The following is a 57671-nucleotide window of genomic DNA, read 5'->3' as shown; positions in this document are numbered from 1 at the left end:
AGGCTTACCAAGTTCTTGGCATAAACGCTTAACCGTTGGGTGATTTGTTACACGTACCGCAATGGTATCAAACTGCCCTGTTAACCATTTTGGTGTATTTTTAGCTGCAGGCATTACCCACGTAATCGCCCCAGGCCAACTAGAAAAAATATCAGCGCGTTTATCCATAGGAATTTTTGCGTCATCAACATATTTTAGTAACTGACCATAATTATCAGCAATTAAAATTAAGCCCTTTTCGACTGGGCGTTGCTTGATCGCTAATAATTTTTCAACGGCGTGTTGGTCGTCTGGGTCGCAACCTAACCCATATACTGCTTCAGTTGGATAAACAATAACACCCCCTTGCTGCAAAGCAGTAAGGGCGGTTTTAGGCACAGAGGTTGAATCGGCCACAGGAATTCTCCACATACAAAAAGTTAAAGCTGCTAATTAGTCGCTCACCGTCAATTTATGCGAGCAATTTTTCTGGGGGCATTGTAACACATCACTGTTCGCCATCTTCTTTTGTGTCATCACTGGCCACTGGCATTGTGGGCAAGTGTGTTCAATAGGTTTGTGATTTAAAGTGTACTTACAACTTGGGTAGCTGTTACATGAGTAAAAGATTTTTCCAAATTTATTACTACGTGCAACTAGCTGCCCTTTAGTACATTTAGGACATGCAGGTAATACGTCTTCATTTTCTTTAGGCTCGTCATGGGCAATATAATGACATTCAGGGTAGCCTGTACAACCAATAAACATGCCATAGCGACCATTTTTAACCACCAGCGGGTTTGCACATTCAGGGCAAGGGCTATCTTCTAGAACCTTGATTTGCTGAGTATCATGCTGTACTAAAGAGCGAATAAAGTCACATTTAGGGTAACTTGCACAGCCAAGAAAAGGACCTGACTTGCTATTACGAATAACTAACTCAGAACCACATTGAGGGCACACTTCGTACTCTTTTTCTAAGGCGTGTTGGTTTGCAGAGAAAAGTGAATGATCAATTTTGCTCATGTGTTTCCAAAGCGGTTGGTTAATTTTCGCCTAATATACCCAAACTAATTTAAGATACAAGCATACCCACCTAAATCCTCTAAAAGCACACGTATTGAAAAAGTCGATGTTTAATGTAAAACCTCAGCGGGCTCATTAAAAATAATTTTTTCCATTTGAGAATAAGCAAACTCGGAACCAGGCACATTAAATAGCACCATTAGTATTACCCATTTTAAATCATCAATCGTTATAAAAGGTTTATCTAAAGCACGTAAGCGATCCACGACCATTTCACGAACCGCACTATTTATAATCCCAATCTGCTCTATAAACATTAAAAAACCACGGCACTCAACACAAAGCATCTCACATTCACTCTCTGTAAAAATACGTACCGCATGTTGTGGATAAGCATTGAGATAAGGAATTTCATCACTGTGCTGTAGTTCAGCTAATTGCTCTAGCCAATTCAATGCTTTGTATATTTCGGGCTTATTGAAGCCCGCACGTAATAACTCATCTGTGAGTTCATTATGCTCAGCATAAATTTCAGCTTCACTATGAATATAATTTTCAAAGAGGTACATGAGGATATCGAACATGTTACTTCCCTTATATAAGTATCTATAATCTAGCGAACTCGGATATAGCCATCTAATACCCGCTCGACCCGGTCTTCAAGCTCAAGATCAAGTAAACGTGCTTGTACTTTATCTATCGGCCATTGGCTACGCTGAACAATTACATCGACTGCAGTCACTTCAAAACCTACACTACAAAGTACTTCGCATGTGGGTTCGTTAGTCGGCGCTTTCTCTATATTATATAGACTGTTTTGACAGGAAAAGCTTACTTCATCTAAAATATCACTGACATTTTCGACTAATTTTGCCCCTTGCTTTATTAAAAAGTGACTTGCTTCTGATAGCGGGTTTTTAATTGAACCTGGCACAGCAAACACTTCTTTATTTTGTTCCAGTGCATAGCGTACTGTAATGAGTGAGCCGCTTTTAATTTGCGCCTCGACAATTAATACACCGAGTGATAAACCCGATATTATGCGATTTCGGCGCGGAAAATTATTACCATTAGCGGCTGTGCCAGGTAAAAACTCACTCACTAATAAGCCATGTTCACATACTTTATCTGTAAGCAGCTTATGCCGTTTGGGATAATACACATCAACTCCTGTGCCAAGTACTGCAATCGTTTTACCGTTGCCCGCAAGCGCTCCTTTGTGGGCTGCACCATCAATGCCAAGTGCCATTCCTGAGGTAACAGTTAACCCTGCAAGAGTAAGCTGATGCGCAAACTCAGCCGCTATTTCTAGCCCTGATGGTGTAGCATGACGACTGCCAACAATCGCTATTTGTGGACTATTCAGTAGTTCTAAATTACCGCGGCAAAATAATAACAAGGGTGCACTAGCCACTTCTTTTAATAACGGGGGATATAAGGGGGAATCAAAATAATTAATTGCAGTTATATCTGACTGAGCAATTAATGTCTGATAGTAATCGACTTGCCGCCAATCAGTAGCAAGTAAGTTGCTAGCGATTTGTGAACTAAGGCCGCACTCTACTAACTGCTCGTGGTTAAGTTCAAATAAACACTCTAATGGCTGGTTTTGCGCTAGAGCCAGTAAAGTTTTAACACCCAAGCCTTTACATAAATAAAAGGCAAGCCAGTGTGCAAGCTTGCCTGAAGAATTTTCCATGCTCTCTCCTTAGAGCACTCAAACCTGATTTAATTTATAACTGCAAAATCACCGATGCGGATTGGGTGCTGGTTTTTTACGATTAAAGCGTAGCTAACTTTTTCATGTACTTTAAATACCATTAGCTCGCCAACTTTTTCTTTTGGCATATGCCACACTGTAGAGTTTTTATCTGGCTCAACCCCAAAAAATTCATCGCTCTTTTTCATGAATTTTTCAAGGCTATTAGAATCTTCTTCATAGCGAGGGCCATTACGTCCATCAAACACTGTAGGTGATTGACGTTCAATATCTAAAATATGGCCTGCTTTAATATTCTGCTCTAAACCTAAGTTTAGCACTACAATATCCATTGTGCTGAATTCTCTTAATCTACTTGTTGCTGCAATAATGTTACCTGTAATCGGCTCATCTGGGCGCTGCATTTTAAAATAAGCAGGCAATGTCTGCCCTTGCATTGCTGGCATTAAGAAATCAGTGGCTCTGATCTCCTGTTTAGCCTCAGTCACTTTAACAGAGGAAGGCACTCCTTGTGATAAATCACCTTCTCTGAATACGCGCCCTATACCCACTAATTGTGATTTATATGCCAGTGCTTTATTCGTCTCAGGATCAATATACGCTTTGCCTTTACGATAAATCGCATAAGCTTCATGCAATTTAAGCTCGCCTTTAACATACACAATATGACCTTCGGTGTTCATTTTAGTGTTTACATTAGCACCTAAAATATAAGGTTTTTCCGCTATCTCTTTTCTACTTAGCGCTTGCTCATAAGTCAAATAAGGGCGTAATAGCTCAAGTGGCAAAGTTGGGATTGCATTACGACCTTTTGGTGTAATTCGTCCATGTGGGGACAATTTTTTATAACCTGAATTAATCACTAAGCGTGGATTTCCGTGCTCATCATAAATCAAAGAAAGGGCATCGCCGGGATAAATAAGGTGTGGGTTATCAATTTGCGGATTCATTTGCCAAAGCTCAGGCCACAACCACGGCTTATTTAGATAGATAGCTGAAATATCCCAAAGCGTATCACCTTTTTTTACAACATACTGTTTTGGCGCATCTTTTTTTATATTTAATACATCGGCTACCGATGGAAATGCAGTACTTAGTGCCAACACTGCTGCGAATAATGGGTATTTCATTGAGCTTCCTTGTGGTGTTTTTTCATTATTATCAACCAAAACCTGTTAAAGGTGAACGCGAATGGCTAAAATAAGAGCATACAATACCCTAAATTAAGCACAAGTGAAAAAGGTTACTATGGCTAGGTTAGAAGTTTTAAGATTTCCAGATGAACGTTTACGTACAATTGCAAAAGAAGTAACGCATGTTGACGACCAAATTCGTCAAATTGTAAAAGACATGCTAGAGACTATGTACGACGAGAACGGCATTGGATTAGCCGCAACCCAAGTTGACATTCATCAACGCATTGTCGTCATTGATGTATCAGAAGAACGCAATGAACCCTTGGTGTTGATCAACCCAACGATTATAACCCAAGCGGGTGAAACAGTCAGTGAAGAAGGTTGTTTATCTGTACCGTATTCTTACGCAAAAGTTGATCGCGCAGAAACAGTATCTGTAAAAGCCCTTAATGAGAAAGGTGAAGAGTTCACTTTAGATGCTGATGAACTTTTAGCTATTTGCATCCAACACGAGCTTGATCACTTAATTGGTAAGTTATTCATTGATTACTTATCCCCGTTAAAGCGTCAACGTATTCGTAAAAAACTTGAAAAAGAAGCCAAGCTTGCAGCGCAATAAGTACCTTAGAATTAATTAGGAAGTTCAGTGACACAACCATTACGCATTATTTTTGCCGGTACGCCCGATTTTGCTGCGCGCCATTTACAAGCTCTTATCGATTCAGAGCATCAAATTGTTGGCGTATACAGCCAACCTGATCGCCCTGCTGGTCGCGGAAAAAAACTCAAAGCCAGTGAAGTAAAAGAACTTGCGCTGGCGCATGAATTACCTGTTTTTCAACCGGCCTCATTAAAAAGTGACGACGCACTCACTGAACTAAACAACCTTAATGCCGACATTATGATTGTTGTTGCATATGGACTGCTGTTACCTAAAGCTATTTTAGATGCACCTCGCTTAGGCTGCTTAAACGTACATGGTTCAATTTTGCCACGCTGGCGCGGTGCTGCACCAATACAGCGTGCTATTTGGGCCGGGGATACTGAGACTGGCGTCACTATTATGCAAATGGATGAAGGCCTAGATACCGGCGACATGCTGCATATTAGCCGTTGCCCTATTGATGCGACTGAGACCAGTGCCAGCCTATACAATAAGCTTGCTGATTTAGGCCCAAGCGCACTTATCAACACCATCACTCAATTGGCTAATGGTGAAATTACACCACAAGTACAAGATGATGAACTGGCTAACTATGCTAAAAAGCTCTCTAAAGAAGAGGCAAACATTGATTGGACAATGGACGCTGCACAGATTGAACGTAACATTCGTTCATTCAATCCGTGGCCAGTGTGTTTTACCCAAATGGGCGAAAACACTGTAAAAGTATACCAAGCCAATGTTGTTGAACAAACAGGCCCTACAGGCACTGTTTTACAAAGCGATAAACACGGCATTGTGATTGCCTGTGGCACTAACGCACTTAATATCACGCAAGTACAACCACAAGGCAAAAAGCCAATGGCCATTACTGACTTTTTAAACGGCCGAGCAGACTGGGTAACTCCTGGTACAATATTAGGCGAAAACAATGAGTAAAGCTCCCAACATACGCGCGCTTGCCGCCGAAACTTTATATAACGTCGTAGATAAAGGCGCATCTCTAAATCAAGAGCTGCCTTTTGCAAGCCAAGGTTTACCCCCTAAAGATAAAGCCTTATTACAGCAAATTTGTTACGGTGTACTGCGTTATTTGCCAAGCTTAGAGAATTATTGCCAGCATTTAGTTGAACAACCTCTCAAGGGAAAGCGCCGTATATTCCAGTTTTTGCTGTATGTTGGCATTTACCAACTACAACATATGCGTGTTCCACCTCATGCAGCTATCAGTGAAACAGTAAATGCTTTAGAGCAGCTAAGAGCTCTGGGTCTAAAAGGTTTGATCAACGCTATATTACGCAGCTTTCAGCGCCAGCAAGAAGAGCTAGAAGAAAAAGCCAAACAAATTCCGGTCTGTTTATACAACCACCCAAACTGGTTTATCAAACAAGTTACCGAAGCGTACCCTGACTCTTGGCAAGCACTGTTAGAAGCCAACCAACAGCAAGCACCAATGTGGTTACGTGTTAATCAAGCGCAATATAACACAGCTGAATATAGCGAGATGCTTACAGCCAATGATATCGCACACACATTAAATGCTGACTTTCCTGATGGCATTAAGCTAGATAAACCACGAGATGTTTTCTCATTACCCGAATTCGACACCGGCGCATGTTCAGTACAAGATGCTGCAGCACAATTAGCAGCACGCTTTTTAGATCCAAAAGCTGAAGAGCACATTTTAGATGCGTGTGCTGCCCCTGGTGGTAAAACATGTCATATTTTAGAGCTTGCTGATGCCGACGTACTTGCTCTTGATTGCGACGAAACACGCCTTGAGCGCGTAAAACAAAACCTTGTCCGTATTGGTCTAGGTGCTGATTTACAATGTGCTGATGCTTCTCAACCACACAAATGGTGGGACGAACAACAGTTTGACCGCATTTTATTAGATGTCCCTTGCTCCGCAACAGGCGTGATCCGCCGCCACCCTGACATAAAATGGTTGCGCCGTGCCTCTGATATCAATGATCTTGCAACATTACAAGGTGATATTCTAAATAACATTTGGCCGTTACTTAAGCCCGGTGGTACCTTAATTTATGCAACGTGCTCGGTATTACCACAAGAAAACCAATTACAAGTTGCTAAGTTTTTAGCAAACAACAATGACGTTGAGCATATTCCGCTACATGATAACGACACGCCAGCAAACCCAGGTCTGCAATTGCTGCCCGGTGAAAGCGACGGTTTCTATTATGCCAAACTTGTAAAAAAACACTCATAAGAAGCTCAAGTAAACCATGAAAATAATCATACTCGGTGCTGGACAAGTAGGCGGAACGCTCGCTGAAAACCTCGTAGGTGAACAAAACGAAATCACGGTTGTTGATATTGATGGCAACCGTTTACGTGAGTTGCAAGATAAGTACGACCTGCAAGGTGTGACAGGACACAGTGCACACCCAGACGTACTACGCCGCGCCGGTGCGGAAGACGCCGATATGATAATAGCAGTGACCAGTTCAGATGAAGTGAACATGGTCGCTTGCCAAGTTGCTTACAGTATATTTAAAACGCCCACTAAAATTGCACGTATTCGCTCAGAGCAATACCTAAAGTACCGTGAAAAATTATTTCAAAATGATGATTTACCGGTTGATCACTACATTGCACCCGAGCAATTGGTCACCAAGTATATTCGTCGCTTGATTGACTACCCAGGGGCTTTACAGGTTTTGCAGTTTGGTGATGGCATGCTCTCGTTAGTGGCTGTTAAAGCATACTACGGTGGCTTATTGGTTGGTTATGCGCTATCAGCCTTAAAAGAGCATATTCCTAACGTTGAAACGCGTGTTGCTGCCATTTATCGCCAAGGTAAAGCAATAAAGCCACTCGGCACCACCGTTATTGAAGCAGATGATGAAGTATTCTTCCTCGCTGCAACTAAGCACATTCGAGCAGTAATGAATGAGCTACAGAAGCTCGAGCGTTCATACAAAAAAATTATGATCGCAGGTGGCGGTAATATCGGTGCAGGGCTTGCCCGTTCACTTGAAAAAAATCACAGTGTAAAGTTACTCGAACGCAGTAAAGAGCGTGCCGAGCAGCTGTCTGAAATGCTCGATAACACCGTGGTGTTTTGTGGGGATGCATCCGATCAAGAGCTGCTATCGGAAGAGCACATAGAACAAGTTGATGTGTTTATTGCGGTGACTAATGACGATGAAGCAAACATCATGTCGGCCATGCTTGCCAAACGCATGGGTGCACAAAAAACCATGGTGCTTATTCAGCGCGGTGCGTATGTTGATTTAGTGCAAGGTGGTGAAATTGATATCGCCATTTCACCGCAACAAGCAACAATTTCAGCGCTGCTTACTCATGTTCGCCGTGGTGACATTGTAAATGTGTATTCTTTACGTAAAGGTGCGGCAGAAGCGATTGAGGCTGTTGCCCATGGCGACGAAAACACATCAAAGGTTGTAGGGCGTGCAATTGCTGATATCAAGCTTCCTGCAGGGACTACTATTGGTGCAATCGTTCGTAACGATGATGTATTAATTGCGCACGACGACACGGTTATTCACTCTGGTGATCACGTTATCATGTTTTTAATTGATAAAAAGCATATCAACGTCGTTGAAAAACTATTCCAAGTAAGTGCTATTTTCTTATAAGAAAATATGCTTTATATACCGGTTCAATTAAAAAAGCAGCTTAAGTTAAGCTGCTTTTTACGTATATGAAGTGAAGTGTTCATTTTATTTTCCGCTAAGGAAAGCTTATTGTGCCTTGGCGAATTCTTCTTTTGATAACTCACCGTTTTGATCAGTATCTAAGTCTGCAAATATCTCTACAAGGCGTGTATTTACCGATGCCTCTTCTTTGGAAATAGCACCATTACCATCGGTATCAAATGATTCAAAGGTAACCGCAGCAAATGCTGCTGATGAAGCTGCAAGGGCCAAAATAGCAAATGTTGTATTAATATGTTTCATCGTTTTATTCCTCATAAATAAAAAGTAGTATTTTTACTTTTCATTATATTGGTATCGAAAATCTCTTTAAGAAATCACTTTATAAAAATTAAGCTTTTGCAAACTCTTCTACAGAAAGCTCACCATTCCCATCGGTATCTAGTTCAGAGAATAAGCTTATTAGCTCTGCATCCACTGATGCTTCGCTTTGGCTGATTGCGCCGCTGCCATCAACATCTAACGTGTCAAAGTCGGTTGCAGCGAATGCTGCTGAAGATGATGCTAATGCGATAAGTGCTAATGTTTTATTTAATGTATTCATAGTTATATTCCTTCAAATTTACAATGCTTGGTTTCAAGCTCGCCAGCTAAACGCTGGCACTAAGGTTAACGTTACGCGTTCGAGAACTCTTCTTTTGAAAGCTCACCGTTACCGTCGGTATCTAATTCGGCAAATTTGCTCATTAAATCTGCATCCACTGATGCTTCGCTTTGGCTGATTGCGCCACTGCCATCAACATCTAACGTGTCAAAGTCGGTTGCAGCGAATGCTGCTGAAGATGATGCTAATGCGATAAGTGCTAATGTTTTATTTAATGTATTCATCGTTATATTCCTTCAATATTTATGTTTACGAACGCTATATAAACTACCGAGGGCAATCTCATTTCGTTCAATACAAGCTAACTATTACAACTTCGGTGCCAACTCTAAATAGTTATTTAAAATCATGATGTTGATAGTTAAAAAGGAAGAATAAAAAGGTTTAACCACTCTTTTTTGTGGCCAATTAGCAACAAGTCACTTTACATAAAAATTAAATCAATAATAATCAATAGCTTAGTTTTTTAATAAATGACACAGTTTTATCTTTCATACGCTTTTTTAGCTCACTTTTAGAGTGTCTAAAATCGTATTGCAACTGAATAGCCATAGTTTAAAAAATAAACCTGTAAAACAACAAGCTTAAGACTTTGATTTTAATTGATTTAAAAATATATTTTAACAGAAAAGAAAATAACGGAGCTGGTTTTTGCTTAAAAGTGTGGTTTGTTGCCATTGTGCGAAATCACAATGGCAAAGCGGTTAAATTTTGCTTATAACCGAGTGTCTCTAAAATAGACAATGTCAGTGACTATTTTAGTTTTTACTGAGTTGGCAATAAAACACAATTCATGCGCTTGGTGATGAAAAGATTCCAGTTGCTCAAAGCTCAACGCTTGCCCCTCTGACGGTGTTACCTTCGGCTTTAATGTAACCAGTGTCATAGCGACTTTACCCGCATCGTCTTTTTCCATCACGCCGACAGCATTATCAATATAACTATCAATTTTAATTTTATGTTTTGCAGCAATAGATAAAAAGAACAACATATGGCAGCTCGACAACGAAGCGATAAATGCCTCCTCTGGATCGACATTTTCAGCAACCGAATACGGTAGTGGCACTATATGCGGAGAAGATGATGCCGCCACGCTTAGACCACCATCAAACTCCCACTGATGAGATCGACTGTATTTGTTATCTATAAACAATTCATCTGCTTTACGCGTCCAGTCAATTTTCACTAGATACTCTGACATTTCAATTCCTCTTATTTAGATCACCCACGAAAATGCACTTAGCCACAATAGCTGAATACCATAAGATACACGCTGATAAACCCCTGCGTGCTTTCTTGCCTTAAACGCTTTAGCCAACAACACTAAAAAGTAAATTGTAAATCCGGCCGACACCGCTGAAAACCACCGAAAAATAACCGACACACTCCCACTAAAAACCACCAGCAACGGCGCAATTAGCAATGAAAGTAACATAATAAAACCAGCCCAAGAGTGGATATTGCAACTCACAGTTGGCGTTTTTATATAAGGATCTGCATCCATAGGGAAATAACCAGCCACCCAAGTTCCTATACCATGAACAATGACTAGCCAAGCAACTAGATTAATGAGTATAGATGCGTCATCAAATGCAAGAACATGCCAGCCAAATAGGCAAAAAAGTATGCCTAGTGGGTAATTGTTTATAAGGGGAGATAATTTTTCTGTAGGGCTACCAGTGGCACCAAGCTCACTGCAAAATTGTTTTCTATGACTGTAATTTGGGTAAAACCGACCAGCCACATAAACACCTACCACAATCCATATACTGGCTATAATTGCGGCGTACGAAGAAATTAGCGATAACATTACTCACCTCCATGTATGAATTAACGCCTTGATAATAAACTTATTTTCCAAACCTGTATACCCAAACCACCTCAATATGCGAGCGTCGTTGGAGTTAAAAGCGACTTAGACAAGGCATTGATTGCAAATAATGGTTGCTCCTTTGTTAAAATCAATAACGCAGTATAAATCGCTTTTAAACCAACCCTCTGGGCGTTTCATAGGCGCTTACTCTCTACGTTGTTACTTCTTAAAAGGGACGACTATTATTGCAATAGTAACGCCTTGATATTAAGCCCCTGTGGAACGCTGAATTCTGCATCTTGAGGTGGTTTGGGTATAAACGTTCGATAAACAAACAAAAAAGCAGCCGGGAGTGCGGCTGCTTTAGAATAAAATGACCAGGGAAGAATCAATTTTAAAAAATCATATTATGCTTTAGAGAACTCTTCTTTTGATAACTCACCGTTTTGGTCAATATCAAGCTCTGTAAATTTCCCCATAAGTTCGGCATCAACTGATGCTTCGCTTTGGCTTATTGCGCCATTGCCATCAACATCTAGCGTGTCAAAGTCGGTTGCAGCGAATGCTACTGAAGACGATGCTAGTGCGATAAGTGCTAATGCTTTATTTAATGTGTTCATAATTAATATTCCTTCAATGTACTATCAAAAAATTGGTTTCAATACTGGTTAAAGCCGTCCTTGCTATCCTTTATCATAGGTTCCTTTCCCATTTAGGTTGTCTTTGGCAACTCAGGATAAACTAAGTATTCAGGTATTAAGCTTGTGAAAACTCTTCTTTTGATAACTCACCGTTTTGGTCAGTATCAAGTTCTGCAAACTTTGCAGAAATAGTCGCATCAACTGATGCTTCTTGCTGGCTAATCACGCCATTACCATCAACATCTAGCGTATCAAAGTCGGTTGCTGCAAATGCTACTGAAGACGATGCGAATGCGATAAGTGCTAATGTTTTATTTAATGTGTTCATAATAAATATTCCTTGTAGATAAATTAAGAATGGAAGTCCTTTTCAGAGATCCCTTTAGTAAAAGAATGCCTATATTACGACTTTGAGAACTCGTCTTTAGACAACTCACCGTTACCGTCTGTATCTAGTTCAGCAAATTTAGCCATAAGCTCTGCATCAACTGACGCTTCGCTTTGGCTGATTGCGCCGCTACCATCAACATCTAACGTATCAAAGTCGGTTGCAGCAAATGCTGCTGAAGATGATGCTAATGCGATAAGTGCTAGTGTTTTATTTAATGTATTCATAATAAATATTCCTTCAATGTTTATGGTTTAGAACAAAGTAGTAATCATGTTTTCGTTCAGTACAACTAGACTATTACAACTTCGATGCCAACATTTATAAGCTCAATAAAATCAAAAACTTAAAGAGTTTAGCGCGGAATTTAGAGGTATTTGCTGTGCTTTTTGTTGCTAAATAGCAACAAAATAAAGGAGGGTAAAATTAAAACTCAATTTATCAGTGACTTACGTAAAATAAAAAAGACACAAAACAGCATCAAAACGAAAAATCATTCTCTATGAGCATCTTTTGAAACACGGAAAAGCTTAATGTATATACAGATAGCTTGAAGTTAAATTTAATTTTAAAAATAAACCGTTGATAAGTAATGACTATTAAAATAATTAAACCGATTTTGAGAAGAGTTACATGATTTTCACCATTTTGTTGCAAAATAGCGAAAATCATCAAATTTAAACAAGCATCTCTATGGCGTGTTGACCTTTGTGGATTGAAATTTGTTCGATCTAGGGGCGATTTAATCGCGGCGCGAGGTTTTTAACCTAGCGGGCTCGATAACTGCTCCTGCGTTATTCTACTAGCTCACATCCATGTGAGAATAAGTAAAAACCGAGCAAAGCTTTCGCGTCCTGCTCACGGCCCTTACCTACATCCGTGTAGGTAACAAAGAGTTAATCGCCCCTAGGAAGAACCCTTTGGGCAGCGCATGTTTGGCATTTATACTGCTGAAAAATCAATCACGAAAGGTCAACACGCTCGAGTACTGAGAGGTCAATAAAGTGATCCTTCATGAAGGATTTCATTTCCTCTTCACTTGCCGTTAACTGAATACCAAACTGTGAGCCTGTAGCATGGGTTTTGATACTGCATATTTGTCCACTAAACTCTGTGACGCCTTTGTTATTTTTATCTAATACTATATTGCATTGTGTGTTCTTTAATTTAGTCAGGTCATCTTTGCCTTTTACATCAAACATCACACCCGTCACTGAGATATCCTTAATCACCCCATGTAATTCTCGCTCATCGCTGAGTTTTATTGTTGCAGGTAGTAATGTCGGAATACGCGTTTGTGAGCGTAACCTAAATAGCTGAACTTGGGTTGGGAAGTTTAAATAAATAAGTCGTGCTGGGTGCGATGATACCGACAGTATCTGTTGACGAAAAGCAATAACCTGCCCACCACCGCTTTCGAGCACAGCCCTAACAATGACAACAACACCGTCTTTTAAGTATTCACCAGCATTACTTAAACGCTTGGGCGAGGGATAATTTAATATAACGAACCTATCATTTAAAAAACCGACAAACTCCGTTTTAATACGCTTACTCGTGGTGGGTGTTAAAACCTCTACATCGACAATACTGCCAGCCGTTATGTGCGCTAAATTCTCTAAATTTAATTGTTGTTTTGTTTTTGGCATATCCTTTCCAACTACATATCAATGTTCTAATGCAACAAATGGCCTGAATACTTTTCAAGTCATAACTGATTAACCGCGCCAAAAGGTCGGGGTAAATAATACTAACAAGGTGAATATCTCTAAGCGCCCAAACACCATCGCAATCGTTAATAACCACTTGGCACCATCACTGATCGCGCCATAATGGGCAGCAACATCCCCCAAACCTGGGCCTAAATTATTTAAACATGCAGCCGTAGCTGAAAACGCCGTAATGTTATCCATACCAGTGCCCATTAAGGCTAACATGATTATTACGAACACCAGCGCATACGCAGAGAAAAACCCCCATACGGCCTCAACAACCTTATCAGGCAAGGCTTTACGACCCAGCTTGATAGAATAAATAGCCCGAGGATGAACCAAACGGTTTAACTCTCGCACGCCTTGCAGATAGAGTAAAAAGACTCTCACAACTTTCATACCGCCACCGGTCGAGCCTGCACAGCCACCAATAAAACTCGAAAAAACCAACAATATTGGCAAAAATAATGGCCACGCAGAGAAATTGTCCGTGGCAAACCCCGCGGTAGTACTAATCGACACTGCTTGAAAAAGTGCCTGATCGAGTGTTTCATCACCGTTAGCATAAACATTATTTGAAGACAGTACCGTAAAGCACACAACCACCAGCGCTAACTGTATAAATAAAAACACTTTAAACTCAGGATCACGTAAATATACGTTGAGATTACGACTCGATACCGCAGCGTAGTGCAACGTAAAGTTAACAGCTGCGATAATTAAAAACACCACGCAGATAAAGTTAATTAATGGGCTATCAAAGTGCCCCATAGACGCGTCATAAGTAGAAAATCCACCTATCGCAATTGTAGAGAAAGCATGACAAATCGCATCAAACCATTCCATGCCAGCGGCCCAATAAGCAAGCGTACAGGCAACTGTTAACGCGACATAAATATACCAAAGATGCTTGGCTGTATCGGCTATTCGCGGCGTCATTTTTGAATCTTTAACAGGCCCAGGTGTTTCAGCGCGATACAGCTGCATACCACCAACGCCAAGCATAGGTAAAACAGCCACTGCAAGTACGATTATCCCCATACCGCCCAACCACTGCAGCTGTTGGCGATAAAACAAAACTGATTTAGGAAGGTACTCAATACCAGTAAGCACAGTTGCCCCAGTTGTCGTTAGACCTGAGAATGCTTCAAACACAGCATCTGCTAAAGATAAATTTGGCTCTTGTAAAAAGATTAGCGGCAAGGATGCAAACGCACCTAGTACCAACCAAAATAGCACCACGATTAAAAAGCCTTCGCGGGCTTTTAAATCCCCTTGCTCATGTCTATTTGGGTAGTACGCAAGTAAGCCAATAACAACACTAAATATAAAAGCGAGAACAAATGGCACACCGCCACCATCTTTATAAATAAGCGATACAATTGCCGGCGGCACCATGGTGATACTAAACAGTACAACGAGTTGGCCGAGAATTTTAATGATGGTACGAAATTGCATTGAGCGATCGCTTTTTATAGGGTAATGGTTAGTGAGTAATGGTTATTGTCTTACTCTTTAATACTTAACTCAACCGCACCATGGCTCAAATCATAAATATCTTTTATGGCTTGCTTAGCTTGGCGGCTATCAATAGTAATAACCCATTCAATATTAGCAGTAAATTGTTTTTCGATATTAAGTACTTGGTACTGTGTTTTCAGCAACTGCTCTATCGCTCCTTGTGCACTGTAATCACTATAACCAATCAGCTCCACACTGGGGACTTTTAAGGTTGTTGTTAAATGCGCCAACGCATTATTGAGTGATCCACCATAGGCTCGCACTAAACCACCGGTTCCTAACTTTATACCACCAAAGTAGCGCGTAACCACAGCTGTGATCTCTCCTAAACCAGATCCTACCAGCACATTTAGCATTGGCTTACCCGCCGTGCCGTTAGGCTCGCCATCATCAGAAAATCCATACACATGACTACCGCCCGGGTTACCTGCTACATGTGCCCAACAGTTATGACGCGCATCACTGTACTTTTCTTCAATACTTTTAATGAATGCTTTTGCACAGGCTAAATCGGGCGTATGTGCAATGTGCACAATAAAGGTGCTTTTTTTAATTTCTTCTTGATGAAACACATCCGCTGCGGGGTATTTATATTCTGACATACTTTAGTTAACCAATATTCAACCAAAAAAATGGGGCCATATGGCCCCAATCATTCAAACTTAGATAATTAAGCTAAGTTTAGATCACGCGTCATATTTTCTAAGCTGTCTTCGTGTACGATAATGTTATCTTCGATACGAATACCACCAAATGGTTTAAACGCTTCAACTTTTTCCCAGTTAATAAACTGTTTGTTGTCGGTTTGCGCTAAATCACCTAATAGTGAATCTATGAAATATAAACCAGGCTCAATGGTGAACACTTGGTTTTTCTCAATCAAACGAGTACAACGTAAGAAAGGATGCCCTTCTGGCGGCGCTTGATGCGCACCACTTTCATCAGCCATAAAGCCGCCCATGTCATGTACTTGCAAACCAAGATGATGGCCAAGTCCATGCGGGAAGAAAGTAGATGTAATACCGCGCTCAACAATTTCAGCTGCGGGTAGTTTAACAATATTAAAGTCACTCAGTACTTGCGCTACACGCTGGTGGCAATCTAAGTGAAGCTCGCCATATAGCATACCCGGCTTTAACGCTTTCCCTAATGCAACTTGATGATCAGTCATTACATTGATTAAATCAGCAAATTCACCTGATTTTTTAAAATCGTAGGTACGGGTAATATCAGCGGCATAACCGTTAAAATTAGCACCAGCATCAATTAAGAATGAATGATGTGCGTGTGGCGCTTTAGGATCAAAATGCGTGTAATGCAAAATAGCGCAGTTTTCGTTAAGTGCCACAATATTGCCGTACGGCATTTCATTTTCACTTTGACGTGTAGCGATTAAGTAAGCTTGTTGAATATCAAACTCTGAGCCACCATTAAAGAAAGTGTCGCGCGCTGCTTTATGACCATCAACTGCAATACGGTTTGCTTGGCGTAAACATTCAAGCTCATATTGAGTTTTATACGCACGATGATAGTTAAAGTAATTAAGTACTGGCTCAGGGTTCATAATATTAAAACCGAGCGCTTGTGCAACTTCTAAGTACTCACCAATATAAGCATAATTTGCTTTATCGTACGGTAATAGCTTTTCAACTTGATCAGGCTTAAGTAACAGCTCAATATCAAAGTAGTCAGCCCAAAAATCACGCGGCTCATCAGGTACTTTATGCCAGAAATCAACAGGGCGATAAAATATTAACTTTGGCTTATCAGTCCCATTTATAACTATCCAACAATGTGGGTTATCGATTACAGGTAACCAAGCTTTAAAATGCGGGTTAACTTTAAACGGATAATACATGTCATCTAAAAATTGGCGCTTAGCTTGTCCTGAGTGGATCACTAAACCTTCTAATCCTTCACGCTCAACAATAGTTTGAGTACGCTGCTGCAGTGTTGCAATATGTTCGGCGTATAAAACGGCTAATTTATCCATAGTAAACCCATCTGTTAAATTTAACTTGCACTGAGTCTATCATAGACTCATATATCCCCAAACCACCAGCAGATGCACTAAAGCATCTGAGGGGATCTTTACCCACCCATTTTCATTTCTAAAATAGGCGCTAATATATTCCCCTCACGCCCCAAACGCGTGTGGTAAACCTGTCTATAAGCGAATACATTCTTAACATAGTCGCGTGTTTCTCGATACGGAATAAGCTCTACCCATAACTCCGCAGGCATCGCCTCTTTTGGTAACCAACGCTTTATGCGATGATACCCTGCATTATATGACGCTGTTGCAAGCACCTCGTTACCTTTATTTTTCTTTTTTAGATACTCTAAATACTCAGTACCTAAGCGAATATTGGTTTTGGGTTGATTTAAACGACTTCCTGACACTCTACTCTTATTTACATATTTAGCGGTACTAGGCAATAATTGCATTAACCCTCGAGCATTGGCATGCGAACGTGCGTCGGGCGCAAAGGAACTTTCTCGACGAGAAATCGCAATACTCCAGGTCACATCAATGTGGTTACGTTTACTGTAGCGCTCAAATAAATCTTGAAAGGCAAATGGAAAACGCAGCTCCACATAATCCCACGCTTTAATTTGCGCTAAGGTGTAAATAGTACTGTCGTACCAATCAAGTTCGGCAGCCAATTTTGACGCTGCCAATTTCTCTTCTTCACTTGATGTATTCGTTAAATAATTCCACTCTCGTCGTGCTGAAGTAAAGCGTTTTAACTCATACAACGCTTTTGCCCGTTTAAAACCTGGTGCATTAGCAACATTAAGCATCAACTTGTCACTCACTAGTAAAGGTTGATTATTCAACTGCACGGGTAATCCCAAGCGCGCAGCTGCTAAAAAGCCATAATAATCTCGCTCTTGCGCAACTCCCTGCCAAATTGTATTTGCTCTTTCCTTATCACCACGTTGTTCTAAACTATAGGCCAACCAATATTGCTGACCGAGGCTGAGATTTTCTTTACCAGTAAAAAACGCCACAATGCCCGACCAATCTTGAGTTTTGAGCATATTACCCAATTGCCATTGCATCAATTTACGGTCTTGGCGCTCTTTAGGTACTTTACTTAACCAAAAACGTGCTTCTTCATGGCCACTTGAAGCAAGCGCTAACGCAAATGTATAATAAACATCAGCTTTTTGCTCATCGGTGTAATCAAACATCGCGTCTAGTTTTTCCCACGCTTTAAGTGCTAAAGCCTTATCACGCCAAATTAGTCGCTTAATACCATAATGGGCTATTTCACCTTCTTTAACTGATTTGTGCTTATAACGATATAAACCCGCCGCAGAACTTGGATCACTGCGTACTTTACTGTACAGATCGGCCAAATATTGTTCTTTACGAGGCAGCAACGTCTTTAAATAAGGTAATAAGCTACGCGTACCACCTTGAGCAGACAAAGTTATACGTTGCCACACTAACTCTTCACTCATATAACCTTGCTTGCGCCATAGGCTAAATAATGAATCACACTCTTTGGGCTGTGACTTACCTACCACCCATAAATCGGTGACCTGATTAAAAATTGCTTTTTTTGGGGCACCCAAATCCAGCTGGTATTTTAGATAAGTACAAGTCAGCTCATTATTTCTAGTGGTACGGTAATTTTGTATATATGCAGCTTTACGATTATGCTTTTGTAAATGCTGTAACCATGCTTTACGTACTGGCCACTCCAATGGTGTGTGTTCGTAAATTGATAAATAATTTTCTATCTCAGATTGGCGCTCAATACTTGGGTTTCGTTGCCAATACATTTTTTCAACGTACGGCTTAAGTGGATGATCGAGCTGTATTGCCGCTTCCTTAAACTCTTGATAACTTCCATTTTTAGCTATTTTTTCAGCGCTTAAAAATGCCTTATGGGCAGAATCGGCTTGGGCAGAAAAAAAAGGAAAGAGTAATGCCGCTGCCGTAAAACCTAACAATTGTTTTTTCATGATGACCTTAAATATTCAAAGGTAAATAAAAGACAAACACTTCACCTACACCTTAGCATCAAACAAGCTATATTTTAACCAGTAGAAAGTCCGCTTAGTAAATTTTTCGTTGCATTTTTAATTTAAAGCAAGCACACTGATTGAAATGCAAACTCATCGTACCAGTCTTAGTTCACTAACTAGGGAGAATAATAATGTTATATAAAAGCGATTCCTTTGAAGTTGCTTTCATCAAGGATAATATCGCCGAGTTCAAATTTTGTGTTGCAGGTTCTGTAAACACCTTGTCTCAGCAAACCTTGAAAGATTGCGCTTACGCATTAAAAGAATTAGCCGCCAACAGCGACATCAAAGGCATGATTTTTACCAGTGATAAAGACCACTTTATTATTGGTGCCGATATTTTCGAATTTTTACCGACATTCACTAAGCCAGAAGCTGAATTAGTTGCCTGGATTAAAGATGCCACTGATGTTTTTGATGCGGTAGAAGATTTACCATTCCCAACTCTAAGCGCCATAAACGGCTTAGCACTTGGCGGTGGTTGTGAGTGGGTACTCGCTACCGATTATCGTGTTGCTAGTACAACCGCAAAAATTGGCCTGCCAGAAGTTAAACTTGGCATAATGCCAGGATTTGGTGGCACGGTGCGCTTACCGCGCATTGTTGGCGCCGATAACGCCATGCTTTGGATCACCGCCGGTTCTGAAAATCGTGCAGCTGACGCCCTCAAAGTAGGCGCTGTTGATGCGGTAGTTAGTGCTGACAAACTTTTAGAGTCAAGTATATCAACACTTGAATTAGCGATTGCTGGCAAGCTAGATTGGCAAGCAAAACGTAATGTAAAACTCCAACCGCTTAAATTAAACCGCGTTGAGCAAGGCATGAGCTTTGCAATGGCAGAAGGTATGGTAATGGGTAAAACCAAAGGCCACTATCCTGCTCCTATCATGGCGGTTCGTACTATTAAAGCAGCTGCTAACTGTGAACGCGCCGAAGCAATGGCAATTGAAAATGCCAACTTTGCTAAATTAGCTCGTACACCAGAAGCTGCTGCGCAAACAGGTATATTCTTAGCTGATCAATACATCAAAGGTAAAGCGCGCAAACAAGCTAAAGCCAGTGATGTAGCCATTAAACAAGCAGCTGTACTTGGTGCTGGTATTATGGGCGGTGGTATTGCTTACCAATCGGCTTATAAAGGCACGCCAATCATAATGAAAGACATCCAGCAGGATGCGCTTGATTTAGGTATGACCGAAGCATCTAAGTTTTTAGGCCAAAAGGTTCAACGTGGTCATATGACGATGGACAAAATGGTTGCGACGTTAGGTAAAATCAAACCAACTCTTAACGATAGCGATTTACAAAGCGCTAATATCGTAGTTGAAGCCGTTGTTGAAAACCCTAAAGTTAAACAAGCGGTGCTTGCAGGTCTTGAAAAAGATATGCCAGCAGGTACGATTCTAACCTCAAACACATCAACAATTCGTATTGATGAGTTAGCGACTGCCCTTGAAAAGCCTGAAAACTTCTGTGGTATGCACTTCTTTAACCCTGTGCCTAAAATGCCATTAGTAGAGATTATCCGCGGCGAGAAAACCTCGGAAAAAACCATTAATGCCGTCGTTGATTACGCCTTAAAACTAGGTAAATCTCCAATTGTTGTAAATGACTGCCCAGGTTTCTTTGTAAACCGCGTTTTATTCCCATACTTTGCAGGCTTTAGTAAATTAGTTGTCGAAGGCGCTAACTTTGCCAAAGTAGATAAAGTAATGGAAAACGTGTTTGGTTGGCCAATGGGCCCGGCATACTTACTTGATGTTGTAGGTATTGATACTGCATATCATTGTACAGGTGTTATGGCTGATGGTTTCCCTGAGCGCATGTCACGAGCAGAAAAAGATCCAGTTTCAGTATTCGCTAACGAAAAACGTTTTGGTCAAAAGAACAAAGCGGGTTTCTACCAATATGCGCCAGATCGTCGTGGCCGCTTGAAAAAAGCCCAAGATCCACAATCAGTTGAGCTACTGAGTTCAATCACTGATGCACCAAAAGAGTTTGATAAACAAGAAATTATCGATCGCTGTATGGTGCCAATGATCAACGAAGTGCTACTTTGTTTACAAGAAAACATTGTTGCTTCTCCACAAGAAGCTGACATGGCACTTATTTACGGCATCGGTTTCCCTCCATTTAGAGGCGGTGCGTTCCGTTACTTAGATCAAACTGGGCTAGCTAACTTTGTTGCAACCGCAGACAAATACGCTCACCTAGGTGCGATTTACCAAGTATCTGAGCAAACTCGCAAATGGGCTGAAGAAGGCCGTATTTTCTATAAGGTGGAAGGATAAGACCATGAATACTCCAGTAATTGTAGATTGTATTCGCACGCCAATGGGCCGTTCTAAAAACGGTGTATTTAAACACAAGCGTGCCGAAGATTTAAGTGCTCACCTAATGAAGGGTTTACTTGATCGCAACCCAGCCGTTGATCCAGCATCGATTGACGATATCTATTGGGGTTGCGTACAACAAACTTTAGAGCAAGGTTTTAACGTTGCACGTAATGCATCATTGCTTGCAGGCATTCCGCATTCTGTTCCTGCAACAACGGTGAATCGTTTATGTGGTTCATCAATGCAGGCATTACATGACGCTGCTCGCGCAATTATGACTGGCGCGGGTGACACCTACCTAATTGGTGGTGTTGAGCACATGGGTCACGTACCAATGACTCACGGTAATGATTTCCATCCAGGTCTTGCAACTTCAATCGCGCAAGCATCTGGTTCAATGGGTTTAACAGCAGAATACCTAGCAACAATTCACGGCATTAGCCGTGAGCAGCAAGACCAATTTGCATATCGTTCGCATCAGCGTGCTCATGCAGCAACTGTTGAAGGTCGTTTCCGTCGCGAAATCCTCGCAATGGAAGGTCATGATGATAATGGCTCACTGATTTTAGTTGAAGATGATGAAGTAATTCGCCCAGAAACAACAGTAGAAGGCTTATCACAGCTTCGCCCTGTGTTTAATCCTGCATCGGGCTCAGTAACTGCCGGTACGTCTTCAGCTCTTTCTGATGGTGCATCTGCGATGTTAGTAATGAGCGAAGAAAAAGCGAAAGCTCTTGGCCTGCCAATTCGTGCACGCGTAAAAGCGATGGCGGTTGCGGGTTGCGATCCATCAATTATGGGTTACGGCCCAGTACCAGCGAGTAAAAAAGCACTTGCACAAGCTGGTATCACTATTGATGACATCGACGTAGCTGAACTTAACGAAGCATTTGCCGCGCAATCACTACCGGTATTAAAAGACTTAGGTCTTGCTGATGTAGTTGATGAAAAAGTGAACCTAAACGGCGGTGCTATCGCTCTTGGTCACCCTCTGGGTTGTTCAGGCTCGCGTATTAGCACATCGCTTATTCACTTAATGGAAGATAAAAACGCAAGATACGGTTTAGCGACCATGTGTATTGGTTTAGGCCAAGGCATCGCGACTATATTTGAACGTGTTCAAGACTAATTAGTTTGAACACGTAAACCATCTCTTGGTGATTAAAAGCCGTACTGATTAATTCAGTACGGCTTTTTTATGATTCGTTTCCCAGATTGGCCTTGATATGTATCATTGAAGTGGCTTTATTTATCGCGCTCAGGTCGTTAAACTAGCAGCCTTAAATTAACCATTAAATGCGACCGCATACGCTAAGGTAAATCAACCATGAGTTTTGATAACCCCGATCACCAATTAGACGCCATCGGCCTACGCTGCCCAGAGCCTGTCATGATGATCAGAAGCGCGGTACGCAAAATGGAAAATGGCGAAACCTTATTAATCACCGCAGACGACCCCTCCACTACCCGCGACATCCCCAGCTTCTGCATGTTTATGGATCACACCCTAATAGCCAAAGAAGTCGATGCCGTACCGTATAGGTATTTGGTGAAGAAAGGGTTATAGGTTGGGTTGAGTGAAACGAAACCCAACAAAAAATTATTCTGCGTCTATACTGATATTTACAGCATCAATTCCCCAATCAACAGCTAATGCCCCTGAATTTACATATTTATGAAAGCTAGAGTATGGCCAATCAACAGCTCTGGTTACATATTTATGTTTCACAGGATTATAATGAATGTAGTTAATATGGTTTTGCAGATCATTATCGTCTCTAATTTTATGCTCCCAGTAACGACGTTGCCATATGCCACGCTCAGATTTAGCAATTCGGCTTGTGCTGCGAAACTCATCTATCGGCAGCGACCTTGAAAAATAGCTTTTAATTAATCGCCACCGCAAAGCATAGTCTCTATCATTTACAGGAAGTTGCCATAGTGCATGTAGGTGATCGGGCATGATAACAATTGCAATTGTTTTTACTGGATACCTTTTAATAACTTTTGAATAAGCACTACGCAATGAGTCAATATTTTGTGTTAGGTATTCTTTATTTCTGTTTTCTAGAGTCAATGTGAAAAAATAACAAGCCCCAGAGTCTAAAACCCGCCTATATTGCATCTATATTCATCCATGAACAATTTTAATTTTTTAACTATAGAACACAAAGTATATTAGGTACATGTAGGTTGGGTTGAGTCTTGCGAAACCCAACAATATACAAATTCTCCCAACGGTTCATACAAGAACCTTTTCTACAATTACCTCGCTAGGAATTGATCCCCCATTAATTTCTCTTATTGATACTTCCTTTTCGTCTGGATAAAACTCATTCTCTAGCTTTTTCATTATTATGTTGTATTTTTCAAATAGCTCGGAATCCAAAACATACACATACCCTTCACAATTATTAAATTTTGCGAATTTCTTAGCTATTTTAAAGCTTGTAGTGGTCGAAACCCAAGAAGACTCATATATGGCTGAATCATACTGATGATAAATACATGAGTTATTATCACTAAATCCAGACTCAAAACCGGCTCCAGACTGTCCAGCTAGCTCTCCTGCACTCAGTACTGCATCAATTTTATTACTCTTAGGTATAATATTTCCTTTATCTATTTTGTCTAATCCTATATTAACCCCGCGGTATAACTTCATGGTCTTCTTTAAACTTATTTCTATTAATAGTTATATAAGCCTTATAATGTGGATAAGCTATGCCATGTTGGGTTTCGTTTCACTCTACCCAACCTACTTCTGACAGCTATTTTTTAGTTATCGTCACTTTCGGTTGATCATAGTTACTATAATCAATGCTGACGATGTAGCTGCCCTTTATTGCTGGTGTGAAACTTAAGTAGTTATAGGTAGTATCGCAATCGGCTAAAACGCTTTGCCCTAACGTCAGAGATTGACCGGTTGGATCTTGTTCACTGAATCCGCAATTATAACCTGCGCTCCAATCCATATCGGCAATTTTAAATTCGTACACTTTACCTGGCGTTGAGAATTTCACGTTCGCTTGATAAAGCGCAGGCGCGACTTGAGTAAATGCATATTGCGTTTCTGCGTCCCATAAATTGAAGTCACCCCGTAAGTACATAGTACGGTCAAGCTCTTTACTTGGTAGTACATCGCTAATATCAGGCATTTGTATTTGGCTTGAGCATGCGGTTAATAAGCTTGCGAGCGCAAGCGTAATAATTCGTTTCATTAGTTAACCTCTTATACAAAAAAGCCAGCATAGCTGCTGGCTTTTTAATCTACGCTTAATTTACTTCTGCAGGACAGAAATATCAGCAATATCTAAAAATAGACCGCTAAGTTGACTTAGTAATGCTAAACGATTTTGCTTAACGGCTTCATCGTCTGCCATTACCATTACGTTATCAAAGAAGTTATCAACACTTTCACGGATACCCGCAAGTTGTGCTAATGCTTCTTGATAATCGCCCGCAGCATAAAGCGGAGCAAGGTCAGTGGCAAATTTTGCGACTTGTGCTGCAAGAGCTTTTTCAGCGTCGTCGCTTAATAAACTCTCATCAACAGTGCCTTGTGCTGTAATGTTATTCTTAGCAAGAATATTACTTACACGTTTATTTGCTGCTGCAAGCGCTTCTGCCGCGTCTAACGTACGGAAGTGGCTTACGGCTTTAACACGACGGTCAAAATCAACTGGTTTAGTTGGACGGCGTACTAACACAGCTTGAATAACATCAACTTCAATGCCTTCGTCTTGATACCAAGCGCGGAAGCGCCCTAGCATAAATTCAAATACATCGTTTGATACATTTGCGTTTGTTAGCTTTTCGCCAAACAAACTTTGCGACTTAGCAACCAGATCAAGAATGTCTAATGACAACTCTTTCTCAACCATAATACGTAGTGCACCAATAGCAGCACGACGAAGAGCAAATGGGTCTTTATCGCCTTTTGGCGCTTGGCCAATACCAAATATACCCACCAGCGTGTCAAACTTATCTGCAATCGCAACAGCGCAACTGATCAAGTTTGTTGGTAAGCTATCGCCGGCAAAGCGTGGCATGTACTGCTCGTTTTGTGCCATGGCTACATCTTCAGCTTCACCGTCATGACGTGCATAGTGCATCCCCATAACACCTTGAACGTCAGTAAACTCCATGACCATTTCAGTCATTAGGTCAGTTTTACTTAACAAACCAGCGCGCTCTGCAAGGGCTTTATCTGCACCAAGTTGTTCAGCGATATAACCGGCAAGTTGTGCAATACGCTCAGACTTGTCTTTAAGCGTGCCCAATTGCTTTTGGAACAATACGCTATCAAGTGATTCTAGGCGGCTTTCAAGTGTTTTCTTTTTATCTGTTTCAAAAAAGAACTGCGCATCAGCCAAACGTGGGCGCACTACTTTTTCATTACCAGAAATTACAACGGTTGGGTTTTTACTTTCAATGTTTGACACAAACAAAAACTTGTTAAGTAATTTGCCATCTTGATCTAGTAACGGGAAATATTTTTGATCGTCTTTCATGGTGTAGATCAGCGCTTCGGCTGGTACATCTAAAAATGCTTCTTCAAATGTTGCGGTCAAGGTAACTGGCCATTCAACAAGTGAAGTAACTTCTTCAAGTAAATCTTCATCCATTGCAACAACGGCATTAACTGCTTTTGCTGCCGCTTCAATTTGGCTACGTATTTGCGCTTTACGCTCCTCGTAATCAGCAACAACATGTGCAGACTTAAGCACCTCAAAAACATCATCAGCATGGTTAATGCTAATTTTTTCTGGGTGATGAAAACGATGGCCTTGTAGTTGGTTGCTAATTACTTTACCAAGCACTTCGCCTTCGATTAATTGATCACCAAACAAAATAGTTGCAGTATGAACCGGACGAATAAATTGAGTTTTATTCGAGCCCCAGCGCATTGGTTTCGGTATAGGTAATTTAGCCAATGCTTTATTTACTACATCATTCATTAACGCAGTAGTGTCTTTACCTGCAACTTTGGCAATATGTAGTAACCATGCGCCTTTATCGGTTTCAAGTGTTTGTGCTTCACTTACTTCGATACCACAACCACGAGCCCAACCCATTGCCGCTTTAGTTGGGTTACCTTCTGCATCAAATGCAGCTTTAGTTGCAGGGCCGCGTTTTTCAACTTCTTTGTCTTGTTGCTTAGCTTCTAATGCTGTTACTTGTAAACCTAAACGACGAGGCGATGCATACCAACTAACACCTTGGTGAGTAAGCTCTAAGCTCGCAAGTTCAGCGGTTAAGTTTACAGAAAATGCTTCTGCAAGTTTACGCAGTGATTTTGGTGGCAACTCTTCAGTGCCAATTTCGACTAATAAATTTTGTGCTGACATGCTCATGCTACTTATCCTTACACAGCGGGAAACCAAGCGCTTCGCGTGCATCATAATAACTTTGTGCACATGCTTTAGATAACGCTCGAACGCGTAAAATATAACGTTGGCGCTCTGTCACTGAAATTGCATGACGTGCATCAAGCAAGTTAAATGCATGCGATGCTTTCATTACCTGCTCATACGCTGGTAATGGTAAGCCAGCTTCAATTAGCTTTTGGCTTTGCGCTTCACATTTATCAAACTGTGCAAACTGATCTTCAACGTTAGCATGTTCAAAATTATACTTTGATTGCTCAACTTCGTTTTGGTGAAAAACATCGCCATAGGTAACACGACCCATTGGACCATCAGCCCAAACAAGATCGTAAATACTGTCAACGCCTTGAATGTACATTGCTAGGCGCTCAAGTCCGTAGGTGATTTCACCCGTTACAGGAGAGCACTCTAAGCCACCCACTTGTTGAAAGTAAGTAAACTGTGTTACTTCCATGCCGTTTAACCAAATCTCCCAACCAAGACCCCATGCACCTAATGTAGGTGACTCCCAGTTGTCTTCTACAAAGCGAACTTCGTCAGTAAGTGTATCAATGCCTACAGCGGCTAAAGAGCCTAAATAAAGCTCTTGAATATTCTCTGGTGATGGTTTTAATACCACTTGGAATTGATAGTAATGCTGTAAGCGATTTGGATTTTCACCATAACGGCCATCGGTAGGACGGCGACATGGTTGTACATACGCGCTCGACATTGGCTCTGGACCAATAGATTTTAAGAATGTTTGCGGGTGAAATGTCCCTGCGCCTACTTCCATATCGAGTGGCTGAATAATGACACAGCCTTGCTGTGCCCAGTAATCCTGTAAAGCCAGGATCAAACCTTGAAAGGTTTTAACGTCATATTTTTGCATATTTGGCTTTTAGTATCTGCTGTGATGTAGCGTGAAAATTACACTCAGTATACCTTGTGCGAAGTCAGGTTTTAAGCAGTTTGTGCAATTGCAGTCAATAAAAAAGGAGCCCTTGGGCTCCTTTTTTGATTCTCAAAGAGAATTAAACATCGAGGTTAACTACGCGTAATGCGTTCGTTTCGATAAACTCACGGCGCGGTTCAACTTGGTCACCCATTAACGTAGCGAATAATTGGTCTGCACCAACGGCATCTTCAATGGTTACTTGCAGCATACGACGAGCTGAAGGATCCATGGTAGTTTCCCATAGCTGACTTGGATTCATTTCACCCAGTCCTTTATAGCGTTGGATGTATAAACCACGCTTAGACTCAGTGATTAACCACTCTAATGCATCTACAAAGTTATCTACGGCTAGGGTCTTCTCACCACGTTGAATATAAGCACCTTCACTTAGGATATTGGCAATGTTAGTGCCCGTCACTGCGATGCGCTTATAATCACGTGAAGAGATAAAGTCATGGCTTAGTACATGTGCTTTATCAACACCATGTTGGCGAATATTGATCACTGGGTAATACAAGTTACGCTCAGTATCGTGCTCAGTTGCAGCAGCAAAGATTGTCGCATCTTCATCACGCTCAACTAAATCGGCAACAAGGGTATTAGTCCATGCAATGACTTTGGCTTCGTCAGACAAATCAGCTTCGTTTAGTTCTGTTTGATAAATTAAACGTTCCATCACTGTGTTCGGGTATTTACGCTTTAAGCGCTCAATAACTTTTACAGTATTTTGGTAATCATGAACAATCGATTCTAAAGCCTCACCTTCAAGTGCCGATGCATCTGCGCTGGTATACAGTGCAGCACCATTTAATGCTAATGAAGTTAGGTATTCGACAAGCGCTGGATCATCTTTAATATAACGCTCTTGTTTACCTTTTTTCACTTTATAAAGTGGTGGTTGTGCAATATAAATATAACCGCGTTCTACGATTTCTGGCATTTGACGATAGAAGAAGGTCAATAGTAGCGTACGAATGTGCGAACCATCGACGTCAGCATCGGTCATGATAATAATACGATGATAGCGTAACTTTTCAGGGTTATACTCATCACGGCCAATACCACAACCAAGTGCAGTGATAAGGGTTGCTACTTCTTGTGAAGAAAGCATCTTATCAAAACGCGCTTTTTCTACGTTTAGTATTTTACCTTTAAGCGGAAGAATCGCTTGATTCTTACGGTTACGACCCTGCTTGGCTGATCCGCCAGCAGAGTCCCCTTCCACTATATATAGTTCAGACTGTGCTGGATCTTTTTCTTGGCAATCTGCTAACTTACCTGGTAAACCAGCTAAATCCATAGCGCCTTTGCGACGAGTCATTTCACGGGCTTTACGCGCAGCTTCACGGGCACGCGAAGCATCAATGATCTTACCAACAACTATCTTCGCATCCACTGGATTCTCTAGTAAGAATTCAGTGAATTTTTCAGCCATTGCTTGTTCTACCGCGGATTTAACTTCGCTCGAAACTAGCTTATCTTTCGTTTGTGATGAGAACTTAGGATCAGGAACTTTAACGCTTACAACTGCAGTCAAGCCTTCACGGGCATCATCACCGGTGGCATTACTGGTTGTTTTAGCTTTTTTGTTAAAGCCTTCTTTTTCCATATAGTTGTTAAGTGTACGTGTTAGCGCAGATCTGAAACCGGCTAAATGAGTACCACCATCACGTTGTGGAATGTTATTTGTAAAACAGTAAATGTTTTCTTGGTAAGCATCATTCCACTGCATTGACACTTCAACGCTAATTCCATCTTCTTCACGTTCGTGAGTAAAGTGGAATACACCTTTATGGATAGGTGTTTTGTTACGATTTAAGTATTCTACAAACGCTTGAATACCCCCTTCATATTTGAAGTGGTCGCTTTTATTCTCTTCGCGTTCATCATTTAAAATAATACTCACACCTGAATTCAGGAATGATAATTCGCGTAAACGCTTAGCTAGAATATCGTAATGAAAATCTAAGTTAGTAAATGTTTCAGCACTTGGCCAAAAACGCAGTTCAGTACCTGTTGTTTCTGAATCGCCAATTACAGCTAATGGCGCGTCAGGAACACCCATTGTATAAAACTGCTCATGCAATTTGCCTTCACGGCGAACTGTTAACTTTAATTTTTCTGAAAGCGCATTAACTACTGAAACACCAACACCGTGCAAGCCACCTGATACTTTATATGAGTTATCATCAAACTTACCACCAGCATGCAGTACTGTCATAATTACTTCAGCAGCTGATACACCTTCTTCTTCATGAATAGACGTTGGAATACCACGGCCGTTATCTCGAACAGAGACTGAACCATCTAAATGAATTGTCACATAGATGTCATCACAATGACCTGCTAAGGCTTCATCGATAGAGTTATCAACGACCTCAAACACCATGTGGTGTAAGCCTGTGCCATCATCGGTGTCCCCTATATACATTCCAGGACGCTTTCTTACTGCGTCTAATCCTTTTAGTACTTTAATACTCGACGAATCGTAATTCTCAGACATGGTTAATCCCACTTATCTTGTTATTAGGTTGCCATGTTTCACGTGGAACATTTGTAGTTCTCGTTGCATGGGTTCCACCACAGCAGAAATACTTTCGGATTCAATAGCAGAGATAAATATTTGAGAGCGACAGTGCGACAGTAATTGGCCGACCTTCTCTTTCGTATCTTCCCCTAACTCCGAAGGTAAATCATCTATTAGCAATATTGATTGCTTTTCTGTCTCTGACTCAATCAAACTATTTTGCGTTACTTTTAACGCATAAAGCAATAGTTTGAGTTGACCGCGTGAGAATGTATTCTCAACACTGTTGCCAGCGACACTAAAACTAAAATCAGCTTTATGTGGCCCTTTGTTTGTAAAGCCTTGGCGACTATCGCGCTCAAAACTTTGCTCAAGAGCATCGGCTAGAGATTCACTCTCTTTCCATCCAGCATAAAAGCTTATTTCTAAATCGCGTATAAGCGTTAATTCTGCACACATTTTACCAAAAAACTGCTGCTTAAACCTACTTATATACGCAATTCGTAAATTATTTATTTGTTCTGCCAGTCTAACAAATTCTTTATCCCAAAACTTGATTTGGTCAAAATAATTCTTAGGCTTACTTTTCAGTAGTGCATTACGTTGTTTCAATACTTTATTGAACGATTGCCAGAGATAAAAAAAGTCTTGTTCCACGTGGAACAATCCTAAATCTAAAAACTTTCTCCGTTCTTTAGGTCCGCCAAAAAACAGTGAATAGCTTTCAGGAGTAATTACCTGCACAGGCATTAACTGAGCAAGTTCAGACACTCGACGGCTAGATTTACCCTGTATTTTTAATTCTGTTTCACCACTGAGTGTTTTACTAATACCAATTGGTATCGATAAATTGTAAAGAGACTTACGGCCATGAATGGTAAATTTTTCTTGATGGTGAGTAATGATACTTCGGTGTTTAGGCGTGCGAAATGATTTGCCATGAGAAAGGAAATATATCGCCTCTAAAAGGCTCGTTTTACCACTACCGTTTTCACCATATATAACATTTATTCCATCAATTGGCTCTAATGTGAGAGCCTCAATATTACGAAAATGACTGAGGCTCAAATGACTTAAACTCATAAGTGACTATAAGCGCATAGGCATAACAACGTACATGGCTTCTTCATCACCCGCACCTTCGATCAATGCACTACTATTCGAATCGGCAAGCGTAAATAATACATCTTCTGTTTTAAGTGTATTCAATACATCAAGTACATAGGAAACGTTAAAGCCTATTTCTAAATCATCACCTTGATACCCAACTTCAACAATTTCTTCTGCTTGCTCTTGCTCTGGGTTATTGGCTGTAATTTTTAATAGCCCATTCGATAAGTTTAAACGTACGCCTCTAAACTTTTCGTTCGACAATATTGATACTCGTTGAAACGCACTGCGTAACCACTCGCGGTTTGCAGTAATCACTTTATCTCCGCCACGAGGTAAAACACGACGGTAATCAGGAAAGCGTCCATCAACTAATTTACTGGTAAAAGTAAATTCAGTGTCAATAATACGAATGTGGTTAGCACCAAACTGAATTGTTACTAACTCATCATCAGCAACCATCAATCGCATAATTTCTTGCACGCCTTTACGCGGAATAATTAACTGGCGCTGAGTATTTAATGACTGCGGCAACTGCTTTTGTGCGATTGCTAAACGGTGACCATCTGTTGCGACTGTTTTAATGTCTGCATTATCTACTTCAAACGACATGCCATTTAAGTAATAACGTACATCTTGGTTTGCCATTGAGAAATGGGTGCTTTCAAGTAATTTTCGCAGCTCAAGTCGGGTTAGCTGAAACTCAACCTCGCCGTCCCACTGCTCTAAATTAGGGAAGTCTTCAGCAGCAAGCGTTGTTAATGAAAAACGACTTTTACCACTGGTCAGTAGTAACTGATGATCTTGACTTGCTAATGTCAGCTCTGAACCGTCTGGCAAGCTTTTACAAATATCGAGTAATTTTTTAGCTGGCAAAGTCAATTTTGTATCATCAACATCGTCGCCAACAAACACGTTTGCGACGAGCTCAATTTCTAGGTCTGTACCTGTCATTGAAAGCAGACCATCTTCAACCTCTAACAAAACGTTAGATAGAATCGGCAAAGTATGTTTGCGCTCGATTGCACCCGATACTTGCACTAAAGGTTTTAAGAATTGATCTCTTGATATGGTTATTTGCATAATAAAGTCAGCCTTAAGATGACAATGTTCTTATTAGGTTTTGATAATCTTCTTTCACTTCGTGGCTTTCGTCACGTAGTGATTTAATTTTACGACATGCATGTAACACAGTCGTGTGATCACGCCCGCCAAATGCATCGCCAATCTCCGGTAAGCTGTGATTAGTCAACTCTTTAGACAATGCCATTGCTACTTGGCGGGGCCTCGCTATAGAACGACTACGGCGCTTTGACAGAAGATCGGAAATTCGAATACGGTAATACTCAGCAACTGTGCGTTGAATATTATCTATTGTTACTAGCTTGTCCTGCAAGGCGAGTAAATCACGTAATGCTTCTTTTACAAAATCGATAGAAATTGGACGACCAGTAAAGTTTGCATTGGCAATAACACGGTTAAGTGCCCCTTCTAATTCACGTACATTTGAACGTAATTTTTTTGCGATAAAAAAGGCAACTTCATGCGGTAAATTAATTTTACTCTGCTGCGCTTTTTTCATCAAAATTGCAACTCGCGTCTCAAGCTCTGGCGGCTCTATTGCGATAGTTAAACCCCAACCAAAACGCGATTTAAGGCGATCTTCAACCCCTTCAATCTCTTTTGGATAACGATCAGAGGTTAAAATAATTTGTTGATTACCTTCAAGTAACGCATTGAAAGTATGGAAAAATTCTTCCTGTGAACGCTCTTTATTAGCAAAAAACTGAATATCATCGATCATTAAAGCATCAACGCTACGATAATAACGTTTAAATTCTTCGATAGCGTTATTTTGCAGTGCTTTAACCATATCTTGCACAAAACGTTCTGAGTGCATGTAAACAATTTTTGCATCTGGCTTATTTGCCAAAATACCATTACCAACCGCATGTAATAAATGTGTTTTACCTAAGCCAGTGCCACCGTATATAAATACAGGGTTAAAAGCAGCGCCTGGATTATCGGCTACTTGCGTTGCCGCAGCTTTAGCTAACTGATTAGATTTACCTTCTACAAAGCTGTCAAAAGTATAGTTTTCTTTAATATTCGATTTATAAGCAGATTTAGGCGCAGGCTCTACAACAGCTTTAGCTTCTTTAGGTTGCTGACGACTTGCTGGTTGCGAAAAAGTAACCGATGAATTATCAACTACAGGTGCAGTCGCTGCCTGAGTATTCAAAATTGGTTTACTGCCTACATCAAAACGTAACTCTGGTGCTTCGTCTTTACAGATTTCTACAAGTAGTTCATTAATCCGGTTTAAATATTTTTCTCTCACCCAATCAAGAACAAAACGATTAGGCGCATAAATCGTCAGGGTATCTTCGGTACTTTCTGCTTGAAGTGGTCTTACCCACATACTGAACTGCTGCGAAGGCAGTTCATCTTGCAATACATATAAACAACTTTGCCAAACCGACAGATACACAGTTAAACTCCCAAAGATTCAGTTTCATTCCCGGTCATCAATAATGATGGAAAATTAAACATTTACGACTACAAATTAGGCATTTATTTCACCCAAGACCGAGTATTATGAAGGGACTTTATCCACAAGTACAAGATTGATTTCTTTTAAAAAGATGATCTCTGCACAAAAAACATTTAAAACACTGATTTTAAATGAATATTATTTTCCCAACCAAAGGATGATCATAACAAAAAACACGTTAGATCGCGATTAAAACCTACGATCTATTTTAGTTACCCCAAGCTTTTATGCACTTTTTATACAGTGGCTGTGGAAAACTTCTTTATTATAAGGATCCTAATAGATCCCCAGCTTAGATCTATTATACCTTTATACTATTAATGTAATTATGATTGACTTTATGGGCCTTCATCTATAATATCTCGCGCTCGCAATGGCACCTGTGCCAGGATCGCGACCTGCATAGGATGTTTTAACCTTTAACCGATCGGATGGAATTGTTATGAAGAGAACTTTTCAACCTAGCGTTTTAAAACGCAAACGTGCACACGGTTTCCGTGCTCGCATGGCAACTGTAAATGGCCGTAAAGTATTAGCTCGTCGCCGCGCTAAAGGCCGTAAAGTTCTTTCTGCTTAATATATAAGTGGAAGACTTTAACTTTGGCAGGGAGTTACGTCTGTTAACTCCCTCGCATTACTCTCGCATCTTTAATGAACCCGCTCGGGCCGCAACTCCTTTTTTTACCTTATTAGCAAAACCCAATGACCAAGCAAAACCTCGCTTAGGACTCACTGTCGCTAAAAAACGGGTTAAAAAAGCTTGCCAACGAAACCGTATTAAACGTCTTGCTCGCGAAAGTTTTCGTTTAAACCAACACACTATTGATAATATCGATATTGTTTTGATGGTTAAAAGTGGTATTGATGAACAGTCAAATGAAGAGCTAACTAAACAACTCGGTAAGTTATGGCGTAAAATTAATGAACGCTGTAAACCTGATGCGCCTAAACCACCACCCTTTAAAAAACGCCCTAACAAATCGGCTAAATCCAATAAACAAAGCCAATAGCAATAGAATTATAGGGTTAATTAAGGTATCTTTAGCTCACCTTTTAATCATGCATTTAAAATTCCATTTAGGGTGTTTAAATTCATGGTATCCACCCACTAAATATTACGCAGAGGCATGAACATCATGAGGTTAATCAAACCACTTGTTGCTTTTCCAAAGCGCTGTTTAGTGTTATTAATTCGGGGTTATCAAAAGTGGATTAGTCCGCTATTAGGTCCGCATTGTCGCTTTAATCCAACCTGCTCCACTTATGCTATTCAAGCAATTAATTTGCATGGATTAATAAAAGGGGGTTGGTTAGCGATTAAACGCATATTAAAATGCCATCCTTTACATTCAGGCGGGGATGATCCCGTGCCTGAAAAAATAACCCATATTAACCACCAACACGAGAAATAAGAGCTGTTATGGAATCGCAACGCACGTTTTTATTCATCGGCTTGATGCTTGTATCATTTTTATTATTCCAAGAATGGAATAGTGATTACAATGCACCAAAAGTCGATCCTAGTGCCAACACACAAACACTAAAATCTAATTCGCTTAATTCTGATGATTATATTCCATCATCAGCAGATGGTGAGTTACCAACTGCAGCAACACACGCGAAACGTTCAGTAATTGAAATTAAAACTGATGTATTCATCGTTAAAATTGACACCCGTGGTGGTGACATTGTTGAATCAGACTTACTCCAATATGAAGAAGTAAAAGGTGAAGAAACACCATTTATGCTTTTAGGTGAGTTTGATGGCAACCAATACTTCTCGCAAAGTGGTTTAGCAGGTTTAAATGGCCCAGATGCTTCAACAGAAGGTCGACCTGTTTATAGCACCGAACAAAAAAGCTTCACGATGAATGGTGATGAACTTCGCGTTCCTTTAACATTTACTGATAGCAACGGTGTGACGTTTACTAAAACCTATGTATTCAAAAAAGGCCAATATGATGTTGCCCTTGAGTACACTGTTAACAACGTAACTAACTCACCTATTCAAGTACAACTTTACACACAAGTAGAACGTACAATACAAGAAAAAGGCAGTTTAGTAGATCAAAACTACCTTGGTGCCGCTTATGGTAGTGCCGATGAACCATATGAAAAATACAGCTTTTCAGATATGGCAGATAAAAACCTCAGCATTAATACGACTGGTGGTTACATTGCCTTTATTCAGCATTACTTTGTAAGTGCCTGGGTACCTGCACAAGACCAACAAAATACCCTTTACAGTGCAATAAAAAATGGCACTGCTGCTATTATTGGTACTAAAGCAGAACCCGTTAATATTCAAGCTGGTACGCAAGCTACAATTAGTGCTACTTATTATATGGGCCCGAAAGAGTCTGATAAATTAGAAGCACTTCACCCAGATTTAGACTTAACAGTCGATTACGGTTGGTTATGGTTTATCTCACAGCCTTTATTCGAACTACTTAAATTTTTATACTCGGGTGAAGGTTCGTTCTTTGGATTATTTGATATCAGCATTGGTGGTTTAGGTAACTGGGGTCTGGCTATTATCGCCATTACCATTATTGTTAAATCATTAATGTATCCACTAACTAAAGCGCAATACACGTCAATGGCGAAGATGCGTGCCCTTCAGCCTAAAATGGCTGCGCTTAAAGAAAAATATGGTGACGACCGTCAAAAGTTCGGCCAAGCAACCATGGAAATGTACAAAAAAGAAAAAGTAAACCCAATGGGTGGCTGTTTCCCTATTTTGCTACAAATGCCAATCTTCTTAGCGTTGTTTTATGTATTTTTAGAATCTACAGAACTTCGCCATGCTGAGTTTTTCTTATGGTTAACTGACTTATCAGCGAAAGACCCATACTACGTATTACCAATCTTGTTTGGTGCGAGTATGTTTATAACGCAGAAGCTACAACCAATGACGGTTACCGATCCAATGCAACAAAAGATGATGACCTTTATGCCGGTTATCTTCTCAGTGTTCTTCCTTTGGTTCCCATCAGGTCTAGTACTTTACTGGTTAGTATCAAACCTTATCTCTATCGCACAAATGCTCTATATTTATCGCGGTATGGAAAAACAAGGAATAAAAGTAAGGGGCTAATTGCTCGTTTACTTAGATAAAGGCGACTTAGGTCGCCTTTTTTATTGCCTGCTTATCTCTTTAACTATTCTAGCGAGTTAAAAAAGGTGCAAACAGCGCTAGAAAACATTCATTTAGGGCGTGCTAAAGCAGGAGCAAAAAGTAAATCAGGTACTGTGCGAACACTAAAACTGACACTGGTCACAATCACAGAAGCTACAACCAATACTGTAGCAGCACCACCGGCAACGCCTAACCATTTAGTCAATGTAACTTTGCGCTTAACTCTAAGCCAGCTCATATACATGCCAGTGGCACTAATAAAGCTCATAGCCAAACCAAAAATAGTCCAAATTAATTTTGTGCCAATTCCTGCAAAATTACCAAAGTGAAGAGGATCGGCCGTATCTTTAATACGCGCAATGATTGGTAGGTTTTCTCCTTTTTGAATCCCGAGTACAACTCCTGTTGTTGGATGTAAATAAACTCGATTAGCACGGAGCCTAAGTAATATATCATTGTTATACCCTCTAACTTCTACAGCTTGATTTGCCTTTTTCCCGTAGCGAATATAACGAATATCCAAACTTGAAAAAGCTTGCAGCGCTTTGTGCGTTAAGGTAGCTACGTGTAATGGGGCACTTGACTCTTGAACAGGCACTTTTCGCAAATTACGCAATGCGCTGGGTTCGGCTACATAATGATCAATTCTAGCCGTTTGCAAGCCATGTTCAATCAAGTACCATGTGCCTGTTATCGACATTACAGCGATAAACCACAAACTCCATAGCCCGAGTAACTTATGCCAATCAGCCCAACTGCTGCGCTTGGTTTTTAATAGCTGACTTGGCTTTTTAAAGAACCCAAGCCACCACTGACGGTAAACATAAAAGCTAGATATAAATAAAACCAACAATAGCAAACTTAAAGAGGTGACAATTAACTTACCGATCCAGCCTAATGAAAGGTTCATGTGCCAATTGCGCAAAAAACGCGATACACGTGCCCATTTCCCCTCTCCTAACCACGCACCTGTCGCACCATCAAGGTAAACAAATAAAAATTCATCATGATATTTTAAAGCAACTTCAGTAGCTAAATAATCTTGCTTATGTCTGTGAATATAGAGAATTTGCGCACTGGGGTATGTCTTATTTAATGTGTGCTCAATAGCTATATAATTGGTTTCACCCGAATTGCTAATTGCCCGAAATTTTTTATCACTTAAGTACTCTATCTCATGACTTAACGTTGCTAATGTTCCTGAAAAACAAATAACAAAAAGCAGAACCCCTACAAAGAGTCCTGCCCAGGAGTGTAAATTAAACCAACTTTTTGCTTTCACACAGCACGATTAAAAGTTGTATTTAGCGCTCAAATAAATACGACGTGGCTCACCAGGAAAATGCCCTGTACGTTCAATAAACCCACTTGACGCATATTCTTTATCAAACAGGTTTTTAACTGATAATTGCCATTGCCAATTATCTATGGTGGTTTGCCATGCCATATTATAAACAGTGTATGATTTAACCGCTTGCCCGCCTAAACTTAATTGTTCATCTACATAGTTTAAACCAGCAGAAATAGAAGAATATAAGGTCGGTAGCTCATAACGAGTCCAGATACCTGTCGTATTTTGTGGTGCGTTAGCAAACTTGTCACTGTTAGGTATTTGATTACGAATACTATCGTTTGCTTCGGTAATACGGGTATCATTATAAGCATAATTGGCAGTTACAACCCAATATTCTGTAATATCACCCACCACTTCAACTTCAAAACCTTTACTTTGCACTTCACCAATAGCGACTAAATCGTCAACGCCATCTTTAGCTACGTCACCTAATAAGCTTGGTTGAAGAATATTCTCACGAACAATATCGTAAACAGCCATATTTACGGCAAGGCTATCATTCAGCAATTTAGTGCGTAGGCCTAGCTCGTTAATGCGACTTTCTTCCGGTGAAAAAGGGCCGCCTTTAGCGGTATCTTGATTACTGGCACTTTGAGGGACAAACCCAGTTCCATGCAATGCATATGGAAAAAAGACATCGTTAATATTGTAGCTAGTACCAATGCGGTAAGTTACGTCACTGTCTGAAAACTCAGTTTGATTAAGCTCATCCTTATCTTCAAAGCGATCGTATCTTAAGCCCGCAGTAATACTCCAGTTATCCGTTACATCTAATTGATCTTGGGTATAAAAGCCTAAACGAGAGCTATTTGTGCGGCCAAGTCTGGGAGTAATGGTATCGAGTGCATAATCAGCCCCTGAGGTTAAACCGTACTCAGAATTAAGTAAGCTTAAACCAGTAACTGGGCCGCCTCGACTTTGTTGCGTTGCAGTGCGATAGGTACTATTAAAATCATGCTCATAAAAATCACTGCCAAATAACATTTGATGCTGCATATCAGCAAGTTCAAATTCAACAACAGCATTGGCTGTTAAGCTAAAACCCTTATTTTCCCTAACTTGATCTCGAAACTCACGGTGAGTCCAATCAACAACACCATCTTCGTCAGTATCTACTAAGCCCCTAGGCTCATGGTAGTTTTGCACTTCTTCATTATCAAAATAACGTGCAGTTATATCGGTACGCCAAATATCATTAATTTCATGTTTAAGTGTTGCTTGGTAAACATGAGCTTCTACATTTTGAAAATCGGTTGCTTCATTATGATTCCAACTTATATCGGCAAGAAAATTACCTTCATCATCCGCAGGTACACCACGTAAACGGGCCCCACCTAATTCTTGTTCTATGTAAGTGTACTGCGCCGTCAACTCTGTAGCACCACTAATTAACCAGGTATAACCAAGATCAACAATGGTATTGTCACTACTCGTATTATTGCGAAACGGCTTTTCTGAGTCACGATAAAAGCCGACACGATAAGCATGATTATCTAAATTATCGTTAAGCGTGCCTGTGCTTTCTAATGCGCCACTAAAAAAGTCATCGTTGCCAACTTCAAACTCAATACTATGCTTATCGGTAAATTTTGGTTTTTTAGTTACATAATTGATGATTCCACCTGGATTACCACTGCCATAAACGGCCCCTGCAGGGCCTTTTAATACCGCGATTTGTTCAATATTAAATAACTGAGGAACAGCAAAACCATTAAATGGATCACCTTTTACACCATCATATAAAATTTCATCTTGGCGAAAACCACGAAACGTCACGCCTGAGTAACTAAATGCATTTACACCGGCTATATTGCTATATAAATCGGTAATTTGACGGGCTGCCTGATCATTTATTAACTCTTGCGGAAGTATTTGAATAGATTGTGGGATCTTTTCAATCTCTGTGTTTGTTCGAGTGCCAAAACTTGAATCCATAGGCCGATATAAAGAAAATGCTCGCCCGACAACAGAGATTTTTTCAATATCTGTTATTTTTTCTTGTTCTGTTGTTGTTTGTTCTGAAGCAATAGATGAAGCTGAAAAACCTGTAATTATAGCCAGTACTAAAGGTGATAAACGCATAAAATAATAATGATGAAGTGATAATTAATACATGATAATAAATGCGATTATCATTTGCAATGAGGTTGCTATGTCTTAAATTTAAATAAATATAAACCTTACACAGCGTTTAAGTTTCTACCACCAAGAAGTTTTAACCGATTCTTTAATTGGCTTTTTATTGCCCTGCTATTCGCATGCTATAAAGCCATAGGTTACAATACGCACATATCGTTATTCATAAAATTGGCAAATTATTAGCATGATCAATCAAGACACTATTGCAGCACAGGCGACCGCCCCCGGAAGAGGTGGCGTAGGTATTATTCGCGTTTCTGGCAGTTTAGTAAAAACCGTTGCTGAAAAAATCATTGGTCGTTGTCCTAAGGTACGTTATGCCGATTATGTACCCTTTAAAAACCTTGCTGGCGAACAACTTGATCAGGGAATTGCAATTTACTTTGCGGGCCCTAACTCATTCACAGGCGAAGACGTACTTGAACTACAAGGCCACGGCGGCCCTGTTGTGCTTGATATGCTACTAAAAGAGATAAGCCAAATAGAAGGTGTGCGATTAGCCAAGCCTGGTGAGTTTTCTGAACGTGCATTTATGAACGATAAAATGGATTTAACTCAAGCAGAAGCCATCGCCGACTTAATCAATGCCACCAGCGAACAAGCCGCTAAAAGCGCCCTGCACTCGCTACAAGGTGAGTTTTCTAAGCGTATCGACACTTTGGTAGAAAAAGTCATTCATTTGCGTATGTACGTAGAAGCTGCCATTGACTTTCCAGATGAAGAAATCGATTTTTTATCTGATGGTAAAGTCTCTGGTGATTTAAACGGCATTATTGAACAGTTAAATAACGTCACTAATCAAGCCAAGCAGGGCAGTATCATGCGAGAAGGTATGCGTGTCGTTATTGCTGGTCGCCCTAATGCGGGGAAATCTAGCTTGCTCAATGCCCTTGCTGGACGTGAAGCCGCCATCGTAACTGAGATAGCAGGCACCACCCGTGATGTACTACGTGAACATATCCATATTGATGGCATGCCGCTGCATATTATTGATACAGCAGGCCTGCGCGAAAGCCCTGATAAAGTTGAGAAAATAGGTATTGAGCGCGCATGGGATGAAATAAAACAAGCCGATCGCGTGTTGTTTATGCTTGATGGCACTGATACGAAAGACACCGACCCGCATACTATTTGGCCTGAATTTATGGCTAAGCTTCCTGAGGGCATGGGCGTTACAGTGATCAGAAATAAAGCCGATTTATCTGGCGATACGGTTGGTATGGCAGAAGAACAACAATATCCAGTGATCAGCTTAAGCGCTAAAAATGCTGATGGTATAGGGTTAGTTCGTACTCACTTAAAGGCATGTATAGGCTTTCAAGGCGCAACAGAAGGTGGTTTTATGGCACGCCGTCGTCATTTAGATGCTTTAGAAAGCGCGGCACATCATTTGCACGTAGGTAAAGATCAATTAGAAATGCACATAGCCGGAGAAATACTCGCTGAAGAACTACGTTTAACACAAAATTATTTAAACGAGATCACCGGAGAGTTTACCTCTGACGACTTACTTGGAAAGATATTTAGCTCATTTTGTATCGGTAAGTAAAAGCCTAATAAACGTAAATGGAGTGTATTTTCACTCTATTTACGTTCAGTTTTTGATTCCATCAGTCATATACCCAAGCCACCTCAAGATGCGAGCGTCGTTGGAGTTAAAAGCGATTTAGGCATCACTATTATACTAACCAACGCCATTTTATTACTTATTTCAGCTGAGGTTCGCGGATAATACAATACCAAACAATGTTACTTTTCTTCGTCTATAAACCAATTAACTTCCCTATTAATGCGGTAAAAAATCAATATCACGTCACTATACCAATCGTGTTAAGTTAATGACCATTTATAGCGAAAGATAAATGCAGTGATAACAGGCAGAAACTTTGACATGTAGTTGCTCTCGGCAATTGCTCCTGCATTGCTCTACCACCTTTATTAGAGTCAATCATTTCTCGAGCATGGCATTCTGTAATAGCCTTTTGGTGATGTGCTAATAGACCAATGGATTGATGCAGGCAAGCCATAAATTAAACATTGCAGTCACTGTAATCTATATATTTAGCTCAGCATATGATCATTGCGTAATGACAAAAGCCCTTTAGTATTGTTAAAACCCCCTTATATTAATCAATAAATGCTGGTGGCTGGCTTGGAAAAATAACTATTCCTTATCAATAAAACAGGTATTGATCACAAATTTATGTCAAAAAAAGCACTTTAATTAAGCCTACTTTTATCTATTAAATCCTACTTAACCACAGTAATCGATTTAAAAATCCCCTTCCCTCACTCATAAACCTAACGGTTATCCGTGAAGATTTACTGTAGTAATAGGCAAATATTTAAAAACTGTCATCAATATCACTTCTCAATTATTCAAAATTTAGATTTTAAATTTATAAGTTATCCACAATCACTATTTTTTTGGACATTTCTCCAAATTAATCGCTAGAAATATAACGATCCCTTGGAAATAATTTGCAGGATCATCTAATTTCCAACCCTTTTTTACTGCTTTTTATAAAAATTTATAGAAATAAATCTACCTAACCGATAAAGATCGAAAAATTATAAATATTTATTAACCCTAAACGATCGTTATCAACAGGAGATCTATCCACAATCAGATCTCCTGTGTTAAATCATTTTTATAATCGCAGAACACACTGTATAAAATTTTATGATCAATAACTTAGCTACAAACGATGAATTAACCTATGCATTCAACCATAGCTTTCCCACTATTTATCAACAACTTGATCAGATGATTACAATTTGGAATAAGTTATTATATTCATTAAAAACAAAAACTTAAATTAATAAAATGATATTGGAATAAAAAAGTAGCAAAAATACTTATACAAAGATCCATTCTGTACTTTACTGATGAGTAAACTCAGTTATCATAAACGGTATCTTAATAAGTAGGCGATCATCAAAAGTTATGGATTCAGTTAATATCATTATTGGCAGTCAGATGGGATCTGCAGAGTACGTGGGCGAACAACTTGCAGAGCAATTAATAAGCCAAGGGATCGATACTGAAGTTCATGATCAACCTAACTTTTCTAGTATAAATAAAGAAAACACGATCTGGTTACTTTGCACTTCAACTTATGGCGCAGGTGACTACCCTGAAAACCTGCTAGCTTTCATTGATAATGTAAATCAAGCAGCTGATTTAAAAGGCTTAAAGTTTAGTGTTATTGGTTTAGGCGATACAAGTTATGACACTTACAACCTTGCGGGACGTAATTTAGAGCAGCTTTTACTCAGTAAAGGTGCTAACTGTGTTGCAGAACGCCTAGAGCTCAATATCCTTGATGAAGAATTACCAGAAGATACTGCTTTGGCTTGGTTACCAAGCTGGATCGATAAATGCGGTATTGCTAAATAGCCGATCTTAATAATGATCATAAATATAAAGTTACCCACAATTTACTGAGAATTTAGATCGGATTGTGGATAAGCTATGATCTAACTGCGTTTTAAAGGTATGTTATCCATGGGATAAGATCTATTCGATCACCCCCTGTGCATAAAGTGCCTTTTTGATCAGAGCTTATACGGAGCTTGATCCGATCATATAAACACCTTTAGATCCGATCTAACTTTATGTTTTTAATTATAAACTAGACCTTATCAACAGAAATAGCGATCAGTAGTAGTAATAGTAATAAAAGATCTCTTTAAAAGATCCTTTATATTATTAGAGATCACTTACTTAGATCTTGAGCACAGTTTAATCATTTATCTTCTGTAAATTTATAGGTAGAATACGCTCCCCTTGGAAGTTTGCTGGTTGATTTAAGTAGGATCCCTAAATGATTTTTCACGAAAGTTTTGATGTTATCGTTGTTGGTGGTGGCCATGCAGGTACTGAAGCCGCATTAGCTGCTGCTCGAATGGGTATGAATACCCTACTGCTGACTCACAACATGGATACCCTTGGTCAAATGTCATGCAACCCAGCAATTGGCGGTATTGGTAAAGGCCACTTAGTAAAAGAAATAGACGCGCTAGGTGGTGCAATGGCACAAGCCATCGATAAAGGCGGGATCCAGTTTCGTACTCTAAATTCTTCAAAAGGCCCAGCAGTTCGTGCAACTCGTGCACAAGCAGATCGCGCACTTTACAAAGCAGCAATTCAAGACATTTTACAAAAACAAGATAACTTAAAAATCTTCCAACAATCATGTGATGATCTTGTGGTTGAAAATAATCAAGTAATCGGTGTTGTTACCCAAATGGGTTTACGCTTCAGTGCACCTTCAGTTGTATTAACCGTTGGTACTTTTTTGGGTGGCCAAATCCATATTGGCTTAGAAAACTTTAAAGGTGGCCGTGCTGGTGATCCACCTTCTATTGCATTAGCAAATCGTTTACGTGAATTACCATTTCGTGTTGATCGTTTAAAAACAGGCACACCTCCACGTATTGATGCCCGGACTGTTGATTTTAGTAAAATGGAAGCGCAGCCGGGAGATACTGCTACGCCTGTATTTTCATTTATGGGTAATGAGTCAGATCATCCACAACAAATAGCGTGTTATATTACATATACAAATGAAAAAACCCATGAAGTGATCCGTAATAACCTACACCGCTCTCCAATGTACTCTGGTGTTATTGAAGGGATAGGCCCACGTTATTGCCCTTCTATTGAAGATAAAATTGTACGTTTTGCTGACAAAGACAAGCATCAAATATTTGTAGAGCCTGAAGGCCTAACCTCTTATGAGCTTTACCCTAATGGTATTTCAACAAGTCTACCTTTTGATGTGCAGTTAGAAATAGTGCAATCAATCACTGGTTTTGAAAATGCCCATATTTGTCGTCCTGGCTACGCTATAGAATATGATTACTTTGATCCACGTGATTTAAAGAAATCATTAGAAACTAAATTTATTGATGGTTTGTTCTTTGCTGGACAAATCAATGGTACAACAGGTTATGAAGAAGCTGGCGCTCAAGGCTTAATTGCAGGTATGAATGCTGCATTACAAGTACAAGGAAAAGAACCTTGGACACCGCGCCGTGATGAAGCCTATGTAGGTGTATTAATCGACGATTTAACCACGTTAGGTACTAAAGAGCCGTACCGTATGTTTACGAGTCGTGCTGAATACCGTTTATTATTACGTGAAGATAATGCGGATATTCGCTTAACTGCAAAAGGTCGTGAACTTGGTTTAGTTAACGATGATCGTTGGCAAGCATTTAATGAAAAAATGGATATCATTGCAAAAGAATCTCAACGGATCAAAGAAACGTGGATCCATAAAGATCACGTAGCTATTGATCAAGTTAATGGGTTACTAAAAACACCATTAACTCGAGAAGCAAGTTTAGAAGAATTATTACGCCGACCTGAGATCCGCTATAACGATCTAATGGCGATCGAAGGGTTGGGATCTGAATTTGATCACGCAACTGCATTAGAGCAAGTTGAGATCCATACTAAGTACGCAGGGTATATTGCTCGTCAACAAGATGAGATCAATAAGCAACTTCGTCATGAGTTAACTATTTTGCCTAAAGATTATGATTACTCGACAGTTTCGGGTTTATCAAATGAAGTGGTTGCTAAATTAACCGAGGCGCGTCCAGATACAATCGGTCAAGCATCGCGTATTTCAGGTATCACGCCAGCAGCGATTTCGCTATTATTAGTTTATCTGAAGAAGCAAGGCCTACTACGTAAAATTGCGTAGCTATTAAGGAATACTGTGTTACAGCAACAATTAACTACTTTGTTAGCGCAAACTGATATTGCGCTAACCGAAAAACAACAGCAACAATTGGTTCAGTATGTTGAGTTACTCAATAAATGGAACAAAGCTTATAATTTAACCTCAGTGCGTTTACCTGAGGATATGATGATTAAGCATATTATGGATAGTTTAGTTGTTGCACCTCACCTACCCGGTCATCATTATATTGATGTGGGTACGGGTCCTGGCCTTCCGGGTATCGTATTGGCTATTGCATTACCTAATACTCAATTTACTTTATTGGATAGTTTAGGCAAGCGAGTGCGTTTTTTAATGCAGGTAAAGCATGAGCTTGGACTTGATAATGTGACCCCTGTGCAGTCTAGAGTTGAAGATTATCAACCAAGTGTTAAATTAGATGGTGTATTAAGCCGAGCTTTTGCATCTTTACAAGATATGGTTGACTGGTGTTCGCACTTAATTGATCATTCAGGTAAATTTATAGCCTTAAAAGGCGTATTTCCAAGTGACGAGCTAGAATCTTTACCTAAAGGTATTAAGTTCGAAGAAAAAATAGCCTTGGAAGTACCAAAGTTAGATGCTCAAAGGCATTTAATTATTCTATCTAAAGACTAGGGATCAGAAACACTGTGGCAAAAGTCATTGCAATAGCAAACCAAAAAGGTGGTGTGGGTAAAACCACCACAGCGGTAAATCTCGCAGCATCAATGGCAGCAACAAAACGTAAAGTGCTGCTTATTGATCTGGATCCGCAAGGCAATGCGACAATGGGCAGCGGTGTAGATAAATACAGCGATGTAGCAACAATTTATGATCTTTTAATCGAAGATAAACCGATTGAAGAAGTGGTTACTAAAGAAACATCAGGTGAATATCATTTAATTGCCGCCAATGGTGATGTTACCGCCGCCGAAGTTAAATTAATGGAGCTTTTTGCTCGCGAAGTTCGACTTCGTAATGCGCTTGAAAAAATATCAGATCAATATGAATTTATTTTTATTGATTGTCCACCATCACTGAATATGTTGACTGTTAATGCAATGGCGGCCGCAGACTCAATTTTAGTGCCTATGCAATGTGAGTATTATGCGCTTGAAGGCTTAACTGCATTGATGGACACAATTACCCAACTCGCTAAACTGGTTAACCCTAAATTACAAATTGAAGGGATTTTACGTACTATGTACGATCCGCGTAATCGTTTGGCTAATGATGTATCAGAACAACTAAAGCAACATTTTGGTGATAAAGTGTACCGCACTGTGATCCCGCGAAATGTTCGTCTAGCTGAGGCACCTAGTTTTGGTGCGCCAGCAATGTACTATGACCGGACATCAAGTGGCGCAAAAGCGTATTTAGCACTTGCTGGTGAAATGTTGCGCAGAAAAGAAAAAACATCCCCAATCGTCGCCTAAATTTGAGGTAAAAATAACATGTCTGCAAAAAAACGCGGTTTAGGCCGAGGGCTTGATGCATTATTAAGCTCATCAAAACCAGCACCTAGTGCAATGCAAGTGCAAGCGGATAGCACACATATTTTGCAGGTAGAAGAAACGCAATTAGATAATACAAGTGAACTACAAAAGTTACCGATTGAATTTCTTCAATCGGGTAAATATCAGCCACGTAAAGACATGTCTGAAGAAGCCCTTGAAGAACTTGCCAGTTCTATTCGTTCACAAGGCATTATTCAACCAATTGTTGTTCGCCCTATAGGTGAAAAAAGTTATGAAATTATCGCAGGTGAACGTCGTTGGCGAGCAGCTCAACTAGCTAAGCTTGATACTGTTCCTTGCATCATAAAAAATGTTGCTGATGAAGCTGCTGTTGCTATTGCGTTGATTGAGAATATACAACGTGAAGATTTAAATGCGATGGAAGAAGCGGTTGCGTTAAATCGTTTATTAACTGAATTTGAATTAACACATCAACAAGTCGCGGATGCGGTGGGTAAATCACGTACTACTGTAACAAATTTATTGCGTCTGAATAATTTAAATGACGATGTTAAAATTTTGTTAGAACATGGCGATATTGAAATGGGCCATGCACGTTGTTTATTAGCTCTTGAAGGCGAGGCGCAATCAGATGCTGCACGTCTTGCTGTCGCAAAGGCATTAACCGTACGAGAAACTGAAAAGTTAGTACGGTCGATTCTAGAGCCTGTACCAAAAAAAGAGACTGCAGAAAAAGATCCTGATGTCAAGCAGTTAGAGCAACAACTGGCTGATAATTTAGGCGCGAAAGTCGAAATTAATTACAACAAAAAAGGTAAAGGAAATTTGGTTATTTCCTACACTAACTTAGATGAATTGGACGGGATTTTAAACCGTATAAACCAAGACTATTCCCAGCATTAATTAATATCATGTCTAAAACGAGACATTTATAGCGATTTTGCACCACAAAGCACCGACTCAAGTTGCAAAACTGGCAGGATTAAGTATAATTTCGCCAGTTTTCATGCCATGACAAATAGAATGCCAGTAAGGTTAACTAAACGTGAATAATAAGTTAGCAGCACCTTATCAATTGGCTGCATTTAAATTAATCTGTTTGCAAGGTAGTGTAGCCTTAGTAGCTGCCATAATTGTTTTTTTAGGTTGGGGAGTAAGTGCCGGTCTCTCAGCATTAGCTGGAGGCGTTGTAGCCGTACTTCCTCACTGTGTATTTGCCGTTTATGCATTTCGTTATATGGGTGCAAGCCGAGCAAATCAAGCGTATACCTCGTTAAAGCGCGGTAACGGATTAAAATTTATGCTTACAATCATATTGTTTGCGCTAGTGCTAAAGCATTTCCCGGTAATTTTGTTACCTTTCTTTAGTAGTTATGTACTGGCGTTATTTACTGGATTGTTTGCACCCGTTTTTTTTAAACATTAACTTTTGGGATATAACATGGCTGCAGAAGAAGTTACTCTATCTAGCCATATTCAGCACCACTTGACCAATGCGAAGATGTGCTCGACCGATACCGGTCTTGCCTTCAATAAAGCATGTGCGGACAGTGGATTCTGGACATGGCATGTGGATACCCTCGCATGGTCTATCGGTTTAGGTCTTTTATTTTTATGGATCTTCCGTAGTGCCGCTAAAAAATCAACACTGGGTGTACCTGGTAAGTTTCAGTGCTTTATTGAAATGATCGTTGAGTTCGTTGGTGATAATGTACGCGATACCTTCCATGGTAAAAGCAAACTAATAGCACCTCTAGCCCTAACAATTTTTGTTTGGGTGTTCTTGATGAACTTAATGGATTTAATACCGGTTGATTTCTTACCTGCATTTGCTGGTTTAGTTGGTGAAACTGCCTTCGGTATGGATTCACACGACGTGTACATGAAAATTGTACCTACTACTGATATCAACTTAACCGCTGCGCTTGCGATTGGTGTATTTTTATTGATGATCGGTTACTCAATCAAAATTAAAGGTGTGCTTGGCTTTGTTAAAGAGCTTACGCTTCACCCATTTAGTTCAAATAACACATTGGTTCAAATTCTTTTGATTCCATTTAACCTGTTACTTGAATTAATAGCATTAGTTGCTAAGCCTTTCTCGTTAGCGCTACGTTTATTCGGTAATTTATACGCTGGTGAGTTGATTTTCATCTTGATCGGCGCGGTAGGTTTAATGCAGTTACCACTGCACTTTATTTGGGCTGTATTCCATATCTTGGTAATCGTACTACAAGCATTCGTATTTATGATGCTGACAGTTGTATACCTAAGCATGGCAAGCTCGGATAATCATTAATTTTTATATTTACAATTTTACTTTTAACTTTAATTTACAATTGAAACTTTGGAGAAAAAAATGGAACTAGTATTAGGTCTTAAGTACATCGCAGTAGCTTTACTTATCGGCTTTGGTGCAATCGGCACAGCGATCGGTTTTGGTAACATGGGTGGTAAATTCCTTGAAGCATGTGCGCGTCAACCTGAGCTTGCACCTTCACTACAAGTTAAGATGTTCATCCTAGCTGGTCTAATCGATGCTGTAGCAATGATTGGTGTTGGTATCGCGATGGTATTGTTGTTCGTACTTTAATTTTATTTTTTGAACAGCTTACTATTTAAGGAGGAGCGGTTGTGAACTTAAACGCCACTCTTATCGGTGAATTAATTGCATTTACGGTGTTCGTATTATTTTGTATGAAATACGTATGGCCACCACTAAACGGTGCAATTGAAGCTCGCCAGAAAAAAATCGAAGATGGTTTAGCTGCCTCTGATAGAGCCGAAAAAGACTTAGAACTAGCGCAAAAGAAAGCTGCAGAACAGCTTAAAGATGCAAAAGTTCAAGCGGCAGATATCATTGAACAAGCTAAAAAGCGTGCAGTGCTAATTGTTGACGAAGAAACAGTTCGTGGTCAGCAAGAGCGTGAAAAAATTATTGCTCAAGGGCATTCTGAAATTGAATCTGAGCGTAACCGTGTAACAGAAGAGCTACGTAAGCAAGTAGCTACTCTTGCAGTGGTTGGCGCAGAACGAATTTTAGAGCGCGAAATCAATCAAGCCACACATAGTGACATCGTTGAAAAACTTGTCGCTGAGCTGTAACTAGGAGGGTATGAGCATGTCTGAATTGACTACTATCGCTCGCCCATACGCTAAAGCGGCTTTTGAACTTGCCGTTGAAAAAGGCACTATTGACAGTTGGAATGAGATGCTGTTTTTTGCTGGCCACGTTGCCAGTGATGAACAAGCATCTGCTATTTTAGCTGGGTTGCCTAATGCTACTGCACAAGCTGAGTTATTTATTAAAATTTGTGCAGAGCAGCTCAACGAACAAGGTCAGAACCTAGTGAAGGTGATGGCTGAAAATGGACGTTTAGTCGCTTTACCAGCGGTTGCTAAGTTATTTGCTAATTTTAAAGCAGAGTACGAAAAAGAAATCGAAGTAGATGTGATTTCGGCAACCCCTCTTGTTGCAGCGCAGCAAGAGACATTGGTAGCGGCACTTGAAAAACGTTTCGCACGCAAAGTTAAGCTGAATTGTAGTGAAGACGCTGCAGTGGTTGGTGGTCTTATCATTAAGGCTGGTGACACTGTAATCGACGGCTCAGTTCGCGGTAAATTAAACCGCTTAGCCACAACACTACAATCGTAATTGGGAAAAAGAGCATGCAACTTAATTCCACTGAAATTTCAGATCTGATCAAACAACGTATTGAGAAGTTCGAAGTTGTAAGTGAAGCTCGTAACGAAGGTACTATCGTATCTGTTACTGACGGTATCATCCGCATCCACGGTCTAGCTGACTGTATGCAAGGTGAGATGATTGAGCTTCCAGGCAACCGTTATGCTATCGCACTAAACCTTGAGCGCGACTCAATTGGTGCAGTAGTAATGGGTCCGTACGCGGATCTTACTGAAGGCGTAAAAGTATACACAACTGGTCGTATCCTAGAAGTTCCTGTTGGTGCTGGTTTACTTGGTCGTGTTGTAAACACACTAGGTGCACCTATCGATGGTAAAGGCGCTTTAGATAACGACGGGTTTGAACCTGTAGAAAAAATTGCACCAGGTGTAATCGAGCGTAAATCTGTAGATGAGCCAGTGCAAACTGGTTATAAATCTATTGATGCGATGATTCCAGTTGGTCGTGGTCAACGTGAACTTGTGATCGGTGACCGCCAAACAGGTAAAACTGCACTAGCAATCGATGCAATCATCAATCAAAAAGACACAGGCGTTAAGTGTGTGTATGTAGCGATTGGTCAAAAAGCATCTACTATTGCTAACGTAGTACGTAAATTAGAAGAGCACGGTGCACTAGCAAATACTATCGTAGTTGTTGCATCTGCCTCTGAATCAGCGGCACTTCAGTACTTAGCGCCGTTCGCGGGCTGTACTATGGGTGAATACTTCCGTGACCGTGGTGAAAACGCATTAATCGTATATGATGATTTGTCTAAGCAAGCAGTTGCTTACCGTCAAATTTCATTGCTACTTAAGCGTCCACCAGGTCGTGAAGCATACCCAGGTGACGTATTTTATCTTCACTCTCGTCTTCTTGAGCGTGCATCGCGTGTAAACGCTGATTACGTTGAAAAGTTCACCAATGGTGAAGTGAAAGGTCAAACTGGTTCATTGACGGCATTGCCAATCATTGAAACTCAAGGCGGCGACGTTTCTGCGTTCGTACCGACTAACGTTATCTCTATCACCGATGGTCAGATCTTCTTAGAAACTGACTTATTCAACTCAGGTATCCGTCCGGCAGTAAATGCTGGTATCTCGGTATCGCGTGTTGGTGGTGCTGCACAAACTAAAATCGTTAAGAAACTAGGTGGCGGTATTCGTCTAGCCCTAGCTCAGTACCGTGAATTAGCTGCGTTCTCGCAGTTCGCGTCTGACCTTGATGATGCAACACGTGCTCAACTTGAGCATGGTGAGCGTGTAACAGAGTTAATGAAGCAGAAACAGTACGCACCAATGTCTGTTGCTGAAATGTCTTTGTCGTTATTTGCAGCTGAGAAAGGTTTCCTTCAAGATATCGAGATCGTTAAGATCATGGATTTTGAAGCGGCTTTACTTTCTTATGCAAATAGCACATACGCAGAGCTTATGGCTCAAATCAATGAAACTGGTAACTACAACGCCGAGATCGAAGCGCAGCTTAAAGACCTTCTAACGAAGTTCAAGTCTACGCAAACTTGGTAATTTAGTTATTAATGGTGCGCTTTAGGTAACTAAAGCACACCTTGATTCGGAGAGAGAGTCATGGCCAGCGGAAAAGAGATTAAAAGCAAGATCGGTAGTATTAAAAATACTCAAAAGATCACTAGCGCAATGGAAATGGTTGCTGCGTCTAAAATGAAAAAGGCGCAAGAACGTGTGGCTTCAAGCCGTCCATACGCTGAAAAATTACGTAAAGTGATTGGTCGTGTTGCTCAAGCAAATCTTGATTTTACTCACCCTTTTTTAGAAGAGCGTGAAGTAAAACGAGTTGGTTATATTGTTATCTCTACAGACCGTGGTCTGTGTGGCGGTCTTAACTCAAATGAGTTTAAGCAAGTTGCACTAGATGTTAAAGCGTGGAAAGAAAAAGGTGTAGACGCAGAGTTTGCAACTTTAGGCAGTAAAGCTGCTGGTTTCTTCCAACGTTTTGGTGGTCAACTACTCGCTAAAAAAGCGGGCTTAGGAGATAAACCTTCTATTCAGGATATTATTGGTCCTGTAAAGATCATGCTAGATGCATTTTCTGAAGGGAAGATTGACCGTTTATTCTTGGTATATAACAACTTCGTTAATACCATGAAGCAAGAGCCAATTATAGATCAGTTACTCCCTTTGCCAAAAGCTGAAAAAGAAGTATCTGCCCACTCGTGGGATTACTTGTATGAGCCAAACCCAGACGCGATTTTAGAAGCGCTGTTAGTACGCTTTATTGAATCTCAAGTATACCAAGGTGTGGTTGAAAACGCTGCTTCTGAACAGGCTGCCCGTATGGTTGCAATGAAAGCTGCAACTGATAACGCTGGTGACCTTATGGATGATTTACAGCTTATTTATAACAAAGCTCGCCAAGCAGCAATCACACAAGAAATTAGTGAGATTTGTTCTGGTTCAGCTGCAGTTTAATGCTTCAGGCAAAGATTAAAGAGAGGAATAGACATGAGTTTAGGTAAGGTCGTCCAAATTATCGGTGCCGTTGTGGATATTGAATTTTCACAAGACAACGTGCCAGCCGTATATGACGCGCTAAAAGTATCAGATGGCGATTTAGCTGGTTTGACTCTAGAAGTCCAACAACAGCTAGGTGGCGGTGTGGTACGTACTATCGCACTAGGTACTACAGACGGTTTACGTCGTGGTGCTGCTGTATCAAACACAGGTGAAGCGATTCAAGTTCCAGTTGGTAAAGCAACACTTGGTCGTATCATGAACGTACTTGGTGAGCCAATCGATGAAGCTGGTCCAATCGGCGAAGAAGACCGTATGTCTATTCACCGTGCAGCGCCTTCATACGAAGAGCAATCAAGTTCAGTTGAGCTTTTAGAAACTGGTATCAAGGTAATCGACCTTGTATGTCCGTTCGCTAAAGGTGGTAAAGTTGGTTTATTCGGTGGTGCCGGTGTTGGTAAAACCGTAAACATGATGGAACTTATCCGTAACATCGCAATCGAGCACAGCGGCTACTCAGTATTCGCAGGTGTTGGTGAGCGTACACGTGAGGGTAACGATTTCTACCATGAGATGAACGATTCAAACGTACTTGATAAAGTATCGCTTGTATACGGTCAGATGAACGAGCCTCCAGGTAACCGTTTACGCGTAGCGTTAACAGGTCTTACTATGGCTGAAAAGTTCCGTGACGAAGGTCGCGATGTACTTTTCTTCGTAGATAACATCTACCGTTATACACTTGCTGGTACAGAAGTATCTGCACTACTTGGTCGTATGCCATCAGCGGTAGGTTACCAGCCTACACTTGCTGAAGAAATGGGTGTATTACAAGAGCGTATCGCTTCTACTAAGACTGGTTCAATTACTTCAATCCAAGCGGTATACGTACCGGCGGATGATTTAACGGATCCATCTCCAGCAACTACCTTTGCTCACTTAGATGCAACTGTAGTACTTTCGCGTGATATCGCATCACTTGGTATTTACCCTGCGGTAGATCCACTTGATTCATCTTCACGTCAACTTGATCCATTAGTAATTGGTCAAGAGCACTACGATACAGCACGTGGCGTTCAAACAGTTCTTCAGCGTTATAAAGAACTTAAAGACATCATTGCAATCCTAGGTATGGACGAGCTTTCTGATGAAGATAAGCAACTAGTATCTCGTGCACGTAAAATCCAGCGCTTCCTATCTCAGCCATTCTTCGTGGCAGAGGTGTTTACAGGTGCATCTGGTAAATACGTATCACTAAAAGATACAATTGCTGGCTTTAAAGGTATTTTAAGTGGTGAATTCGACCACATGCCAGAGCAAGCGTTCTACATGGTTGGCTCTATCGAAGAAGCTCAAGAAAAAGCCAAAAGCATGTAACTAGGAGGGTAGTATGGCAGCTATGACTGTACATCTTGATGTAGTAAGCGCAGAGGGTAAAATATTCTCTGGTCTTGTTGAATCTATTCAAGTAAGTGGTAGTGAAGGTGAGCTAGGTGTTAACGCCGGCCACGCTCCACTACTCACTGCCCTAAAACCTGGTATGGTACGTTTAGTTAAGCAATTTGGTGAAGAAGAATTCATCTACATTGCAGGTGGTACGCTAGAAGTTCAACCGAACATTGTATCTGTACTTGCAGATACAGCCGTTCGTGGTGAAGACCTAGACGAACAAGCTGCAGAGCAAGCTAAACGTGACGCTGAGAAACAAATGGCACAAGGTGGTACATCTGCGGAGCTAGATTATAGCCAAGCAGCTGTACAGCTAGCTGAAGCAATCGCTCAGCTACGTGTTATTCAGCAATTACGTAAAAAGTAAGCCAATCTGGTTTTTTAAAAGCCCACTTTATGTGGGCTTTTTTGTGCCTGTTATTATTTTTAATACAATGAAAAACTAAATATATGACTGCGTTGTCATCACATGAAACAGGCGATGTAAATTAATTTAACTTGCATTAACAGTTAATAACCTATGTTTTTACTTATATCCTTCATCAATCCCCGTTACAATATGACAATAATAAAGCGATTTGTAATTTCAGCTTAGATTCAGTGGCTACTGCTAGATTGCCATTGAGTATGTGCACATGATGTGACTTACGTAATCTTTTTGAATTTACACATGGTTACTCATTCCAATAAAACAAAGAAAGAAGGATATTGTTTTAATGTCTCTGACTACAGTAATTCTTGCTGCGGGTAAAGGTACTCGTATGCGTTCAGCTCTACCTAAGGTTCTTCATAAAGTGGCTGGTAAACCAATGGTGCAACATGTCATTGATAACGCCAATGCATTAGGAGCGACTTCAACGAATTTAGTTTATGGTCATGGCGGCGAATTATTACAACAACAACTTGCCGATAACGACGTAAACTGGGTACTGCAAGAAGAGCAACTTGGCACCGGTCATGCTGTTGCCCAAGCAAACCAACATATTAATGATAACGATACTGTTTTAGTTTTATATGGTGATGTGCCGTTAACAAAACAATCAACGCTTGAACGTTTACTTGCCGCTACTCCTAAAAATGGCTTAGCTGTATTAACAGTGGATTTGGTTAACCCAAATGGCTATGGTCGTATGCTTCGAGTTAATGGCAAGCTAGTAGGTATTGTTGAACAAAAAGATTCAACACCTGAACAGTTGCTTATTACAGAAGTTAATACCGGTATTATGGCTGTTAATGGTGGATTACTAAAAAGTTGGTTAGGCAATCTTTCAAACAATAACGCTCAAGGTGAATATTACTTAACCGACATTGTCGCTATGGCGCACAGCGAAGGTGTTGAAATAAGTTCAGCACAGCCTGATCATCCAATGGAAGTTGAAGGCGCGAACAATCGTGTGCAACTAGCTGGCCTTGAGCGTGCTTATCAAGCATGGCAAGCCGAAGAGCTAATGCTAAATGGTGCAACACTTGCCGATCCTGCCCGCATTGATGTTCGTGGTGAAGTCACCACCGGTGAAGATGTACTAATTGATGTAAACGTTATCTTTGAAGGTAAAGTGACAATCGGTAATAATGTTGAAATTGGTCCTAACTGCGTACTTAAAAATTGTACCATTGGCGATAATGTCATTATTAAAGCTAATACCTTAATTGAAGAGGCAAGTGTTGCAGCTAAATGCACACTTGGTCCATTTGCACGTTTACGCCCAGGTGCAATCATGGAAGAGGACTCTCATATTGGTAACTTTGTTGAGATGAAAAAAACGCGCCTAGGAAAAGGTTCTAAAGCAAATCACCTTTCTTATTTAGGTGATGCTGAAATTGGCGAAAAAGTTAATATTGGTGCTGGTACTATTACCTGTAACTACGATGGTGTGAATAAAGCAAAAACTATAATTGGCGATAATGCGTTCATTGGTTCTAATTCATCACTTGTGGCACCAGTAAATATTGGTTCGACGGCAACCATTGGAGCTGGCTCCGTAATTACTAATACTGTCGCTGATGAACAATTGGCCGTTGCTCGAGGTAAACAACGCAATCTCGATGGCTGGAAAAGACCAACTAAAAAATAGTATTATTTATAAGGCTACCTCGGTAGCCTTTTTTATCTCAATGTTTGCTTGATTAATATACCAAAAAAGCCCCGCAAGCACTTGTTTGTATGTGTTTTGTACAAAAATGAAGTTAATTTAATAAAACTGAAATAAAGCATTGACCACCTCTAAATAATCCCTATAATGCGCATCCACTGACCCAGTAGGCAGCAATGAAAAGCGCTGAACAAACGGTAAGTAAGTCGAGTAAAACTTAACTTTGAAATTCTTTAAAAGAAACTAAAATTTAAGTGTTGACAAAAAAATAGGAAAGCGTAATATGCGCAGCCCTAGCGAGATAAAGTTTAACTTTAATCGCAACGTTCTT

At 40.3% G+C, this 57671-nt stretch carries 56 protein-coding genes (1 of these 56 running past the window's edge); 27 read left to right on the top strand and 29 right to left on the bottom strand.

Annotated elements, in window-relative coordinates; all coding sequences use genetic code 11:
• The 5 genes from tsaC to HJP15_RS19450 all read right to left on the bottom strand — a co-directional run.
• Positions 1 to 411 carry the 5' portion of an L-threonylcarbamoyladenylate synthase type 1 TsaC gene (gene tsaC / locus HJP15_RS19470; protein WP_054206558.1) on the bottom strand. 171 nt of this gene lie to the left of the window's left edge, so 411 of the gene's 582 nt are visible here — the first part of the coding sequence; its start codon is at positions 409 to 411; its stop codon lies off the left edge, out of view.
• Positions 412 to 432: 21 nt separating this feature from the next.
• The gene (locus tag HJP15_RS19465) at positions 433 to 1005 is read right to left on the bottom strand and encodes a DNA topoisomerase family protein (RefSeq protein WP_054206559.1); all 573 of its coding nucleotides are present in this window, start codon (positions 1003 to 1005) and stop codon (positions 433 to 435) included.
• Between the two features lie 110 nt (positions 1006 to 1115).
• Positions 1116 to 1589, bottom strand: a complete 474-nt coding sequence (locus tag HJP15_RS19460) for a DUF494 family protein (RefSeq protein ID WP_170174405.1) — start codon at positions 1587 to 1589, stop codon at positions 1116 to 1118.
• Between the two features lie 29 nt (positions 1590 to 1618).
• Positions 1619 to 2704 (bottom strand): DNA-processing protein DprA, encoded by a 1086-nt coding sequence (dprA, locus tag HJP15_RS19455; protein ID WP_054206561.1) that lies wholly within the window; start codon positions 2702 to 2704, stop codon positions 1619 to 1621.
• Positions 2705 to 2733: 29 nt separating this feature from the next.
• Complete coding sequence (locus HJP15_RS19450) at positions 2734 to 3855, bottom strand: LysM peptidoglycan-binding domain-containing protein (protein WP_054206562.1); 1122 nt, start codon at positions 3853 to 3855, stop codon at positions 2734 to 2736.
• 118 nt (positions 3856 to 3973) lie between these two features.
• On the opposite strand from HJP15_RS19450, the gene def reads away from it, so the two are divergent.
• From def to trkA, 4 genes are read left to right on the top strand one after another with little or no spacing between them, the layout of a single operon-like run.
• On the top strand, positions 3974 to 4480 hold the full coding sequence (gene def / locus HJP15_RS19445; RefSeq protein ID WP_054455816.1) for a peptide deformylase: 507 nt from the start codon (positions 3974 to 3976) through the stop codon (positions 4478 to 4480).
• 27 nt (positions 4481 to 4507) lie between these two features.
• On the top strand, positions 4508 to 5461 hold the full coding sequence (gene fmt / locus HJP15_RS19440; protein ID WP_170174404.1) for a methionyl-tRNA formyltransferase: 954 nt from the start codon (positions 4508 to 4510) through the stop codon (positions 5459 to 5461).
• Positions 5454 to 6752 carry a 16S rRNA (cytosine(967)-C(5))-methyltransferase RsmB gene (gene rsmB / locus HJP15_RS19435; protein ID WP_064435991.1) on the top strand — a complete coding sequence of 433 codons (1299 nt, stop codon included), beginning with the start codon at positions 5454 to 5456 and terminating at the stop codon, positions 6750 to 6752. The genes fmt and rsmB overlap by 8 nt, the downstream gene beginning before the upstream one ends.
• A gap of 16 nt (positions 6753 to 6768) precedes the next feature.
• Entirely contained in the window at positions 6769 to 8145 is a 1377-nt protein-coding gene (gene trkA / locus HJP15_RS19430) for a Trk system potassium transporter TrkA (protein WP_054206566.1), read from the top strand.
• Positions 8146 to 8250: 105 nt separating this feature from the next.
• Here the strand turns inward: trkA and HJP15_RS19425 are convergent, their stop codons facing one another.
• From HJP15_RS19425 to HJP15_RS19365, 13 genes are all read right to left on the bottom strand, one after another.
• Positions 8251 to 8466 carry an EF-hand domain-containing protein gene (locus tag HJP15_RS19425; protein WP_054206567.1) on the bottom strand — a complete coding sequence of 72 codons (216 nt, stop codon included), beginning with the start codon at positions 8464 to 8466 and terminating at the stop codon, positions 8251 to 8253.
• A gap of 88 nt (positions 8467 to 8554) precedes the next feature.
• Entirely contained in the window at positions 8555 to 8767 is a 213-nt protein-coding gene (locus tag HJP15_RS19420) for an EF-hand domain-containing protein (RefSeq protein WP_170174403.1), read from the bottom strand.
• A 71-nt stretch (positions 8768 to 8838) separates the two neighbouring features.
• Entirely contained in the window at positions 8839 to 9051 is a 213-nt protein-coding gene (locus HJP15_RS19415) for an EF-hand domain-containing protein (RefSeq protein ID WP_054206569.1), read from the bottom strand.
• A 491-nt stretch (positions 9052 to 9542) separates the two neighbouring features.
• Positions 9543 to 10028, bottom strand: a complete 486-nt coding sequence (locus HJP15_RS19410; RefSeq protein WP_064435989.1) for an OsmC family protein — start codon at positions 10026 to 10028, stop codon at positions 9543 to 9545.
• Between the two features lie 15 nt (positions 10029 to 10043).
• Positions 10044 to 10637, bottom strand: coding sequence for a DUF998 domain-containing protein (locus HJP15_RS19405; RefSeq protein WP_170174402.1), 594 nt, complete (start codon positions 10635 to 10637; stop codon positions 10044 to 10046).
• A gap of 410 nt (positions 10638 to 11047) precedes the next feature.
• A complete protein-coding gene (locus HJP15_RS19400) occupies positions 11048 to 11260 on the bottom strand; it encodes an EF-hand domain-containing protein (protein WP_054206572.1) in 213 nt (70 codons plus the stop codon).
• A 136-nt stretch (positions 11261 to 11396) separates the two neighbouring features.
• Positions 11397 to 11609: an EF-hand domain-containing protein gene (locus tag HJP15_RS19395; RefSeq protein ID WP_170174401.1), complete on the bottom strand. Its 213-nt coding sequence runs from the start codon at positions 11607 to 11609 to the stop codon at positions 11397 to 11399.
• 74 nt (positions 11610 to 11683) lie between these two features.
• A complete protein-coding gene (locus tag HJP15_RS19390) occupies positions 11684 to 11896 on the bottom strand; it encodes an EF-hand domain-containing protein (RefSeq protein ID WP_054455827.1) in 213 nt (70 codons plus the stop codon).
• A 735-nt stretch (positions 11897 to 12631) separates the two neighbouring features.
• Complete coding sequence (locus tag HJP15_RS19385) at positions 12632 to 13318, bottom strand: flagellar brake domain-containing protein (protein WP_054455830.1); 687 nt, start codon at positions 13316 to 13318, stop codon at positions 12632 to 12634.
• 69 nt (positions 13319 to 13387) lie between these two features.
• A complete protein-coding gene (locus tag HJP15_RS19380) occupies positions 13388 to 14839 on the bottom strand; it encodes a TrkH family potassium uptake protein (RefSeq protein WP_054206576.1) in 1452 nt (483 codons plus the stop codon).
• Positions 14840 to 14889: 50 nt separating this feature from the next.
• Positions 14890 to 15504, bottom strand: coding sequence for a YigZ family protein (locus HJP15_RS19375; protein ID WP_054206577.1), 615 nt, complete (start codon positions 15502 to 15504; stop codon positions 14890 to 14892).
• 68 nt (positions 15505 to 15572) lie between these two features.
• Positions 15573 to 16895 carry a Xaa-Pro dipeptidase gene (gene pepQ, locus HJP15_RS19370; protein ID WP_054455833.1) on the bottom strand — a complete coding sequence of 441 codons (1323 nt, stop codon included), beginning with the start codon at positions 16893 to 16895 and terminating at the stop codon, positions 15573 to 15575.
• Positions 16896 to 16993: 98 nt separating this feature from the next.
• Positions 16994 to 18880, bottom strand: coding sequence for a transglycosylase SLT domain-containing protein (locus HJP15_RS19365; protein WP_064435983.1), 1887 nt, complete (start codon positions 18878 to 18880; stop codon positions 16994 to 16996).
• A gap of 194 nt (positions 18881 to 19074) precedes the next feature.
• On the opposite strand from HJP15_RS19365, the gene fadB reads away from it, so the two are divergent.
• The 3 genes from fadB to tusA all read left to right on the top strand — a co-directional run bounded on the left by fadB (position 19075) and on the right by tusA (position 22846).
• The gene (gene fadB, locus HJP15_RS19360) at positions 19075 to 21234 is read left to right on the top strand and encodes a fatty acid oxidation complex subunit alpha FadB (protein ID WP_170174400.1); all 2160 of its coding nucleotides are present in this window, start codon (positions 19075 to 19077) and stop codon (positions 21232 to 21234) included.
• Between the two features lie 4 nt (positions 21235 to 21238).
• Positions 21239 to 22408: an acetyl-CoA C-acyltransferase FadA gene (gene fadA / locus HJP15_RS19355; RefSeq protein WP_054206581.1), complete on the top strand. Its 1170-nt coding sequence runs from the start codon at positions 21239 to 21241 to the stop codon at positions 22406 to 22408.
• A 198-nt stretch (positions 22409 to 22606) separates the two neighbouring features.
• A complete protein-coding gene (tusA, locus tag HJP15_RS19350) occupies positions 22607 to 22846 on the top strand; it encodes a sulfurtransferase TusA (protein WP_054206582.1) in 240 nt (79 codons plus the stop codon).
• A 33-nt stretch (positions 22847 to 22879) separates the two neighbouring features.
• Here tusA and HJP15_RS19345 read toward each other — a convergent pair whose 3' ends face one another.
• The 9 genes from HJP15_RS19345 to dnaA all read right to left on the bottom strand — a co-directional run bounded on the left by HJP15_RS19345 (position 22880) and on the right by dnaA (position 33734).
• A complete protein-coding gene (locus HJP15_RS19345; protein ID WP_054206583.1) occupies positions 22880 to 23404 on the bottom strand; it encodes an REP-associated tyrosine transposase in 525 nt (174 codons plus the stop codon).
• Positions 23405 to 23521: 117 nt separating this feature from the next.
• Positions 23522 to 23944, bottom strand: a complete 423-nt coding sequence (locus tag HJP15_RS19340; protein WP_170174399.1) for a hypothetical protein — start codon at positions 23942 to 23944, stop codon at positions 23522 to 23524.
• A gap of 106 nt (positions 23945 to 24050) precedes the next feature.
• Positions 24051 to 24500, bottom strand: a complete 450-nt coding sequence (locus HJP15_RS19335; protein WP_054206585.1) for an early set domain-containing protein — start codon at positions 24498 to 24500, stop codon at positions 24051 to 24053.
• 60 nt (positions 24501 to 24560) lie between these two features.
• Positions 24561 to 26630: a glycine--tRNA ligase subunit beta gene (gene glyS, locus HJP15_RS19330; protein ID WP_170174407.1), complete on the bottom strand. Its 2070-nt coding sequence runs from the start codon at positions 26628 to 26630 to the stop codon at positions 24561 to 24563.
• 7 nt (positions 26631 to 26637) lie between these two features.
• Complete coding sequence (glyQ, locus tag HJP15_RS19325) at positions 26638 to 27540, bottom strand: glycine--tRNA ligase subunit alpha (protein WP_054206587.1); 903 nt, start codon at positions 27538 to 27540, stop codon at positions 26638 to 26640.
• Positions 27541 to 27682: 142 nt separating this feature from the next.
• A complete protein-coding gene (gyrB, locus tag HJP15_RS19320) occupies positions 27683 to 30109 on the bottom strand; it encodes a DNA topoisomerase (ATP-hydrolyzing) subunit B (protein ID WP_054455841.1) in 2427 nt (808 codons plus the stop codon).
• A 12-nt stretch (positions 30110 to 30121) separates the two neighbouring features.
• Positions 30122 to 31216, bottom strand: a complete 1095-nt coding sequence (recF, locus tag HJP15_RS19315; RefSeq protein ID WP_054206589.1) for a DNA replication/repair protein RecF — start codon at positions 31214 to 31216, stop codon at positions 30122 to 30124.
• A 6-nt stretch (positions 31217 to 31222) separates the two neighbouring features.
• The gene (gene dnaN, locus HJP15_RS19310) at positions 31223 to 32326 is read right to left on the bottom strand and encodes a DNA polymerase III subunit beta (RefSeq protein ID WP_054206590.1); all 1104 of its coding nucleotides are present in this window, start codon (positions 32324 to 32326) and stop codon (positions 31223 to 31225) included.
• Between the two features lie 13 nt (positions 32327 to 32339).
• On the bottom strand, positions 32340 to 33734 hold the full coding sequence (gene dnaA, locus HJP15_RS19305) for a chromosomal replication initiator protein DnaA (protein WP_054206591.1): 1395 nt from the start codon (positions 33732 to 33734) through the stop codon (positions 32340 to 32342).
• A gap of 505 nt (positions 33735 to 34239) precedes the next feature.
• Here dnaA and rpmH point away from each other — a divergent pair.
• The 4 genes from rpmH (at position 34240) to yidC (ending at position 36894) form a co-directional block, all read left to right on the top strand.
• A complete protein-coding gene (rpmH, locus tag HJP15_RS19300; protein ID WP_004335215.1) occupies positions 34240 to 34374 on the top strand; it encodes a 50S ribosomal protein L34 in 135 nt (44 codons plus the stop codon).
• A 7-nt stretch (positions 34375 to 34381) separates the two neighbouring features.
• Complete coding sequence (gene rnpA, locus HJP15_RS19295; protein ID WP_054206592.1) at positions 34382 to 34807, top strand: ribonuclease P protein component; 426 nt, start codon at positions 34382 to 34384, stop codon at positions 34805 to 34807.
• A 126-nt stretch (positions 34808 to 34933) separates the two neighbouring features.
• Entirely contained in the window at positions 34934 to 35209 is a 276-nt protein-coding gene (yidD, locus tag HJP15_RS19290; RefSeq protein WP_054206593.1) for a membrane protein insertion efficiency factor YidD, read from the top strand.
• Positions 35210 to 35217: 8 nt separating this feature from the next.
• The gene (gene yidC / locus HJP15_RS19285) at positions 35218 to 36894 is read left to right on the top strand and encodes a membrane protein insertase YidC (protein WP_170174398.1); all 1677 of its coding nucleotides are present in this window, start codon (positions 35218 to 35220) and stop codon (positions 36892 to 36894) included.
• A 109-nt stretch (positions 36895 to 37003) separates the two neighbouring features.
• On the opposite strand, the gene HJP15_RS19280 is transcribed toward yidC, so the two are convergent.
• Complete coding sequence (locus tag HJP15_RS19280; RefSeq protein WP_170174397.1) at positions 37004 to 38218, bottom strand: PepSY domain-containing protein; 1215 nt, start codon at positions 38216 to 38218, stop codon at positions 37004 to 37006.
• A gap of 9 nt (positions 38219 to 38227) precedes the next feature.
• Positions 38228 to 40372 (bottom strand): TonB-dependent siderophore receptor, encoded by a 2145-nt coding sequence (locus HJP15_RS19275; protein ID WP_170174396.1) that lies wholly within the window; start codon positions 40370 to 40372, stop codon positions 38228 to 38230.
• A 241-nt stretch (positions 40373 to 40613) separates the two neighbouring features.
• Between HJP15_RS19275 and mnmE the strand changes: the two genes are divergently transcribed.
• The 16 genes from mnmE (at position 40614) to glmU (ending at position 57322) form a co-directional block, all read left to right on the top strand.
• The gene (gene mnmE, locus HJP15_RS19270) at positions 40614 to 41978 is read left to right on the top strand and encodes a tRNA uridine-5-carboxymethylaminomethyl(34) synthesis GTPase MnmE (RefSeq protein WP_170174395.1); all 1365 of its coding nucleotides are present in this window, start codon (positions 40614 to 40616) and stop codon (positions 41976 to 41978) included.
• Between the two features lie 1398 nt (positions 41979 to 43376).
• On the top strand, positions 43377 to 43829 hold the full coding sequence (locus HJP15_RS19265; RefSeq protein ID WP_054455842.1) for a flavodoxin domain-containing protein: 453 nt from the start codon (positions 43377 to 43379) through the stop codon (positions 43827 to 43829).
• A gap of 427 nt (positions 43830 to 44256) precedes the next feature.
• Entirely contained in the window at positions 44257 to 46146 is a 1890-nt protein-coding gene (gene mnmG / locus HJP15_RS19260; protein WP_054206598.1) for a tRNA uridine-5-carboxymethylaminomethyl(34) synthesis enzyme MnmG, read from the top strand.
• Positions 46147 to 46161: 15 nt separating this feature from the next.
• Positions 46162 to 46782 carry a 16S rRNA (guanine(527)-N(7))-methyltransferase RsmG gene (gene rsmG / locus HJP15_RS19255; protein ID WP_054206599.1) on the top strand — a complete coding sequence of 207 codons (621 nt, stop codon included), beginning with the start codon at positions 46162 to 46164 and terminating at the stop codon, positions 46780 to 46782.
• A gap of 14 nt (positions 46783 to 46796) precedes the next feature.
• Positions 46797 to 47582, top strand: coding sequence for a ParA family protein (locus HJP15_RS19250; RefSeq protein WP_054206600.1), 786 nt, complete (start codon positions 46797 to 46799; stop codon positions 47580 to 47582).
• 18 nt (positions 47583 to 47600) lie between these two features.
• Entirely contained in the window at positions 47601 to 48527 is a 927-nt protein-coding gene (locus HJP15_RS19245; RefSeq protein ID WP_054206601.1) for a ParB/RepB/Spo0J family partition protein, read from the top strand.
• A 142-nt stretch (positions 48528 to 48669) separates the two neighbouring features.
• Positions 48670 to 49050 carry an ATP synthase subunit I gene (locus tag HJP15_RS19240; RefSeq protein ID WP_054206602.1) on the top strand — a complete coding sequence of 127 codons (381 nt, stop codon included), beginning with the start codon at positions 48670 to 48672 and terminating at the stop codon, positions 49048 to 49050.
• 15 nt (positions 49051 to 49065) lie between these two features.
• Positions 49066 to 49923: a F0F1 ATP synthase subunit A gene (atpB, locus tag HJP15_RS19235; RefSeq protein ID WP_054455846.1), complete on the top strand. Its 858-nt coding sequence runs from the start codon at positions 49066 to 49068 to the stop codon at positions 49921 to 49923.
• A gap of 60 nt (positions 49924 to 49983) precedes the next feature.
• Positions 49984 to 50217: a F0F1 ATP synthase subunit C gene (gene atpE / locus HJP15_RS19230; protein WP_004335261.1), complete on the top strand. Its 234-nt coding sequence runs from the start codon at positions 49984 to 49986 to the stop codon at positions 50215 to 50217.
• Positions 50218 to 50258: 41 nt separating this feature from the next.
• Positions 50259 to 50729: a F0F1 ATP synthase subunit B gene (gene atpF, locus HJP15_RS19225; RefSeq protein ID WP_054206605.1), complete on the top strand. Its 471-nt coding sequence runs from the start codon at positions 50259 to 50261 to the stop codon at positions 50727 to 50729.
• Between the two features lie 16 nt (positions 50730 to 50745).
• Positions 50746 to 51279: a F0F1 ATP synthase subunit delta gene (gene atpH, locus HJP15_RS19220; RefSeq protein WP_054206606.1), complete on the top strand. Its 534-nt coding sequence runs from the start codon at positions 50746 to 50748 to the stop codon at positions 51277 to 51279.
• Positions 51280 to 51293: 14 nt separating this feature from the next.
• Complete coding sequence (gene atpA, locus HJP15_RS19215) at positions 51294 to 52835, top strand: F0F1 ATP synthase subunit alpha (protein ID WP_054206607.1); 1542 nt, start codon at positions 51294 to 51296, stop codon at positions 52833 to 52835.
• A 60-nt stretch (positions 52836 to 52895) separates the two neighbouring features.
• Positions 52896 to 53756 (top strand): F0F1 ATP synthase subunit gamma, encoded by an 861-nt coding sequence (atpG, locus tag HJP15_RS19210; RefSeq protein ID WP_054206608.1) that lies wholly within the window; start codon positions 52896 to 52898, stop codon positions 53754 to 53756.
• 33 nt (positions 53757 to 53789) lie between these two features.
• The gene (atpD, locus tag HJP15_RS19205) at positions 53790 to 55175 is read left to right on the top strand and encodes a F0F1 ATP synthase subunit beta (RefSeq protein ID WP_054206609.1); all 1386 of its coding nucleotides are present in this window, start codon (positions 53790 to 53792) and stop codon (positions 55173 to 55175) included.
• Positions 55176 to 55188: 13 nt separating this feature from the next.
• A complete protein-coding gene (locus HJP15_RS19200; protein ID WP_054206610.1) occupies positions 55189 to 55614 on the top strand; it encodes a F0F1 ATP synthase subunit epsilon in 426 nt (141 codons plus the stop codon).
• Between the two features lie 349 nt (positions 55615 to 55963).
• Positions 55964 to 57322 carry a bifunctional UDP-N-acetylglucosamine diphosphorylase/glucosamine-1-phosphate N-acetyltransferase GlmU gene (glmU, locus tag HJP15_RS19195; protein ID WP_054206611.1) on the top strand — a complete coding sequence of 453 codons (1359 nt, stop codon included), beginning with the start codon at positions 55964 to 55966 and terminating at the stop codon, positions 57320 to 57322.
• The last annotated feature ends 349 nt before the right edge of the window (positions 57323 to 57671 follow it).

It is taken from the genome of Pseudoalteromonas sp. NEC-BIFX-2020_002, from assembly GCF_013002825.1.
In the GTDB taxonomy this organism is placed as follows: domain Bacteria; phylum Pseudomonadota; class Gammaproteobacteria; order Enterobacterales; family Alteromonadaceae; genus Pseudoalteromonas; species Pseudoalteromonas neustonica.
This window is presented reverse-complemented; position numbering and strand designations above follow the sequence as displayed.

Excerpts from the sequence above, each read along its gene's own strand:
- fadA (WP_054206581.1), top strand. The coding sequence starts at position 21,239 with ATGAATACTCCAGTAATTGTAGATTGTATTCGCACGCCAATGGGCCGT.
- HJP15_RS19415 (WP_054206569.1), bottom strand. The coding sequence starts at position 9,051 with ATGAATACATTAAATAAAACATTAGCACTTATCGCATTAGCATCATCT.
- rsmB (WP_064435991.1), top strand. The coding sequence starts at position 5,454 with ATGAGTAAAGCTCCCAACATACGCGCGCTTGCCGCCGAAACTTTATAT.
- HJP15_RS19400 (WP_054206572.1), bottom strand. The coding sequence starts at position 11,260 with ATGAACACATTAAATAAAGCATTAGCACTTATCGCACTAGCATCGTCT.
- HJP15_RS19245 (WP_054206601.1), top strand. The coding sequence starts at position 47,601 with ATGTCTGCAAAAAAACGCGGTTTAGGCCGAGGGCTTGATGCATTATTA.
- HJP15_RS19200 (WP_054206610.1), top strand. The coding sequence starts at position 55,189 with ATGGCAGCTATGACTGTACATCTTGATGTAGTAAGCGCAGAGGGTAAA.
- HJP15_RS19450 (WP_054206562.1), bottom strand. The coding sequence starts at position 3,855 with ATGAAATACCCATTATTCGCAGCAGTGTTGGCACTAAGTACTGCATTT.
- HJP15_RS19395 (WP_170174401.1), bottom strand. The coding sequence starts at position 11,609 with ATGAACACATTAAATAAAACATTAGCACTTATCGCATTCGCATCGTCT.
- HJP15_RS19425 (WP_054206567.1), bottom strand. The coding sequence starts at position 8,466 with ATGAAACATATTAATACAACATTTGCTATTTTGGCCCTTGCAGCTTCA.
- HJP15_RS19345 (WP_054206583.1), bottom strand. The coding sequence starts at position 23,404 with ATGCAATATAGGCGGGTTTTAGACTCTGGGGCTTGTTATTTTTTCACA.
- mnmE (WP_170174395.1), top strand. The coding sequence starts at position 40,614 with ATGATCAATCAAGACACTATTGCAGCACAGGCGACCGCCCCCGGAAGA.
- HJP15_RS19405 (WP_170174402.1), bottom strand. The coding sequence starts at position 10,637 with ATGTTATCGCTAATTTCTTCGTACGCCGCAATTATAGCCAGTATATGG.
- HJP15_RS19365 (WP_064435983.1), bottom strand. The coding sequence starts at position 18,880 with ATGAAAAAACAATTGTTAGGTTTTACGGCAGCGGCATTACTCTTTCCT.
- fadB (WP_170174400.1), top strand. The coding sequence starts at position 19,075 with ATGTTATATAAAAGCGATTCCTTTGAAGTTGCTTTCATCAAGGATAAT.
- mnmG (WP_054206598.1), top strand. The coding sequence starts at position 44,257 with ATGATTTTTCACGAAAGTTTTGATGTTATCGTTGTTGGTGGTGGCCAT.
- HJP15_RS19275 (WP_170174396.1), bottom strand. The coding sequence starts at position 40,372 with ATGCGTTTATCACCTTTAGTACTGGCTATAATTACAGGTTTTTCAGCT.
- gyrB (WP_054455841.1), bottom strand. The coding sequence starts at position 30,109 with ATGTCTGAGAATTACGATTCGTCGAGTATTAAAGTACTAAAAGGATTA.
- HJP15_RS19335 (WP_054206585.1), bottom strand. The coding sequence starts at position 24,500 with ATGAAACGAATTATTACGCTTGCGCTCGCAAGCTTATTAACCGCATGC.
- HJP15_RS19375 (WP_054206577.1), bottom strand. The coding sequence starts at position 15,504 with ATGTCAGAATATAAATACCCCGCAGCGGATGTGTTTCATCAAGAAGAA.
- glyS (WP_170174407.1), bottom strand. The coding sequence starts at position 26,630 with ATGTCAGCACAAAATTTATTAGTCGAAATTGGCACTGAAGAGTTGCCA.
- HJP15_RS19380 (WP_054206576.1), bottom strand. The coding sequence starts at position 14,839 with ATGCAATTTCGTACCATCATTAAAATTCTCGGCCAACTCGTTGTACTG.
- recF (WP_054206589.1), bottom strand. The coding sequence starts at position 31,216 with ATGAGTTTAAGTCATTTGAGCCTCAGTCATTTTCGTAATATTGAGGCT.
- atpB (WP_054455846.1), top strand. The coding sequence starts at position 49,066 with ATGGCTGCAGAAGAAGTTACTCTATCTAGCCATATTCAGCACCACTTG.
- HJP15_RS19465 (WP_054206559.1), bottom strand. The coding sequence starts at position 1,005 with ATGAGCAAAATTGATCATTCACTTTTCTCTGCAAACCAACACGCCTTA.
- atpG (WP_054206608.1), top strand. The coding sequence starts at position 52,896 with ATGGCCAGCGGAAAAGAGATTAAAAGCAAGATCGGTAGTATTAAAAAT.
- yidC (WP_170174398.1), top strand. The coding sequence starts at position 35,218 with ATGGAATCGCAACGCACGTTTTTATTCATCGGCTTGATGCTTGTATCA.
- HJP15_RS19385 (WP_054455830.1), bottom strand. The coding sequence starts at position 13,318 with ATGCCAAAAACAAAACAACAATTAAATTTAGAGAATTTAGCGCACATA.
- atpH (WP_054206606.1), top strand. The coding sequence starts at position 50,746 with ATGTCTGAATTGACTACTATCGCTCGCCCATACGCTAAAGCGGCTTTT.
- trkA (WP_054206566.1), top strand. The coding sequence starts at position 6,769 with ATGAAAATAATCATACTCGGTGCTGGACAAGTAGGCGGAACGCTCGCT.
- dnaN (WP_054206590.1), bottom strand. The coding sequence starts at position 32,326 with ATGCAAATAACCATATCAAGAGATCAATTCTTAAAACCTTTAGTGCAA.
- HJP15_RS19265 (WP_054455842.1), top strand. The coding sequence starts at position 43,377 with ATGGATTCAGTTAATATCATTATTGGCAGTCAGATGGGATCTGCAGAG.
- dprA (WP_054206561.1), bottom strand. The coding sequence starts at position 2,704 with ATGGAAAATTCTTCAGGCAAGCTTGCACACTGGCTTGCCTTTTATTTA.
- pepQ (WP_054455833.1), bottom strand. The coding sequence starts at position 16,895 with ATGGATAAATTAGCCGTTTTATACGCCGAACATATTGCAACACTGCAG.
- glmU (WP_054206611.1), top strand. The coding sequence starts at position 55,964 with ATGTCTCTGACTACAGTAATTCTTGCTGCGGGTAAAGGTACTCGTATG.
- HJP15_RS19420 (WP_170174403.1), bottom strand. The coding sequence starts at position 8,767 with ATGAATACATTAAATAAAACATTAGCACTTATCGCATTAGCATCATCT.
- HJP15_RS19460 (WP_170174405.1), bottom strand. The coding sequence starts at position 1,589 with ATGTTCGATATCCTCATGTACCTCTTTGAAAATTATATTCATAGTGAA.
- glyQ (WP_054206587.1), bottom strand. The coding sequence starts at position 27,540 with ATGCAAAAATATGACGTTAAAACCTTTCAAGGTTTGATCCTGGCTTTA.
- atpA (WP_054206607.1), top strand. The coding sequence starts at position 51,294 with ATGCAACTTAATTCCACTGAAATTTCAGATCTGATCAAACAACGTATT.
- atpE (WP_004335261.1), top strand. The coding sequence starts at position 49,984 with ATGGAACTAGTATTAGGTCTTAAGTACATCGCAGTAGCTTTACTTATC.
- HJP15_RS19390 (WP_054455827.1), bottom strand. The coding sequence starts at position 11,896 with ATGAATACATTAAATAAAACACTAGCACTTATCGCATTAGCATCATCT.
- HJP15_RS19340 (WP_170174399.1), bottom strand. The coding sequence starts at position 23,944 with ATGAAGTTATACCGCGGGGTTAATATAGGATTAGACAAAATAGATAAA.
- yidD (WP_054206593.1), top strand. The coding sequence starts at position 34,934 with ATGAGGTTAATCAAACCACTTGTTGCTTTTCCAAAGCGCTGTTTAGTG.
- def (WP_054455816.1), top strand. The coding sequence starts at position 3,974 with ATGGCTAGGTTAGAAGTTTTAAGATTTCCAGATGAACGTTTACGTACA.
- tusA (WP_054206582.1), top strand. The coding sequence starts at position 22,607 with ATGAGTTTTGATAACCCCGATCACCAATTAGACGCCATCGGCCTACGC.
- rpmH (WP_004335215.1), top strand. The coding sequence starts at position 34,240 with ATGAAGAGAACTTTTCAACCTAGCGTTTTAAAACGCAAACGTGCACAC.
- atpD (WP_054206609.1), top strand. The coding sequence starts at position 53,790 with ATGAGTTTAGGTAAGGTCGTCCAAATTATCGGTGCCGTTGTGGATATT.
- HJP15_RS19410 (WP_064435989.1), bottom strand. The coding sequence starts at position 10,028 with ATGTCAGAGTATCTAGTGAAAATTGACTGGACGCGTAAAGCAGATGAA.